The following is a 44,757-nucleotide window of genomic DNA, read 5'->3' on the forward strand; positions in this document are numbered from 1 at the left end:
CGCGCCCGTGTGGCGCTTATCCCCGCATTTTGGTATCTCCACACGCTCATCATATCCACGCTAAGCGACACACTACAAGTGTACGAGTGAATCGACCCGACTCCACCCCGGCGACCAGCTCCGAGAGCGGGCCTTAGGTCCCCGAGGTAAGGCTTACCTCACCACTACCGTGAGGGCATGACGCTGCACGAGAGCCCAGTGGGCGCAAGCTTCCGGGTGACTGCCGTGCGGCTGTCCGCGCCGGCGGCCCTCCGGCTGAGCGAGATGGGGATCCGGCTCGGGACCCTGGCGTACGTGTCGCAGCGCGCGGCGTTCGGGGGACGCGTGGTCGCCGTCGCGGGATCGCGGTTCGCGCTCGACGGCGGGACGGCGGGGCTCATCGACGTCGAGGCCCTCGCGGGCCGGCCGTGAGCTGTCACGGCACCGCGCCGCTGCCGCTCCCTGTGCTCGCCCCCGGGGCAGCCGCCCCGACCCGGGTGCTGCTCGTCGGGGGTCCGAACGTCGGCAAGTCGACCCTGTTCAACGCGCTCACGGGTGCACGTCAGCACACCACCAACGCCCCGGGCACCACCGTCGAGCTGGCCACCGGGAGCTGGCGCACGGCCGTCGCCGGTGGTCGCCCGGCCGTGCAGCGCGCTGTGGTCGACCTGCCGGGCACCTACAGCCTCCTGGCGCGCTCGGCCGATGAGCAGGTCAGCGCGGATGCCGTGCGCGAGCTGGCGCAGCACGCGGGCGCCCAGGCCGGCACGCCGGGGGTCGTCGTCCTCGTCCTCGACGCCACGGCCCTCGCCCGGTCGCTGTACCTGCTGGCGCAGGTGGCCGAGACCGGTGTCCCGGTCGTCGTCGCGCTGACCATGCTCGACCTCGCCGCCGCCACCGGCTCGCCCACGTCGCACGTGCCGCCCGAGACGCTGGCCGCGGTCCTCGAGGGAGTCGTCGGCGTGCCGGTCGTCCCGGTAGAGGCGCGCAACCGGGCCGATGACGGCGTGCTCGAGCTCGCCCGCGCCGTCGACGCGGTCGCCGCGCACCCCCGGCAGGTCACCGACCTGAACCTCGCCGCGCCGGCACCGTCCTGCGGCTGCGCGACAGCGGGCGACCCGCCGGCGCCGGCGCCGGCCCGGTCCGGGATGGTCGGCGCGGACCTGACGCTCGAGCTCGCGCACGCTGAGGCCCTGTTCGCGTGGGTGGAGCAGGCCGTGGCCCGGGTCACCGCCGCGCTGACCCCCGACGCGGCTCCCGGGGACCGCCCGGCCACGAGCGCCTCCCCGCGACGGTCGTTCTCCGACCGGGTCGACGGCGTCCTGCTCAACCCGTGGGCGGGCATCCCCGTGTTCCTCGCGGTGGTGTGGGTGCTCTTCGAGCTCACGACCCGGGTCGCGGCGCCGTTGATCGACCTGATCGACCGGTTGGTCAGCGGACCGGTGGCCGGGGGGCTCACCGCGCTGCTCGGCGCGGTCGGGCTGGGCGACACCTGGATCCAGGGGTTCCTCGTCGACGGGCTGCTCGCCGGCATCGGCACGGTGCTGACCTTCGTCCCGGTCATCGCGGTGATGTTCGCGGCCCTCGGGGTCCTCGAGGACTCCGGCTACCTGGCCCGGGCGGCGTTCGTGGCCGACCGGGCGATGCGCTCCCTCGGCCTGGACGGGCGCGCGTTGCTGCCGCTGATCGTGGGGTTCGGCTGCAACCTGCCCGCCTTCGCCGCCACCCGCACGCTGCCGCACGCCCGCCAGCGGCTGCTGACCGGGCTGCTGATCCCGCTCACGTCCTGCTCGGCCCGCCTGACGGTCTACATCCTGCTCGCGGGGGCCTTCTTCCCGCGCCACGCGGGCACCGTCATCTTCGGGATGTACGTTCTCAGCGTGCTGCTGGTGCTCGGCGCCGGCCTGCTGCTGCGCCGGACGGCGTTCCGGGACGTGCACGCCGGGCCGCTGATCCTGGTGCTCCCGCCGTACCAGCATCCGCACCTGCGCACCCTGGGCATGTCGGTCCGGATGCGCGTCGGCGCGTTCGTCGTCGGCGCCGGAAAGCTCATCGTGGCGACCATGCTCGTCGTGTGGGTGCTGATGGCGCTGCCCGCGTCCGGGCAGCACACGATCGGTGACGTCCCGATCAAGGAGAGTGTGTACGGCGAGATCGCGGCCGGGATCGCACCGGTGCTCGCGCCGGCCGGGTTCGGCAACGAGCATGCGGCCGCGGCTCTCATGACCGGCTTCGTGGCCAAGGAGGTCGTGGTCGGTTCCTTCGCCCAGTCCTTCGCCGTCGACGAGCCGGGCGACCCGTCGGTGGCCGGAAGCCTCGGGGACCGGCTGCGCGACACGTTCGACGAGTCCTCCGGTGGCCACGGCGGCGCGGCCGCGCTGGCGTTCATGGTCTTCGTGCTCGCCTACACCCCGTGCGTCGCCGTGCTCGCCGAGCAGCGACGACTGTTCGGGTGGCGGCCGACGGCGAGCGCCCTGGGCGTTCAGCTCGTGGTCGCCTGGGCGCTGGCGGTCGCCGTGTTCCAGGTGGGTTCCCGGCTGTGAGCGCCTGGGCCGACGTGCTCGACGACGTCGCGACCCGCGGCGGGACCCCGGCGCAGGTCGCCGGGCGGCTCCGCCTGCCGATGCCGCTCGTGCTCGCGGTGCTCGACCACGCGGAGCGTCTCGGGGTGCTCGCCGTGGCCGGGCAGGGGTGCGGTTCGGGCTGCCCCACGGGGCCGGACCTGCCCAGCGGGTGCACCGGGTGCCCGTTGGTCGCGTCCGGGCCCCGGCTCGGCAACCGCAGGATCCCCGGCTAGGCTCACGTCCCTGCCCGGCTTCGGGCGCCGTGGACGCCGACCGCGCCCAGCACCCCGACCGCCGTGAGGTCCGCAGCTGATGCCCGCCCCGCGCCCGCCCGCGACGCCACGGCAGCACAGCGCCCCCCGACGCCGAGCCCGCCCCGGCATCCGCCGACCGGGCCGCCTCATCGTGGTCGGGTTCGGCCTCCTGATCGTCCTCGGCACCCTCGTGCTGACCCTGCCCGTCGCCCACGCCGGACCCGGTCGGGTCACCCCGCTCGATGCGCTGTTCACGGCGACGTCGGCGGTCTGCGTGACCGGGCTCGCCGTGGTGGACACCGTCACCGCCTGGTCGGTCTTCGGGCAGGTCACCATCCTCGTGCTCATCCAGATCGGCGGGTTCGGGGTCATGACCCTGGCGTCGGTGCTTGCCCTGCTGATCTCCCGGCGGCTCGGTCTCGGTACCCGCCTGCTGGCGGCCGCCGAGACGAAGAGCGTCGGCCTGGGCGAGGTCCGTTCGGTCCTGATCGGGGTCGCCCGCGTCAGCCTCGTCGTGGAGGCGGGCACCGCCGTCGTGCTCGCGCTCCGGTTCGCGACCGCGTACGACGAGCCGATCGGTCGCAGCCTCTGGCTAGGGGTGTTCCATTCCGTGTCGGCGTTCAACAATGCCGGTTTCGCGCTCTTCAGCGACAACCTCATCGGGTTCGCCACCGACCCCTGGATCTGCCTGCCCATCGCCGTCGCCGTCATCGTCGGCGGGCTCGGCTTCCCCGTGATCCTCGAGGTCGTCCGGCAGCACAATCGGCCTCGACGCTGGAGCCTGCACACCAAGATCACCCTGCTCATGACGGCCGTGCTGCTCGTGGGCGGGACCGGGTTCGTGCTCGCGGCCGAGTGGGCGAACCCCGGGACGCTCGGCCCGCTGGACACCGGCGGCAAGCTGCTCGCGGGGTTCTTCCAGGGCGTCATGCCGCGCACCGCGGGCTTCAACAGCGTGGACACGTCCGCCATGAACACCGGCACCCTGCTGGGCACGGACATCCTCATGTTCATCGGCGGCGGCAGCGCGGGCACCGCGGGAGGCATCAAGGTAGCGACCTTCGCCGTGCTGCTGATCGCCATCTACGCCGAGATCACCGGCGACCCCGACGTGACGATCTTCGACCGGCGCATGTCGGCCCAGACGATCCGGCAGGCGATGAGCGTGGCGCTGCTGAGCGTCGCAGCCGTCGTGGTCGCCACGCTGACGATCGCGATGTCGAGCCCCTACACGCTCGACCAGATCCTCTTCGAGGTGGTCTCCGCATTCGCCACGGTGGGCCTGTCGACCGGGATCACGGCCGACCTCGCTCCCGCGCACCAGCTGATCCTCATCGCTCTCATGTACGCCGGTCGTCTCGGTCCGATCACGCTGGCGTCGGCCCTGGTCCTGCGCGAGAGCCACCGCCTGTACCGCCGGGCCGAGGGCCGCCCCCTCATCGGCTGAGTCGCGTCGATGCACCCGCCGACGTGTCGGGTGGCACTGACCGGGTCGCGTGCCGCGTCCCGACGCCGCAGGCGTAGAGGATGCGTCAAGAACGCCGGGTGGGGCGTCAAGAACCCGTCAACGCCCGGGCCCGGACGGCTAGGGCGCTGGTACGAACGGTGGTGTGAGCGCTGCTCACCGGTCTGGTCGGAACTCGCCCGGACCGCCCGTCGTCAAAGGGTTGTGTGACATGGCCGACGTGGCCTACCTCGTGCTGACAGTGGTCTTCTTCGCGGCAGTGGCGCTCGTCGCACGGACACGGGACCGGACATGATCGGCGAGGACTGGGCCGGCCTGGCGATCACAGCCGCGCTGCTCGTGTACCTGTTCGTGGCCCTGGTGCGATCGGACTCGACCCGATGAGCGCCCCGTGGATCGCCGTCGGCCAGATCCTCGTGCTGGTCGCTGCCCTGGCCGCGGTGCACCTCCCGCTCGGCGGCTACCTGGCGCACGTGTTCATGTCCCCGCGGCACCTGCGCATCGAGCGGGCCGGCTACCGCGCGTTGCGGGTCGACCCGGACGCCGACCAGCGCTGGAGCATGTATCTGCTGTCACTGCTCGGCTTCTCGCTCGCGTCGGTGCTGCTGCTCTTCGGCCTCGAGCGCCTTCAGGACCGCCTGCCGCTGTCGCTCGGCGCGCCGGCGATGGACCCGGCGGGGGCCTGGAACACCGCGGTCTCGTTCACGACCAACACGAACTGGCAGTGGTACTCCGGTGAGGTCTCCGCGGGGCACCTGCTGCAGATGGCCGGGCTCACGGTCCAGAACTTCGCCTCCGCGGCGGTGGGGATCACGGTGGTCGTCGCCCTCATCCGGGGCTTCGCCCGGTCCGGCGGCGGCGGTCGGGTCGGCAACTTCTGGTCCGACCTGGTGCGGGCCGTGGTGCGCGTGCTGCTGCCGCTCGCCGTCGTCGCCGCCCTCGCGCTCATCGCGACGGGCGTGATCCAGAACTTCGCCGCCCACACCGAGGTCACCACCCTCGCCGGCGGCGGTCAGCACCTGCTCGGCGGCCCGGTCGCGTCCCAGGAGGCCATCAAGGAGCTCGGCACCAACGGGGGCGGCTTCTTCAACGCGAACTCGGCCCACCCGTTCGAGAACCCGACGCCGGTGAGCAACCTGCTCGAGATCTTCCTGCTGCTGGCGATCCCGTTCTCCCTGCCCCGGACCTTCGGGATCATGGTCGGCGACCGGCGCCAGGGGTGGGCGATCCTCGCCGCGATGGGCACCCTGTGGCTCGTGGCCGTCGGCCTGCTGACCTGGGCCGAGCTCTCCGGGCCGGGAGCGGTGCCGCAGGCGGCCGGGGCCGCGATGGAAGGCAAGGAGACCCGGTTCGGGCTCGCCGCCAGCGCGCTGTTCGCAGCCTCGACCACGGCGACCTCGACCGGCGCGGTCAACGCGACGCACGACTCGCTGACCGCCCCCGGCGGGGGCGTGGCCCTGTTCAACATGATGCTCGGCGAGGTCTCCCCGGGCGGCACGGGGTCGGGCCTGTACGGGATGCTGGTGCTCGCCATCGTCGCGGTGTTCCTCGCCGGTCTGATGGTCGGGCGCACCCCGGAGTACCTGGGCAAGAAGATCGGCCGGCCGGAGATCACCGTCGTCGCGCTGTACGTGCTGACCGTGCCCGCGATCATCCTGGTCGGGACGGCGGTCGCGATCGCCACCCCGGACGGCCGAGCCGGGATCCTCAACGCGGGGCCGCACGGGCTGTCCGAGGTCCTCTACGCGTTCACCTCGGCCGGCAACAACAACGGCAGCGCCTTCGCCGGGCTCGCCGTGGCCACCCCGTTCTACAACACCGCGCTCGGGCTGGCGATGCTGCTCGGCCGGTTCGTCCCGATCGCCCTCGTCCTCGCGCTCGCCGGCCGGTTCGCCGGGCAGACGACGACCCCCGCCGGCGCCGGGACCCTGCCGACCCACGGGCCGCTGTTCGTCGGTCTGCTGGTCGTCGTGGCGCTCGTCCTGGTCGGCCTGACCTACATCCCTGTTCTTTCCCTCGGTGCGATCGCGGAGGCCCTGGCATGAGCTCGACCCTGATGGACCCGGCGGACCCGGCGGAGCCGGTCGGCCCCATGAGCAGCGACGCGAGCCCGTCGCCCCGGGCCGAGGTCCGGCGCCGGGCGACCGGTCGCCAGGGGCTCGGCCCCCGGCAGCTCGCGGTCGCGCTCCCCGCGGCGCTGCGCAAGCTGGACCCGCGCGAGCTGCGCCGCTCCCCGGTGATGTTCGTCGTCGAGGTGGGCGCGGCGGCCTGCACGGTGCTCACCGTCGTCAGCCCCGGCGTGTTCGCGGTGTCGATCACCGCGTGGCTGTGGGCCACGGTGGTGTTCGCCACCCTCGCCGAGTCGGTCGCGGAGAGCCGCGGCAAGGCTCAGGCCGCGAGCCTGCGCGCCTCGCAGGCGCAGACCACGGCCCGCAAGGTCACCGCCCCGCAGGACATCCTCGAGTACACCGGCGGCCTCGCGGCGCTGCCGACGACCGAGGTGCCCTCCGCCTCGCTCCACGTGGGCGACGTCGTCGTCGTCGCTGCCGGCGAGACGATCCCCGGCGACGGCGACGTGATCGAAGGCATCGCCAGCGTCGACGAGTCGGCCATCACCGGCGAGTCCGCCCCCGTCATCCGCGAGTCCGGCGGGGACCGCTCGGCGGTCACCGGCGGGACCACGGTCCTCTCGGACCGCGTCGTGGTCCGCATCACGGCCCCGGCCGGCCACACCTTCGTCGACCGGATGATCGCGCTGGTCGAGGGCAGCGAGCGCCGCAAGACCCCCAACGAGGTCGCCCTCAACGTGCTGCTCACGTCGCTGACGATCATCTTCCTGCTCGCCGTCGCGACGCTGCAGCCGTTCGCCGTCTACTCGGGCGCGCGCCAGTCGCTCCTGGTGCTCGTCGCCCTGCTCGTGTGCCTCATCCCGACGACGATCGGCGCTCTGCTCTCGGCGATCGGGATCGCCGGGATGGACCGCCTCGTGCAGCGCAACGTGCTGGCGATGTCCGGACGCGCGGTGGAGGCCGCCGGCGACGTGGACGTGCTGCTGCTCGACAAGACCGGCACGATCACGCTCGGGAACCGCCAGGCGGCGGAGCTGATCCCGGTCGAGGGGGTGGAGCCGGCGATCCTTGCCGACGCCGCCCAGCTGTCGTCCATGGCGGACGAGACCCCCGAGGGGCGCAGCATCCTCGTGCTGGTCAAGGAACGGCACGGGCTGCGTGCACGCGAGTCGGGCGAGCTGGTGGGCGCCGAGCTGGTGGCGTTCACCGCCCGGACCCGGATGAGCGGGCTGAACCTCCCCGCGGGCGGACAGGGGCCTCGGTCTGGTGGTCCCGACGGCGGGAGCCAGGACGGGGTCCGGCGGATCCGCAAGGGTGCCGCGGCGGCGGTGACCTCGTGGGTGCACTCGACCGGGGGGCATGCGGGGCCCGACACGGCCCGCATCGTCGACGCGATCAGCGCGTCGGGCGGCACTCCGCTGGTCGTGGCCGAACAGCTCGGGTCGGCGCCTGCGCGGGTCCTGGGGGTCGTGCACCTCAAGGACGTCGTCAAGCAGGGGCTGCGCGAGCGGTTCGCCGAGCTGCGGGCGATGGGGATCCGCACCGTGATGGTCACGGGCGACAACGCGGTCACCGCCCGCGCGATCGCCCTCGAGGCCGGGGTCGACGACGTGCTCGCCGAGGCCACCCCGGAGGACAAGCTCGCGCTGATCCGCCGCGAGCAGGCCGGTGGGCGCCTGGTCGCGATGGCGGGGGACGGCACGAACGACGCCCCTGCCCTCGCGCAGGCCGACGTCGGGGTGGCGATGAACACCGGCACCACCGCGGCGAAGGAGGCCGGGAACATGGTCGACCTCGACTCCAACCCGACCAAGCTCATCGAGATCGTGCAGATCGGCAAGCAGCTGCTGATCACCCGCGGGGCGCTGACGACGTTCTCCATCGCCAACGACGTCGCGAAGTACTTCGCGATCCTGCCGGCGATGTTCGTGCTCGTGTTTCCCCAGCTCGAGGTGCTCAACGTCATGGGGCTGTCGAGCCCCCGGTCCGCGATCCTCTCGGCGGTGGTCTTCAACGCGCTCATCATCATCGCGCTCATCCCGCTCTCCCTCCGGGGGGTGCGCTACCGCCCGGCGGCCGCCGCCGTGATGCTGCGTCGGAACCTGCTGCTCTACGGCGCCGGTGGCCTCATCGCGCCGTTCGTCGGCATCAAGGCAATCGACCTGCTCGTCTCCCTCCTCCCCGGGATCAGCTGACATGACCACCACACCGAGCCCCACTCCGTCCACGATTGCGCACCAGGCCGTGTCGTCGGGGCGCACCTCCCGCTCCGGTGGCGCGACCGCCGTCGCGTTCACCCGCCAGACCTGGGCGGGCGCACGGGTCCTGATCGCGCTCACGCTCCTGCTCGGGGTGGCCTACCCGCTCGCGGTGACCGCCGTCGGGCAGGTGGCCTTCCCCTGGCAGGCGAACGGCTCGCTCGTCACCGCCGACGGCGGCCGTGCGCGGTCGCTCGCGGACGACGACGTCGTCGGTTCGGCACTGATCGGGCAACGGTTCGACGGGCCCGAGTGGTTCCACCCGCGGCCCTCGGAGGCGGGCGAGGGCTACGACCCGCTCGCCTCCGGGGGTTCCAACCTCGGCCCGCTCAGTCCCGACCTGCTGGCGACGGTGGAGCAGCGCCGGGCACGGGTCGCGGCCGAGAACGACGTCGCCCCGGCCGCGGTCCCCGCGGATGCACTGACCGCGTCGGCGTCCGGCCTCGACCCGGAGATCTCGCCCGCCTACGCCCGCCTCCAGGCCGCCCGCGTCGCCGTGGCGCGGAACCTGCCGGCGGACGACGTCGACGCACTGGTGGAGGGCGCGATCCGAGGTCGCGACCTGGGGCTCCTGGGCGAACCGCGCGTGAACGTGCTCGAACTGAACCTCGCACTGGAGACAATGGGCCGGTGAGCACACCCGAAGCGGACGACGCCGCCCCCGACCGGGCCCGGAAGGGTCGGCTGACGGTCTACTTCGGTGCTGCGCCGGGGGTCGGGAAGACCTACGCGATGCTCGACGAGGCGCATCGGCGCGCGGCCCGGGGAACCGACGTCGTCGTCGGACTCGTCGAGACCCACGGCCGTGCCGCGATCACGGCACAGCTCGAGGGGCTCGAGATCCTGCCGCGCCGGGTGCTCGAGCACCAGGGCGTCGAGTTCACCGAGCTCGACCTCGACGCGCTGCTGCGACGCGCACCCCAGGTCGCGATGGTCGACGAGCTCGCGCACACGAACGTCCCCGGCTCGCGCAACCCCAAGCGCTGGCAGGACGTGCACGAGCTGCTCGACGCCGGCATCAACGTGGTCACCACGGTCAACGTCCAGCACCTCGAGTCGCTGAACGACGAGGTCGTGGCGATCACCGGTGTGCGGCAGCGCGAGACGGTTCCCGACCACGTGGTCCGCGACGCCGACCAGATCCAGCTGATCGATCTGCCGCCGTCGGCCCTGCGTCGTCGGCTCGCGCACGGCAACATCTACCGCGCGGAGCAGATCGACGCGTCGCTGTCGTCCTACTTCCGGCTCGGTAACCTCACCGCGTTGCGTGAGCTGGCGCTGCTCTGGCTCGCCGACCGGGTCGACGACGCGCTCCTGACCTACCGCCGGGACCACCGCATCGAGGGAACCTGGCCGGCCCGCGAACGGGTCGTCGTGGCCGTGACCGGCGGGCCGGAGAGCGAGACCCTCATCCGGCGCGGTGCCCGGATCGCCCAGCGGGCAGCGGGCTCGGAGCTGCTGGCGGTGCACGTGCTGGCCACCGACGGGCTGCCGAGCGCCCCGCCGGCCGCGATCGCCGCGCAGCGCGCCCTGGTCGAGTCGCTCGGCGGGGTGCTGCACACCGTGGTGGGGGAGGAGGTGGCCTCGGCTGTCGTCGACTTCGCGACGGGGGTGAACGCGACCATGATCGTCGTGGGCGTCTCGCGGCGAAACCGGTTCCGCGAAGCCCTGTCGGAGAGCAACGGCGTGGAGATCGCCCGGCTCGCCGAGACCATCGACGTGCACCTCGTCACCCACGCGGGCGCACGGGCCGGACGGCGACCCTCGGCGCACCCGACGCCACTCTCGGCGCGACGGACGGTAGCCGGCTGGACGCTCGCCGTGGCCGGTCCGGCCGCGCTCACCGCCCTCCTGCTACTCCCTCGAGCGCAGATCGCCCTGCCGACCGAGCTCATGCTCTACCTCGCGCTCACGGTCGCGGTCGCCCTCGTCGGCGGGCTCTGGCCCTCCATCGTCAGCGCGATCACCGGCTTCCTGGCCCTCAACTACTTCTTCACCCAGCCGACGGGGTTCCTCACGATCGGCGACCCCGAGAACGTCCTGGCGCTGGCCGTCTTCGTGGTGGTGGCCGCCGCCGTGGCCTCCGTCGTCGACCTGGCCGCCCGTCGGACCGGCCAGGCGTTCCGGGCGCGGGCGGAGGCATCCGCGCTGGCGGCGGTGTCCCGGTCGGTGCTCTCGGGCGAGGACACCACCCAGGCGCTCGTCGACCGGTTGCGCGAGACGTTCAACCTCTCCGGGGTCGCCCTGCTGGAGCGTGACTCCGATCGCGGCCCGTGGCGCGCGCTGGCCGCAGCCGGCACGGCCCCGGCCCGGAGCCCCGACCAGGCCCAGACGGTCGTCACCATCGACCCCCGTCGCGTGCTCGCCCTGGACGGTCGGGTGCTCCCGGCCAGCGACCGTCGGGTGCTCGAGGCCTTCGCGGCCCAGGCGGGCGTCGTGCTGGAGTACCGGCGCCTGCGGGAGGGGGCCGAGCGCGCCCGGGTGGCGGCGGAGGCCGATGTGGCGCGCACCGCGCTGCTCGCCGCGGTGTCGCACGACCTGCGCACCCCGCTCGCCACGATCCGCACCGCGATCGACGGCCTCGTCTCGCCGGACATGCAGCTGGACGCAGCCGACACGGCAGTCCTCGTCGGGACGGTCAACGACGCGACGGCCCGCCTGGAGCGCCTGATCGACAACCTCCTGGATCTGTCCCGCCTGCAGACGGGCAGCGTGCGCCCCGTGCTGCGAGCAACCAGCATGGACGAGGTCGTGCCGCTGGCGGTGGCGGACTTCGCTCCGGGAGACGTGCTCGTCGATGCGCCCGAGACGCTGCCGTTCGTGCGCACCGACCCCGGGCTGCTCGAGCGGGTGGTGGCCAATCTCGTCTCCAACGCCGTCCGTCACTCGCCCGCGGGGGTCCCGGTCCGGGTCACCGGCTCGGCCACCCGGCGCAGCCTCGAGCTGCGCGTGGTCGACACCGGTCCCGGCCTGACCGACGAGCTCAAGGAGCGCATGTTCGAGCCGTTCCAGCGCCTCGGGGACTCGTCCCCCGGCGGGCTGGGTCTGGGGCTCGCCGTCGCGCGCGGGCTCGCGGCCGCCGTCGGCGCGGACCTCGCTGCGGAGGACACCCCCGGCGGCGGCCTGACCATGGTGCTCGCGGTCCCGCTCGCGGTCGAGGACCTGTCATGACCGGGTCCCGGATCCTCGTGGTCGACGACGAGCCTGGGCTCGTCCACGCCCTGGCGATCAACCTGCGCGCGCACGGCTGGGAGGTCTGCACCGCCGCCGACGGCGCCCACGCGCTCGACCTGGCGGCGAGCTGCCACCCCGACGTCGTGCTCCTCGACCTCGGGCTGCCCGATCTCTCCGGGCTCGACGTCATCGCCGGGATCCGCGGCTGGAGCCGGGTGCCGATCGTCGTGCTCTCGGCCCGTCAGCACGGCGAGGACAAGGTCGAGGCCCTCGACGCGGGCGCGGACGACTATGTGACCAAGCCGTTCGCGATGAACGAGCTGCTCGCGCGGCTGCGCGCGGCCGTGCGCCGGGCGACCCCGGGCGACCTCACCGATGCGGTGGTCGAGGCGGGCGACCTCAGCATCGACCTGGCTAGGCGGCGCGTCCTGCGTTCCGGGGTCGAGGTGCGCCTCAGCCCCACCGAATGGGCACTCATCGAGGTGCTCGTGCGCAACCGGGGAAAGCTGGTGGGCCGGGTGCAGCTGCTGCAGGAGGTCTGGGGACCGTCCTACACGACCGAGACCGGCTACCTGCGCGTCTACACCGCGCAGCTGCGTCGCAAGCTCGAGCAGGATCCCGCGCACCCGCGGCACATCATCACCCAGCCGGGGATGGGCTACATCTTCGAAACCACCTGACCGGTCGGCCGGGCGACCCGGCTACCGCCGGCCGCGACGGGACTTCGGCGCGGCCTTGGCCGGCTTGCGCGCCGACGGGGCCGGGCGCTTCGCACCGCCGCCGCCGCCCGACGCCCGGGAGCGCCCGGCCGCCGGCTCGGCCGAGCGGGCGCCGGCGTCACGGGCCGGGGTGGGGGTGGCCCGCGAGCTCTGCGCGGACCGGCCCCGCACGATGCCGATGAACTCCTCGATCTCCGGGGTCGTCCGGTCGGCGAGCCACGCCAGCGCGACGTGCGACTCGGCGACGTCGACCACCGGGAGATACGTCACATCCTTGCGATGGTTCATCCGGGCAACCGACTGCGGGACGATCACGACGCCGATCCCGGCGGCCACGAGCGCGACGGCGTCGGCCATCGTCCGCATCGCCGGGAGCGGGCGCCGTTCGACGGTGCGTCCGGTCGCGGCCGCATCGCGCCACTCGGGCACGGTGTTCGGGTCCTGGAGCAGGTGCTCGTCGACCAGATCGGCCACCGTCACCATGTCCAGCAGGGTCGCGGGGTGGTCCTTCGGGACGACCACCACCGGGAGCTCGGCGTAGAGAGCGATCGTGCTCAGGCCGGCCTGCGCGATGGGCAGCCGGACGAAGCTCACGTCGACAATTCCGGCGTGCAGGGCGCTGACCTGGTTCTCTACATCGGTGCGCACCACCTTCAGCGGGGCGTCGGGCTTGCGATCGGCCCACAGCCGGGTCCACTTGGAGACCGTGACGCCGGGCATGATGCCGATCGTGAACGGCTCGGGGGCGTCGTCGTCGCTGCGGGGAGCGGCCTGCGCGAGGTCGTCCTGCGCGATCCGGAGCCGGGCCTGCTCGAGGAGCTCCACACCGGCCGGGGTGAGCTCGGTGCGCTCGGACGGACGCACGAACAGCTCGACGCCGAGCTCGGCCTCGAGCTCGAGGAGCGCACGGCTGACGGTCGGGCGGGCCACGTGCAGCGCCGCCGCCGCCCGGCCGAAGTGCAGATGGTCGGCTACGGCGGCGAGGTATCGCAGCCTCACCAGATCGACGTCCACGGCCTGCTCCTCGCTCCCGCCCGGCTCGGATGGCACGGTGTGGTCCCAGGCTAGGCGAGGCTGGCGGATATCATGACGGGATGACCTCGGCCAAGACTCAGCAGACCATGAAGCCGGTGACGGCTGCGAAGAAGCTGGGCATCCACCTCGCAGCAGCTCCGGAGTCCTTCCGGGACGCCCCGGCGGTGACCCGATCCGAGCTCGCCGGGCTGATGACCACCCCGCCCGCGTGGCTCAAGGAGCTGCACGAGAACGGCCCGCACCCCCGCGAGGTGGTGGCGAGCCGGTTGGGTGTCTCCATCGCCGGGCTCGTGCGCGGCGGGATCACCGAGCCGCTGCTGACCTCCGAGATCGTCGAGCTGAGCCAGAAGCCGCCGGCGTGGCTCGTGCGGGAGCGGGCGATCCAGGCCGACGTGCGAGCCGAGGACGAGCGCGTCGCGGCGCGTGACGCCGAGCGCCGGTCCCGTCCGACCGGTCCGCGCCCCACGCGCTGAGCGCTCGACGGCGGCACGTCGTGACCTCCGACGACGACGCTGCTCGCCGGGGCAGGACGCGCGCGGTCGTCCGGTCGTCACCGGCGATCGCCCACCATGTCGGTGGCCCCACCTAACGTTCCGCACATCGCATCGGGTGCGGACGCAGGAGGCACGATGGACATCGACGAGGCACGGATTCTGGCTACCCAGCTCATGGGGCACCACCGGCTGACGGGATGGCGGCTGGTCTTCGACCACGCGCGCACCCGGGCCGGGGTGTGCCGGTACGACCGCCGCGAGATCGGGCTGAGCCGGGTGCTCACCGCGCTGCACCCGCCCGATCTGGTCCGCGAGACGATCCTCCACGAGATCGCCCACGCCCTGACCGGGCCGGGGCACGCCCACGACGCCGTCTGGCGCGCGACCGCACTGTCCATCGGCGGGGACGGCACGCGGTCCGTAAGCGCCCACGCGCCCCGGCCGCCCGCGCCGTGGGTCGGCGAGTGCGCGCGTGGTCACCAGGTCACCAGGCATCGCCGGCCGACCCGGCCCGCCTCCTGCCTGCTGTGCGGCCCGAACTTCGACCCCGCGCACCTGGTCGACTGGCGGCTGCACGGTCGCACGGTGCCGCTGTCCGCGGCGTACGAGACCGAGCTGGCGCGGATCCGGGCGACCCAGGAGCGGGACCGGTCGACGGCTGCCCAGCGCGGCGAGGGCTCGGCGACCCGGCCCCGGTTGTCGGGCCAGACGCCGCTGCCCGTCGGGACGGTGGTCGTCCTGCACGGCGCGGGCAAGTACGCCGGGCTCACCGGTCGGATCGAGAAGCGCGGTCGCACCCGCTATCACGTGCGCACCCGGGTCGGCACGGTGACGGCTCCGTTCGCCCTGGTTCGGACCCTTCTGCGCTAGTCCGTCGGCTGCGCGCGGGCGGGCTAGGGGGTGACAGGTCTAGCGTCAGGAGCACAAGACAGGACCACACGAAGGAGTGCGTCATGGTGTCTCACGTAAACCCCGAGGGCCTCACCGGCCGGCAGCGCGACGAGACGGAGGCGGAGAAGCTCAAAGCCGACGCGCTCAATGAGCCGGACTCGGTCACCGGCGGTCGCAACGAGGACCCCGGGACCGAGACGGACGCCGACCGCTTCCGCTCTGCAGGCCTGGACGAACCGAAGTCGGTGTCCGGGAACATCAACGAGGACCCCGGCACCGAGACCGATGCCGATCGCCTCCGTTCGGAAGGCCTGGACGAGCCGGCGTCGGTGTCCGGAATCACGAACCCGGATCCCGGCACGGCAGATGAGGCCGACCGGCTCCGCGCGTCCGGGATCGACGGCGCGGACGACTGACGACTAACGACCACGACGGACGACGGACGGCTCAGGCGAGCTACCTACCGCCGGCGCGTGCTACCCGGCCCCGGATCGTGCACTCGTGCGATCCGGGGCCGGGTGTCGTTGCGCTCCAGACGGCTCAGTACTGGTGGCAGACCGTCGGCTCGGTGCTGGTCGGAGCCTGTCGGCTCAGTACTGGTCGGAGCCTGACGGTACGGCCGCCGTGGCGCCGTCGAGCTCGGCCAGGATCGCGGCGGTGCCCGACAGCCCGAGGCGGGTGGCGCCGGCGTCGATCATCGCCTGCACGGCAGCGGCCGTGCGGATGCCGCCCGAGGCCTTTACCCCGAGCCGGCCGCCCACCGTGCGGGCCATGAGCTCGACGGCGTGCACGCTCGCGCCGCCGGCCGGGTTGAACCCGGTCGAGGTCTTGACGAAGTCGGCACCGGCGGACTCCGCCGCCCGGCACGAGCCGACGATCTGCTCGTCCGTGAGCAGCGCGGACTCGATGATCACCTTGAGCAGGTGCGGGGCGGGCACGGCGGACCGCACGGCGGCGATGTCCGCCTCGACACCCGACCAGTCGCCCGCCGCGACGAGCCCCAGGTTGATGACCATGTCGACCTCGTCGGCGCCGTCGGCGACGGACCGCGCGGCCTCGGCGCGCTTGATCTCGGTGTGGTGGGTACCCGCCGGGAATCCGCAGACGGCGACAACGCGCAGACCGTCGGCGCTCACCGGGAGCAGCGAGGGGGACAGGCACACCGCACCGACGCCGAGCCGCTGCGCCTCGGCGACGAACGCACTCGCCTGGGCCGCCGTCGTCTGCGGCAGCAGCAGCGTGTGGTCGACGATCCGCGCGAGCTCGTCGCGTGCGATCGGCGTCGATTCGGGGGCGTGCTCAGAACTGGTCACAAGATCTCCTTAGAGCGGTTCCAGCCGGAGAGCAGTCACTCGATCCAGCCGATCTTCACCGGGCGCGGTCCCTCGCCCGGCCTGTCCATGATAGGGCGCGACGAGCCGCCTGCCGGGCGCGGACCTCCAGGTCACGCCCCGGCCCGTGGACGGCGAGGCGAGGATGACGGGCTCTCGCCACCGGCGCTCGCCCGCCATGGTTCGGCGGCGTACTACGTGGCCTGCTTCGCCTGTGCCCACGCGTCACCCAAGGTGACGGGCGCCTGCTGCCCGTGAGCTCGTGCGTGCGCATCGAGCAGCGCGCTCCTCTGGGCGTCGGACGCGGCCCGACGTCGCAGGTAGCTGTCGAGCGAGACGGGGGTGTGCGTGCCGAGCGGCGCCGCCTCCATGAGCTTCATGGGTGCGTGCGGGTGGGTCGCGATCTGCGCGCGCATCTCGGGGAAGCGCTCGAGCATCTCCTCGAGCGCGACCTGCGGCACGGCCTCATTGGCGAGCAGTGCCCCGCGGATCCCTGGATCGGGGTCCCGTGCAAGCAGCGCAACTCCTTCTGCGGGCATGTTCGCGTCGCCGGCGACGTCGAGGCGCGCTGCCGTGTCACCGTGCCGCGCCACCTCCATCAGGTGAGTGGCCGTGAATCGGGGACCCGAGCGGCCCCGGTCGGACGTGCCTCCGGCGGCCTCGTGATTCGCCATCCTGCTGCCCCTTTCCTCGGTACCGAGCGCGGACGCTGGGGGACCGTTGCTCGCGGCCCTCTCCTTGAAGTGTCGCGCGAAATGCCCCGGTCTGTGCTGATGATCTGGGCGACACCCGCGTGACGCGCTGCCACCGACGCGGTCCCCGACGTCGGACATGAGATGGCCCCGGTGAGCGTCAGCTCACCGGGGCCATCTCAGCTACCCATTCTCAGCTGCAGCCGCTGGTGGAGCCGCAACCCTCACAGACGTAGCACGAGCCCGACGGACGCATCTTGATCCCGCACGAGAAGCACAGCGGGGCGTCGGCAGTGCGACCCTGCTGCAGCTCGAACAGCTCCATCGAGGAGTGGATCGCGGGCCGAGGGTGCACCGCGGGGACGACCGGCGTCGGCGTGGCCACGACCGGCTGGGACGTGAGCGCCGAACCGGTGGTCTGGTTCATCGATTCGAGATCATCGTTCTCGAGCGACTCGTAGGAACCCGTGTCGAGGTGCCGCGTGCGCTCCTCGGTCGTGTGGATCCCCATGCCGGCACGGGTCTCGTAGGGCAGGTAGTCGAGGGCGAGCCGGCGGAAGATGTAGTCGATGATCGACTGCGCCATCCGGACGTCCGGGTCGTCGGTCATGCCGGCCGGCTCGAAGCGCAGGTTGGTGAACTTCTGCACGAACGTCTCCAGCGGCACCCCGTGCTGCAGGGCGATCGAGATGGCGATCGAGAAGGCGTCCATCACCCCGGCCAGGGTCGACCCCTGCTTGCCGAGCCGGAGAAAGACCTCACCGAGGCCGTCGTCCGGGTAGGAACCGGCCGTCAGGTAGCCCTGCGCGCCCCCCACCGTGAAGGAGGTGGTGATCGACGGGCGGGACTTGGGCAGCCGCCGGCGCACGGGCCGCACGGGGGCGGCTGCAGCTGACGCGAGGGCGGCCGCAGCGGCCAGCGCCCTGCTCGCCGTCGTCGACGCCTCGGCCGGGGCGTCCTTGCTGTCGGAGAGCGGCTGGCCGACCTTGCAGTTGTCGCGGTAGACCGCCAACGCCTTGAGGCCGAGCTTCCACCCCTCGTAGTAGATCTCCTCGATCTCCTCGACCGTCGCGCTCTCCGGCATGTTCACCGTCTTGGAGATGGCGCCCGAGAGGAACGGCTGGACGGCGGCCATCATCTTGACGTGCCCCATCGGGGCGATCGACCGGCGACCCATCGCGGTGTCGAAAATCTCGTAGTGCGCCGGCTGCAACCCGGGCGCGTCCACGACGTGCCCGTTCTCGGCGACGTACTCGACGATCGCCTCGATCGTCTCGGCTGTGTACCCGAGCTGCTTGAGGGACCGGGGGATGGCCTGGTTGACGATCTGCATCGACCCACCGCCGACCAGCTTCTTGAACTTGACCAGCGAGAAGTCCGGCTCGATGCCGGTCGTGTCGCAGTCCATCATGAAGCCGATGGTGCCGGTCGGGGCGAGCACGCTCGCCTGGGCGTTGCGCCACCCGTTCGCCTCGCCGAGGGCGAGACTCTCCTGCCACTGCGCGGTCGCCGCGGCGTGGATCTCGGTGTCCATCGAGTCGATGGTCACCAGCGCGGCGTTCGCGTCGGCGTGCTTGTGCATGACGCGCTGGTGTGCGGAGGCGTTGCGGGCGTAGCCGTCATACGGGCCGACGACGCCGGCCAGCTCGGCGGAACGCTTGTACGCGGTGCCGGTCATCAGCGAGGTGATCGACGCGGCGAGCGCGCGCCCACCGGCGGAGTCGTAGCCGTGCCCGGTCGCCATCAGCAGCGCGCCGAGGTTGGCGTACCCGATACCCAGCTGGCGGAAGGCACGCGTGGTCTCGGCGATGGCCTCGGTGGGGAAGTCGGCGAAGCAGATCGAGATGTCCATCGCGGTGATGATGAGCTCGACTGCCTTGACGAACCGCTCGGTGTCGAACGTGTCGTCCTCGCGCAGGAACGCCAGGAGGTTGAGCGACGACAGGTTGCACGAGGAGTTGTCCAGGTGCATGTACTCGCTGCACGGGTTGCTCGCGGTGATCCGGCCGGACTCGGGGCTCGTGTGCCAGTCGTTGATCGTGCCGTCGTACTGGATGCCCGGGTCGGCGCAGGCCCACGCGGCCTGGGAGATCTTCCGGAACAGACCCTTGGCGTCGACCGTCTCGATCACCCGGCCGTCCTGGCGGGCCTTGAGGTCGAAGCCGGTGCCCTTCTCGACCGCGTGCATGAACTCGTCCGTGACCCGGACGGAGTTGTTCGCGTTCTGGTACTGGACCGAGATGATGTCCTTGCCACCGAGGTCCATGTCGTAGCCGGCCTCGCGCAGGGCGCGGATCTTGCCCTCCTCGAGGGCCTTGGTCTCGACGAACTCCTCGATGTCCGGGTGGTCGACGTCGAGCACGACCATCTTGGCCGCGCGACGCGTGGCGCCACCCGACTTGATGGTGCCCGCGGACGCGTCGGCGCCGCGCATGAACGAGATCGGGCCGCTCGCGGTTCCGCCGGAGGAGAGCAGCTCCTTCGACGAGCGGATCCGCGAGAGGTTCAGGCCTGCGCCGGAACCGCCCTTGAAGATCAGGCCTTCCTCGCGGTACCAGTTGAGGATCGAGTCCATGGTGTCGTCCACGGCGAGGATGAAGCACGCGCTGACCTGCTGCGGCGACGGCGTGCCGACGTTGAACCACACCGGGGAGTTGAACGAGAAGACCTGGTGCACGAGCATCCAGGTGAGCTCGTGCTCGAAGATCTCCGCGTCGGCGTCGGTGGCGAAGTAGCCGTTCTCGACCCCGGCCTTGGTGTACGCGAGCACGACGCGGTTGATCAGCTGCTTGAGGCTCCACTCGCGGGTCTCGGACCCGACGGCGCCGCGGAAGTACTTGGTCGTGACGATGGTGGCCGCGTTGAGCGACCACGACTTGGGGAACTCGACGTCCTTCTGCTCGAAGATCGTCTCGCCCGACTTCCAGTTCGTCTGGAGGATGTCGCGACGTTCCCAGACCACGTCGTCGTAGGGATGGACCCCTGCGGTGGTGAACACGCGACCGATCGTCAGCGCCGGATTCCGGGTGCCCTCGCCACCGTTCGTCCCGGTCTGCCCGGCTGCCTGCGACGTCTTGCTCATGCCATCTCCCTAGGACGGATTCGATGTGACCTACCACTACTTGTGGTTACTCGTTTCCGGTGCACCACTATATGTGGTGTGCGAGGGCGGCGGCGGGACCTCGACGGAGTTTTTCTCCGACGGCGTGTCGGGGCGGATCAAGACCCAGTTCGCGGGCGCTTTCCGGTGTCCGCGGCGGCTGCGGCGGTCATGAAAACCGCGCGCGTCGCGCCGCGGCGCAGGATCGCCAGGACCGGTCGGCCGACGACGACGACGCCCAGCGCGGTCGTGATCGCTCGACCGACGTCCCAGCCGAGCGACGTCGCGATGCTGAACAGCCAGAACCTGCGCAGGTTCTCGACCGGCGGGTCCCCGGCCACGAACGACAGCGCCGTGTCCCCGCCCAGCTGGAACGGCCACCAGGACATGTTCAGCGCCACCCCGTACGCGAGCCCGGCCACAGCGGCGTAGCCCGCGAGCGCCGCCACCTCGCCACGGCCCCGCAGGCGGCCGGGCAGGAGCCCGGCTCCGAGCCCGACCCAGGAGGCGCCGAGCATCTGGAACGGCAGCCACGGGCCCACCCCGCCGGTCAGGAGGGCGGACGCGAAGAGGGTCGTCGACCCGAGGGCGAACCCGAAGCCGGGGCCGAACACGCGCCCGCCGAGCACGATCACGAGGAACACCGTCTCGACGCCGGCGGTCCCGGCGGACAGCGGCCGCAGCACCGCACCCACCGCCGACAGCAGCCCCAGCATCGCGATCGCCTTGACGTCGATCCCGCCGTCACTGAGCGCGACGAAGACGACGGAGAGCACCGAGAGCAGCACGACAGCGAGCACGAGCGGTGCATCCGTGCCCTGCGCCAGGGCCTGGTTCGGGTCGATCAGGAGCGGCCAGCAGAACGCCAGGACGCCCACGGCGGAGGCGAGCGCGAGCACCAGTGCGGTGCGCAGCGTCACCGGCACCGCCGGCACCGCCGGAGGTGCTGACACTCCTGGCCCTGCTGGCGCCGCTGGCACCGCGCGCGTCCTCGCCTCCGGCGCCGTCACCCCCACCGCGGAGCCGCCTGGCCGGCTCATCGGGTCGCCGCGGCCATCGCGTCACCGGCGAGCGCAGCACGCACCGCGTCGACGGTGAGCAGCTCGAGCGGGTGCAGCACCTTCGCGACCTGCGGGGCAAACACCGGCGAGGCCACGAGCACGTCCCGCGTGCTGCCGTCGGCGACGACATCGCCGTCGGCCAGCACGATCACCCGGCTGGCACACCCCGCCACGAACTCGACGTCGTGGCTCGACAGCACGACGGCGACACCGGCGGCGGCCCGCTCCGCGAGGACCTGGGTCAACCGCCGCTTGGCCGCGTAGTCGAGCCCACGGGTGGGCTCGTCGAGCAGCAGCACGGGCGGCCCCGCCGCCAGCTGCACCGCCAGCACGAGCGCGAGCCGCTGCCCCTCCGACAGGTCCCGCGGGTGGGCACCGGCAGGCACCGCGCCGGCGATCCGGGCAAGGAGGCTCCGGGTGGCGCCCGTGGTGGCCTGCCCCTGGGCGTCGCCTGCTTCGCACTCGGCGTGCACGGAATCCAGGTAGAGCAGGTCCGACGGCGTCTGCGGTACGAGCGCGACGCACCGACGGGCCTGTGACGGGCGCAGCGTCGCCGGGTCGACATCCCCCGCGGGAAGGTGCGCTCCGTCACCACGCGCGGCGAGCCGCACTCCGTCACCACGCGCGGCGAGCCGCACTCCGTCACCACGCGCGGCGAGCCGCACGGAACCCCCCGAGCGCGGGCCCGAGCCCTGCAGCGCCCAGAGCAACGACGACTTGCCGGCCCCGTTTCGTCCCATCACGGCGACGATCTCGCCGGCCCGCACGTCCAGGTCGACGCCGCGCACGGCATGCACCCGCCCGTGGCGCACGTGCAGGCCGCGCACCGTGAGCGCCGGCGCGCCCAGCGGCGCTGTCGCCGGGGGCTCGCTCGCCGTGGCACCCACGGCTGGGCTCGACGACGCCGGGCCGACCGGCGCCGACACCGGGGCGCGCTCCGCCGATCGCGGGCCGGTGCCGGGCTTCGCCGTCGGGACCAGCGCGATCGAGCCCGCGAGCCGGGCCCGCAGCGGAGCCGCTCGCCGTCGGGCGTCCCGCACGGACAGCGGCAGCGGGTCCCACCCCGCCAGCCGACCGAGCTCGACGATCGGCGGCACGACCAGCGAGCTGGCGAGCACCTCGGCCGGCGGCCCGTCGAACGCCGTCCCGTCGCCGCGCAGGCTGATCACCCGGTCCGCGTACTGCACCACGCGTTCGAGGCGGTGCTCGGCGAGCAGCACGGTGACTCCGAGGTCGTGCACGAGTCGAGTGATGGCGGCGAGCACCTCGTCGGCCGCCGCGGGGTCGAGCGCGGAGGTGGGCTCGTCGAGCACCAGCACGCGCGGCTGGCTCGTCATGACGGCGCCGAGCGCGACCCGCTGCTGCTCCCCTCCGGACAGGTCGGCGAGCGGCCGACCACGCAGGTCGCCCAGCCCGAGCAGGTCGACCACCTCCTCGACCCGCTTACGCATGACGCCCGGTGACAGCCCGAGCTGCTCCATGCCGTACGCGAGCTCCTCCTCGGCCGAGTCGGTGACGAAGCCGGCGAGCGGATCCTGACCCACCACACCGACGACGTCGGCCAGGTCGCGCGGCCGGTGGTCGCGCGTGTCCCGGCCCGCGACGAGGACGCGGCCGGACAGCAGCCCGCCCGTGAAGTGGGGCACCAGAGCGCAGGCGGCCTGCAGCAGGGTCGACTTTCCCGCCCCGGTCGGCCCGATGACGAGGCAGAGCTCACCCTCCTCGACGCGCACATCGATGTCGCGCAGCGCGGGTCCCGACTGCCCCGGGTAGGTCACTCCGACCTGCTCGAACGCGATCATCGGGACCCGCCCGACCGGACGGCGCCCGGGTCCGTGGCGCGAAGCACTGCCGGCGCGGCGGCGAGCAGGGTCGCCACGAGGGCGACCGGCGGAACGCTCGGCCAGGTGAGCGGGCTCAGCGACGGATCCAGTCCGTCCGGGCTCATCCCGAGCGCGCCGGCGAGCAGCAACGCGACCGCCAGCCCGCACGCGGCGATGAGACTCTCCGGCAGACCCCACGGGTCGGGCCGGTACCGGGTCCGCCGGACCCGGCGTCCCGCGAGCACGGAGCCGCCGACGGCGATCACCGCGCCCGCCGCGAGGAGCGGGAGCCCGAGCCAGTCGGGTGAGGTCCCGTCGAGCAGGCCGTAGGTGCCCAGGGCCGCGGCGACGAGCGACACCAGCAGCGCCGCCGTGATCCGCGCGTCGCTGCGACCGGACTGGGACCGGGCGTAGCCGCGCGAATCCATGGAGGCGGCCAGGGCCAGCGACCGGTCGAGAGCGTCAGCCAGCACGGGAAGCGCGCACGCGAGCACGGACCGCAGCCCCCGGTCGTCCTGGCCGCGCAGCCGCTGGGCGCGGCGCACCCGCACCACCGACGACACCAGCTGCGGGGTCACCGTCACGGCGATCACGATGGCCGTGCCGATGTGGTGCAGCGACGCGGGCAGGCACCGCAGGGCTCGCTTCGGGTTCGCGAGCGCGTTGGCAGCCCCGAAGCACACGATGAGGGCCGCGAGCCGGAGGCCGCCGTACACAGCAGCGAGCAGACCCGTGAGGTGCACGGGCCCCAGCAGCTCGACGCCCGTGGCCCACCCGGGCATCGCGATGCTCGGCAGGTCGAGGAGCACCGGGCCGCCTGCCTTGATCCCGACCAGGATGTAGAAGGCCACGCGGACGGCGATGATCGCGACCCCGAGCACGAGGTAGGCGCCGAACGCACGGGCCCAGGGTGAGTCGTCCCGCCGCACCACGACGACGAGGACCGTCGCGGCGAGCAACATCCCGATCACGAGCGGGTTGGTCGTGCGGGTGACGGCCACGGCCAGCCCGAGGGCCCAGGCCCACCACGCGAGCGGATGCACAGATCGGTCGCGCCCGGTCGGCCGGCGGCGCGTCGAGTCCCGCCCGGGGGTGGGTTCCCCCGAGCGCGACCCGACCGCCGGCGCGACCGCGACCATCCGGGCTCAGCCGCGACCGTCGTCGTCGGGCTGCCCGGCGGCGCGGCGGCGCCGCACCATGACCAGGACGGAGGCGAGCAGCACGGCGAGCACGCCGAGCCCCGCAACGGTCGCCCACGACGACGACCCGCTCTCGTCGCTCGGGTCGGCTGCGACCGGAGCCGCCGGAGCTGCGGTCTCGGTCGCCGCCCCCGCGGCGGGGTCCGCCGCCTCGAGCGCGGCCGGGGCGAGGCCCGGTCCGGTCGAGCCGTCGTTGTACCGCCAGCCCTCGAACGCACCCGGCACCGGGTCGCTCGAGCCGGCACCGACCGCGTAGGCCGTCCAGTCGGCGTCGGCCTCGGCCGACCAGTAGGACCAGTACGAGCCGTCGAACGTCTCGGGGCACGGGTCGGGTGCGGCGTTGATCGCGCAGATCATGCCGGGCGTCGAGTCGGCCACGGTGAAGCCGGCATCGACGAGCGCCTGGCGCCCGGTCGCGGGATCGCCGTCGGCGCAGCTCACGACGACGTCACCGCCGAGGTCGGTGAGGTCGACGACGACGGTCACCCCGGACGCGTCCGCGCAGGCGCCGGCTGCGGGAACCTCGCCCGGCAGGCTGGCGGCAGATGCGCCGGCGGCGGTCGCCAGGGACGCGGGCAGGAGGAGGGAAGTGAAGAACAGGACAGCCGTGGTCTTACGCACCGGGTGCCTCTCGTGAGCGGTCGGCGACGGCCCGGCACCGCGAGCTCCGAGGCGTGACCGGAGCGGTCGCGCGGGCGGAAGACGACGATCCGGACTCCGTCCCGCAGACCTCGGCGGATGGAGTCGATCGCCTCGAGCAGGCGTTCCGGCTTGTCGTGACGGTCGAGCTGTCACGACCTACGGTTGCGGGTCAGCGCCGGATTCGGACCGGCTTCCCCTGAGCACGAGGCGGGTGAAGCGCAGAGCAACCGGTCGGCGATCAGACCGGTTGCGCGATTCTACGCCCGCACCCGGGCTCGCCGACGGCGATCATGGGGCATGCGCATCTACACCAAGACCGGCGACGACGGCACGACCGGACGCTTCCTCGGCGGCCGGGTCTCGAAGGGGGACGAGCTGGTCGACGCGAACGGTGACGTCGACGAGTCGGTCGCCCTGCTCGGGGTGGCCCGCAGCGGCTGCAGCGATCCGGACCTGGCCGAGCTGCTGCTGCGCCTGCAGCGAGAGATGTTCGTGGTGGGCGCCGACCTGGCAGCCAACCCCGAGCGGCGCGAGCGGCTCACCGCCGGGGTCTCGTTGGTCACACCGGACATGGTCGCCGAGCTGGAGGAGATCATCGACCGGCTCGTGGCCGAGCGACCGCTGCGGCCGGTCTTCGTGGTCCCGGGCGCGACGCCGACCGGCGCGGCGATCGACCATGCCCGCACGGTCGTCCGCCGGGCGGAACGGCACGTGGTGCGGGCGCAGGAGCACGGTCACGCCGCCAGCCAGGACACGTTGCGCTACCTGAACCGGCTTTCCGACCTGCTCTTCGTGCTGGCACGCCGGGCGGCCGACGAGGTCGATGAGCCCGCCAGCCGACCGTGATCGGAATCGCAGTGAGGTCCGAACAGGTGACGTGACGTGACACAGCACCGTGCACGGAGGCATACATTGGAGGTGAGGGATATACCCCCCATGGGTATCTGTCGTCAGCGAGGGAGGGTCGGATGGACCATTCGCCCGGCTACGCCGCCACGAAGGACGCCCAGCTCAAGCGCCTGCGCCGCATCGAGGGCCAGGTACGGGGCCTGCAGCGCCAGGTCGAGGCCGACACCTACTGCATCGACGTCCTCACCCAGGTCAGCGCGGCCACCAAGGCGCTCGAGTCGTTCGCGCTCGGGCTGCTCGACGAGCACCTGAAGCACTGCGTCGCAGCCGCCCTCGCCGCCGGCGGCGCCGAGGCGGACGCCAAGGTGCAGGAGGCCTCGGTTGCCATCGCCCGGCTCGTGCGCAGCTGACCGCCGATCGACCACCAACTTCACACCAACACATCACCACCAGGGGAGAGTTACATGACCACCACGACCGACTACATCGTCACCGGCATGACCTGCGGCCACTGCGTCAGCGCGGTGACCAGCGAGCTGACCGCCCTGCCGGGGGTGAGCGGAGTGTCGATCAACCTCGTGGTCGACGGAAGCTCGACCGTGACGGTGCAGAGCGCGTCGCCGCTGCCCGAGCAGGCCGTGCGCGAGGCCGTGGACGAGGCGGGCTACGTGTTGCAAGGCGCCAAGGAGTGACAGTGCCCATCTCGAGCACGCCCGCGTCGCCCCCACCAGCCACCGTCACTGGTGGCGGTGTCGGCAGCGTCGCCGGCACGGGAGCGCCGGCCGACACCGGGACGATCGAGCTGACCATCGGCGGCATGACCTGCGCGTCCTGCGCGGCCCGCGTCGAGAAGAAGCTCAACCGGATGGACGGCGTCAGCGCCACGGTGAACTACTCCACCGAGAAGGCCAAGGTCACCTTTGCCTCGACGGTGACCCCGGCCGACCTGGTCGCCACCGTCGAGGCCACCGGCTACAGCGCAGCCCTGCCCGCACCACCGCGGCGCGACGGGCAGCCAGGTGAGCCGGACCCGGCCGCCGCCGTACGTCGTCGGCTGATCGTCAGCGCCGTCCTGGCGCTGCCGGTGGTCGCGCTGGCGATGGTGCCCGCGTGGCAGTTCGACTACTGGCAGTGGGTCTCGCTGGTGCTGGCGACCCCGGTGGTCACCTGGGGTGCGTGGCCGTTCCATCGGGCGGCGTGGACGAACCTGAGGCACCGGGCCGCCACGATGGACACCCTCATCAGCCTCGGCGTGCTCGCGGCGTACACGTGGTCCCTGTACGCGCTCCTGTTCGGCGGCGCCGGCGAGCCGGGCATGGACATGCCGTTCACGCTCGTGCCCTCGAGCGGGACCGGGACGCCCGAGATCTACCTCGAGGTCGCCTCCGCGGTGACCGTGTTCATCCTGACCGGCCGCTACCTGGAGGCGCGCGCGAAGCGGACCTCCGGGCAGGCCTTGCGGGCGCTGCTCGAGCTCGGAGCCAAGGACGTCGCCGTCCTGCGCGACGGGGTCGAGACGCGGATCGCGGTCGACGATCTCGTGGTCGGTGACACCTTCGTGGTGCGCCCGGGGGAGAAGCTCGCGACCGACGGCGTCATCGTCGAGGGCGCCAGCGCGGTCGACGCCTCGATGATCACCGGCGAGTCCGTGCCGGTGGAGGTGGGCCCGGGCGACAGCGTCGTGGGTGCGACCACCAACGCCGCCGGTCGGCTCGTGGTGCGGGCGACGCGGGTGGGCGGCGACACGCAGCTCGCCCAGATGGCCCGGCTCGTCGCCGACGCCCAGAACGGCAAGGCCGACGTGCAGCGGCTGGCGGACCGCGTCTCGGCCGTGTTCGTCCCGATCGTGATCCTGCTGGCGCTGGCGACGCTCGTCGGCTGGCTCGTGCTCGGCCCGAACGCGCAGGCCGCGTTCACGGCGGCCGTCGCCGTGCTCATCATCGCGTGCCCGTGCGCGCTCGGGCTGGCCACGCCGACGGCGCTCATGGTCGGCACCGGCCGGGGCGCCCAGCTCGGGATCCTGATCAAGGGTCCGCAGATCCTGGAGTCGACCCGCCGGGTCGACACGATCGTGCTCGACAAGACCGGCACCGTGACCACCGGCCGGATGAGCCTCGTCGAGGTCATCGCCGCGGACGGGGAGAGCGAGACGGAGGTGCTCCGCCTCGCCGGCGCCCTCGAGGACGCCTCCGAGCACCCCATCGCCCGCGCGGTCGCGGATGGCGCCCGCCTCCGGCTCGGCGCTCTGCCGCCGGTCGACGGGTTCGCCAGCACCGAGGGTCGCGGGGTGGCCGGGGTCGTCGACTCGCGGGCCGTCACCGTCGGCCAGCGATCCTGGCTGGCCGAGGACTGGTCCCAGCACGCCCCGGCCACGCTGCTCGAGGCGTCGGACGCGGCCGAGCACCTCGGGCGCAGCCCGGTGTGGGTCGGGTGGGACGGCGCGGTCCGGGGGGTCGTGGTGGTGGCCGACACGGTCAAGCCGACGAGCGCCGAGGCGATCACCGAGCTTCGCCGGCTCGGGCTGCGTCCGATCCTGCTCACCGGTGACAACGCCCGGTCGGCCGCCGCGGTCGCCGCTCAGGTCGGGATCGATGCTGCCGACGTCGTCGCGCAGGTTCGGCCGGCCGAAAAGGTCGAGGTCGTCCGGCGGCTCCAGGCGGAGGGGGGCGTGGTCGCTATGGTCGGTGACGGCGTGAACGACGCCGCGGCCCTGGCCCAGTCCGACCTCGGACTCGCCATGGGATCGGGCACGGACGTCGCCATCGAGGCGAGCGATCTGACCCTGGTGCGGTCGGACCTGCGCTCGGCCGCGGTCGCCATCCGGCTCTCGCGGCGCACGCTCGGCACGATCAAGGGCAACCTGTTCTGGGCGTTCGCCTACAACCTGGCCGCACTGCCGCTCGCCGCGGCCGGCCTGCTCAACCCGATGATCGCCGGCGCCGCGATGGCGTTCTCGTCGGTCTTCGTCGTGACCAACAGCTTGCGGCTGCGGCGCTTCGAGGAGTGAGTCAGCCGATCCGGATGAAGACCGGGTTGGAGAAGTAGATCGCGCGGAACTGCACCGTCCCACCGGCCTGGGGCGAGTCGATCAGCTGGTCGCCGCCGGCGTAGATCCCGATGTGCCCCGGGTGCCAGACGAGGTCGCCCGGCTGGGCGTCCGCCCGGGAGACCACCGTGCCGGCCTCGCGCTGACCTGCGGACGTGCGGGGCAGGGTGATTCCGAGCTGGGCGAAGACGTACGAGGTGAAGCCCGAGCAGTCGAACCCCGTCGGCGTCGTGCCGCCGGCGAGGTACGGGACACCCACGTAGCGCGCAGCGATCTCGATCACGGCGCTGCCGTTCGCGCTGGCCGGCGCGGGCGCGCCGGTGGCGATCGGAGCGGCCGCGATCGCCGCACGTGCCTGGCTCCGCGAGGCCGCGGCCTGCGTGCGGGTCGGGGCCGGCGGGGGATCGGCGACGACCGTGAGCGTCGGCAGGTCCAGGCTCCACGCGGTATCGGCGGCCACGGTCACGACCGGAGCACTCGCGAGCACGGCCCGAGCCGCGGCGGTCAGCGCGGAGGTGTCCACGGCGGCCGGGGAGGCACCGAGCTCGGCTCCCGGCACGACGGAACCGGAGGCGGCGGGCGCCACGGCGGCTGGAGCTGCCACCGCAGGCGCGGTGAGGCCGGAGACGAGCATCCCGGACGCGGCGGCGACGACCGCCGAGCGGCGACCGACCGAGGCGAGGCTGCCGGTGGCGCTCTCCGCGAGGTCCCCGAGCACGGTGCTGGGCCGACCGGCGGCGCGGTGACGGGCAGGGATCTGGCTCACGGGTGACGGGCTCACGGGCATGGTGACCTCTCCGGTCGCCTGTGGGGTGAGCTGTCGGGTTCGGGCGGAAGTCGCGCCCGGCCGGTCACGATCGACCGGCTTCACCCCAAGGACGCCATCGCGGCGTCCGGTGTTCGTGGTTCCCCCGCTCCTGCCAACGAGATGTCACGGTGCCCGAAGCGGTGGCAGGATTCGGCGGTCCACCCCAGGCGTTCCCGGGGGTGGACCCCGGGGACGATCGACCATACCGCGCACCGGGCGGCCCGGGGACAAAAAGTCCACTGCCGGTCAAAGTTGCGGACGGACCTAGCGGGCGAGCCGTTCGACCACGGCCCCAAAAGCGGTCGGCAGGTGCACAGCGGTCGGCACGATCGCCCGCCGCAGCGGTGAGGTCGCCACAGCCACCAACGCGGACGTGAGCGCCCGGTAGTCACGAGTCGACGCCGACCAGGCGCGTTCGTACCCGGCGGCGTCCTCGAGGTGGGCGACGGCCGCGGCCGCCTGCGCCAGGCCGACCCGCAGCCCCTCACCCGTCAGCGCGTCGACGTAGCCGGACGCGTCCCCGACCAGGCGCACCCGGCCCGCCGTACGGCGCGCGGTCCGCTGCCGGAGCGGACCCGCGCCCCGGATGCTGCCCGCGGGCTCGGCACCCCGCAGCCGCTCGGCGAGCTCGGGGACGGTGTCGAGCGCGGCGGCGTAGTCGACGTGGGGCGGTCCGAGGAGGGCCACGCCGACCACGTCGTCTGCCACGGGCGTGACGTAGAGCTCGACGGCCGGACCCCAGTGCACCTCGACGAGATCGGTCCACGGCGCCACGTGGAAGTGCTGCCGCAGGCCGTAGCGGCGACGGTCGCGGGTGCTGCGACCGCGGGTGGGCGAGGCGGGCTGATCGAGACCCGTCAGCCGTCGGACGTTCGAGTGCAGCCCGTCGCAGCCGAGCAGCCAGCGCCCGCGGACCCCGGCGGCCGTCACCGAGTCGGCGTCCTGCTCGATCTGCCGGACCAGCCCGACGACACGCCGGACGCCGAGCCCGGTCGCCCGGGCGGCCAGGGCCTGGTGCAGGGTGGTGCGCCGCACGCCGAGCCCCCACCCGGACTCGAAGTGATGGTCGACGCGCCGGTCACCACCGCGATAGCCGATCCCGGTCAGCAGGTGACCACGCGGGAAGACCCCGAGGCGGGCGAGCGCCGCGACCGCCCCCGGCATCAGCCCCTCACCGCACGCCTTGTCGATCGCCGCCGCGCGCGGCTCGACCACCACGACGTCCAACCCGGCCAGCCGCGCCTCGATCGCGGCGGCGAGCCCGATCGGTCCACCCCCGACGACGAGCACGTCGGTGTCGAGCTCCGGACCTCGCCCGGTGCTCACGCCGCACCGACCAGCGCGCGCTCCTCGGTGGGGATCCGGAAGCGGAGCAGCAGAACGGCGTTGAGCACGGTGAACACGAGCGCGGTGAGCCAGGCGGTGTGCACCAGCGGCAGCGCGATCCCCTCGATGACGACCGCCACATAGTTCGGGTGCCGCAGCCACCGGTAGGGCCCGCGGTCGACCAGCGGCAGGCCCGGCACCACGATGACCCGGGTGTTCCACTGCGGTCCGAGCGTGGCGATGCACCACCACCGCAGGCCCTGGCTCGCGAGTGCGGCGGCGAGCGCGACCCAGCCGAGGCTCGGCAGGAACGGCCGGTCGGCCGCGTACACCTCGACCACGCAGGCCACGAGCAGCGCGGCATGCAGCGCAACCATCGGCGGGAAGTGCCCCCGACCTGCTTCGACGCCACCTCGGGCGAACGCCCACCGAGCGTTGCGGGTGGACACCACGAGCTCCGCGAGCCGCTCGAGGGCGACGACGACGATGAGCAGACCGTAGGCGGCCATCGATCAGGACCCGTCCGGCCAGGACAGCAGGACGAGCTCGGCGCAGATGCCCGGGCCCAGCGCGAACAGCACGCCGGGCTCTCCAGGCTGCTGCCCACCGCGGGCGAGCGTGTCCGCGAGCACGTGCAGCACCCCCGACGACGACAGGTTGCCGACCCGTTCGAGCGACCGCCAGCTGAGGTCGAACGCACCGGCGGGCAGGTCGAGCGACCGGGCCGCCGCCTCGAGGATCCGCGGGCCGCCGGTGTGCGCGACCCAGGTGGGGACGTCGCCGATCTTGAGCTGGTGCGCGGCGAGCAGGTCGGCGACGTCGTTCCCGAGGTGCTGCTCGACGACGTCGGCCAGGCTGGCGGCGAGCACGATCTTGAACCCGCTGCCGCCGATGTCCCACCCGAGCACGCCCTGCGTGTCCGGGTAGAGGTTGCTCCGGGTCGCGACGACGTCGGGCCCCACCAGCCCCATCGCGGCGGCACGCGCGTCGCCGACCATGACGACGGCGCTCGCCCCGTCGCCGAACAGGCCGCTCGAGACCAGGTTGGCCATCGAGTCGTCGCCAGGTTGCATCGTCAGCGAGCACAGCTCGACGGAGAGCAGGACGGCGACCTCGGCCGGGTGACCCGCGAGGTAGTCGTGCACCCGCGCGATGCCCGCGGCGCCCGCGACACAGCCGAGCCCGAACACCGGGACCCGTTTGACGTCCCGCCGCAGGCCGAGCCGCGAGACGAGCAGCGCGTCGATCGACGGTGCGGAGATCCCCGTGACCGACGTGAACAGGATGAAGTCGACGTCCTCGGGCACGAGCCCGGCCGCGCTCAGGGCCCCACGCAACGCGCGCTCGGCCAGGTCCGTGCCGAGGGAGATGAACAGGTCGTTGGCCTGGCCGAAGGTGGTCAGGTCCCGGTAGTCCTCGAGCGGCATCGCCAGGTGGCGCGTGCGCACCCCGCTGCTCGCGTGCAGGCGTTCGAGCACGGCGCGGCGGGGCGACCCGTCGGCGGTCAGGAGCGAACCGATGGTGGCGGTGATCTCCTGCTGCGGGTAGCAGAACTCGGGGAGCACGGGGGTCACCGCCGCTATGCGTGACATGTCGGCATCGTGCCATGCTGCGCGTATTTCGGCCGAGGTTCAGGCCGGTTGATACGGTCCACGCGGAACCTCTCGCGCGAACGGCGAGCGCGAAACCCTCGAGCACAGGACGGGTGACGGTGCGACGTCTCGGGCACACCATCGGCGCGTTGGCACGGTCGTGCCACCTCGGCCCCACCCTGGCTGTGACCGCGCTGACCACCGCTCTCGCCCTCGGCGTGGGCGCGGACGCCCGCACCTGCGCCCTGATCTGCGCGGCCATCCTGACCGGCCAGCTCTCGGTCGGCTGGTCCAACGACTGGATCGACGCCGCCCGGGACGCCGCCGTCGGGCGGCAGGACAAGCCGATCGTCGGGGGGTCGATCTCCACCGCGACCGTTCGCACCGCCGCGCTGATCGCCCTCGCGTGCTGCGTCCCGCTGTCGCTCGCGACCGGATGGCGCGCCGGGATCGTCCACCTCGCCGCGGTCGCGGCCGCCTGGGCCTACAACCTCGGGCTGAAGTCCACCGCGTGGTCCTGGGCGCCGTACGCGTTCTCGTTCGGCCTGCTACCGGCCTTCGTCGCCCTCGCGCTCCCGGGGCACCCGTGGCCGGCAGGCTGGGCGGTGTCGGCCGCGGCGCTGCTCGGTGTCGGGGCCCATCTCGCGAACGTCGTCCCCGACCTCGACGACGACCGCTCCACCGGCGTGCGCGGCCTGCCGCACCGGCTGGGCGGCGCCGGATCGAGCCTGCTCGCACCGGCGGTGCTGCTCGGCGCGACGGTCCTCATCGTGCTCGGGCCGGTCGGCAGCCCCAGCGCAGCCGCCTGGCCGGGCCTGGCCGCCGCGACCGTGATCGCCGTCGTGGGCGCCGTGGTGGCCCTCACGCGAGCCCGCAGCCGAGTGCCGTTCTACCTGACCATCGCCGTCGCGGCCGTGAACGTCCTGCTGCTGGTCGGTGCGGGGCCGCGGCTCGTGTGACGGTGCCGGATCGAGCCGGCTCCCGCCCGGGGCCGGCGGGTCCGAGGGGTCTGAGGGATCTGAGCGGTCCGAACGGTCAGAGGAAGCCCGGGTCCATCCCCGCCGACCCGTCGCCGACGCCGACGTCGAGGCCAGCCTCGACGTCCGCCCCGGTCCAGGACACCACGTGCCAGCCCCGGACCGGGTCGCCCTCGAGGATGACTACGCCGGTGTTCGTGAGCGTGTGCGTCGCGGCGAAGGACACGTCGATGTTGCGGGCGCGCGCGGCGGTCCAGACCCGGATCGCCGCCCCGTGGCTCACCATCAACGCCGTCCGGTCGCCGGCGCCGGCGACCTCGGCGACAACGGCGTCGAACCGCGCGAGGACCTCGGTGCCGTTCTCGCCGCCGGGCATCCGCCGGGCGAGGTCTCCCGCCGGCCAGGCGAACACCGTCGACAGGTAGCGCTCGACGGACGTCACGTCGCCCCGCATCTCGAGCTCCCCGGCGGAGATCTCCCTGATCCCGGCCCGGATGTGGATCGGTAGTCCGAGCGCGCGGGCGAGCGGACCCGCGGTCTGCTGGGCCCGGACCAGGCTCGAGGCATAGACCGCGTCAACCAGCTCCGCGGCGAGCTCCGGCCCGAGCGCGGCCGCCTGGGCGTGGCCGAGATCGGTCAGGCCCGGTCCCGGTTCGGCCGTGTCGAGCAGGTGCTGCACGTTCGAGGGGCTCTGGCCGTGCCGCACGAGGATGAGGCGCATCGTGGACTCCTTCGCTCTGGTCGCGGGGGCGGGCGGGGGGGGTGGGGCATCGGCCGGGAACGGCCGCGATGCCGAATCGAGTTCACTCCTCGAGCACGAGCCCGCGTCGCTCGGGCAGCCGCAGCGCGCCGAGCGCCGCGACGACGAAGACGGCGGCGAAGACCGCGAACAGGAGCGGGGTACCGCCGAGCTCGCGCAGCGGGGGGACCGCGAGCGGCGCCAGGATCGAGGCGATCCGGCCGACCCCGGCGGCCGACCCGGAGCCGGTACCGCGCAGGCGGGTCGGGTAGAGCTCGGGGGTGATCGCATAGAGGGCTCCCCACGCGCCGAGGTTGAAGAACGACAGCAGCATCCCGGCGAGCAGGACCTGGGTCGGGCTGCCCGCGATCGCGAAGAGGCCGGCCGCGCCCGCCGCACCGAGCAGGAAGGCGGCGAGGGTCGGCCGCCGACCCCAGCGCTCGACCAGGAGCGCGGACACGGCGTACCCGGGCAGCTGGGCCAGGGTGATCACGAGCGTGAACCCGAACGATCGTACGAGCGACATGCCGGAGGCGTACAGCAGGGTCGGTAGCCAGATGAAGGCGCCGTAGTAGGCGAAGTTCACGGTCAGCCACACGACCCACAGGGCGAGCGTACGGTCGCGCAGCACGGGCGACCACAGGTCGCGCAGACGGGGCGCGGTCGGTGCGGGATCGGGTGCGGCGGCGGCAGCAGCGGGGGCCGGGGGACTGCCCGGCGCGGGTGCGTCGTCGGTCCCGAGCCCGGAGCCGGGCCGCACCGGCGGGACGTCGTCGGGCAGGAGACCGGCCGAGGTCTCGAACCGCCGGACCGTCGCCTCCGCCTCCGCGTGGCGCCCCCGTGCCTCGAGGAAGCGCACCGACTCGGGCAGGCCGCGGCGTACGACGACGGCGTACAGCGCGGGCAGGGCGCCGAGCGCCAGCGCCCATCGCCAGCCGTTGGCCCCGGAGGGCACGACGAGGAAGCCGATCAGCGCGGCCACGGTCCAGCCGACCGCCCAGAACGCCTCGAGCGCGACGACCATCCGGCCCCGAATCCGGGGCGGGGCGAACTCGCTCACGAGCGTGGAGGCGACCGGTAGCTCGGCCCCGAGCCCGAGGCCGACGACGAAGCGCCAGACGATCAGCGACCCGATCGACCACGACAGTGCCGACGCGCCCGTGGCGAGCCCGTACACGAGCAGCGTCAGCGCGAAGACCTGGCGGCGGCCGACGCGGTCCGCGAGCAGTCCACCGATCGATGCCCCGAGCGCCATGCCGACGAAGCCGGCCGACGCGATCCAGGAGAGCTCGGCGGGGGAGGCGTTCCAGGTCACGGCGAGCTGGGCCAGGACGAACGAGATCAGCCCGACGTCCATCGCGTCGAACGCCCAACCCGCACCCGATCCCAGCAGGAGCCGGCGGTGCTCGCGGGTGAACGGAAGCGCATCCAGGCGGGCCGTGCGGGTCGTCGAACGGGGACCGGTCTCAGTCGTCGTGGTCACGTCGCGCCATGTTGCCACCCTTCGGCCACCGGGACGCGGTCAGCGCCCCGCCCGCGTCGCCGCGCACCGGCAGTCGAAACCCGCGATCAGCACCAGTCGCACCCAGCAAAGGCCCTCCCCGCGCCGGTCAGGGGGGCCATTGGTCCGTTGTCGCTCGGCGGATCCCGCGGCAGACTCGCAAGGAACGGGCCGACGACGAGGTCAGCCACGTTCGACGGGAGGCTCAACGGTGGCCGGATACGTTTACGACTTCAGCGCTGGCAACAAGGACATGAAGGATCTGCTCGGTGGCAAAGGCGCCAACCTTGCCGAGATGACGAACCTGGGGCTGCCGGTACCGCCGGGGTTCACGATCACGACCGAGGCGTGTCGTTCGTACCTGGCGAGCGGTGACGTCCCGCCCGAGCTGCGGGTCGAGGTGACCATGGCGGTGCGGCGTCTCGAAGACGCCCTGGGCCGGCGGCTGGGCGACTTCCACGAGCCGCTGCTGGTCTCGGTGCGCTCCGGGGCGAAGTTCTCCATGCCCGGCATGATGGACACCGTCCTGAACATCGGGCTCAACGACGCATCCGTGCAGGGCCTGGCGCAGTACTCCGACGACGAGCGGTTCGCGTGGGACTCCTACCGCCGCCTGATCCAGATGTTCGGCAAGACCGTCCTCGGCATCGACGGCGACCTGTTCGCCGACGCGCTGGACAAGGCGAAGGCGGCCCGCGGCGTCACGAGCGACGTCGACCTGTCCGCCTCCGACCTGCAGACGCTGGTCGCACAGTTCAAGGCCATCGTGCTGGACGTGTCCGGCCGGGAGTTCCCGCAGCACCCGCGCGAGCAGCTCGACCTGGCGATCGTCTCCGTGTTCGAGTCCTGGAACACCGATCGCGCGAAGATGTACCGCCGCCGCGAGCGCATCCCCAACGACCTGGGCACCGCCGTCAACGTGATGTCCATGGTGTTCGGCAACCTCGGCGCCACGTCCGGAACCGGCGTGTGCTTCACCCGGGACCCGTCCACCGGCGTGGCCGGCGTCTACGGCGACTACCTGTCGAACGCGCAGGGCGAGGACGTCGTGGCCGGCATCCGGAACACGCTCACCCTGGCGGACTTCGAGGAGCTGGACCCGGCCGCCTACGCCGATCTCACGCTCGCGATGCGGCGCCTCGAGACCCACTACCGCGACCTGTGCGACATCGAGTTCACCGTCGAGCGCGGCAAGCTGTGGATGCTGCAGACCCGCGTCGGCAAGCGGACGGCCGCGGCGGCGTTCCGCATCGCGACCCAGCTCGTCGACGAGCACCTCATCACGATGGACGAGGCGCTGGAGCGGGTGACCGGGGCCCAGCTGAGCAAGCTCATGTTCCCGCAGTTCGACTTCCGGTCCGAGAAGGTGCTGCTGGCCAACGGCATGGCGGCGTCGCCCGGTGCGGCCGTCGGTGCTGCGGTGTTCGACTCGGTCACGGCGCAGAAGTGGAAGGCGGAGGGCAAGGACGTGATCCTGGTCCGCCGGGAGACCAACCCGGACGACCTCGGCGGCATGATCGCCTCGGTGGGCGTGCTCACCTCCCGTGGCGGCAAGACGTCGCACGCGGCGGTCGTCGCCCGCGGCATGGGCACGACCTGCGTGGTCGGCGCCGACGACATCGTGGTCAACGCGGTGGAGCGGGTCTTCACCGCCGGCGGGCACATGGTGGCCGAAGGCGACACGATCGCCATCGACGGGAGCACCGGCGAGGTGTTCCTGGGCGACGTCGCCGTGGTCCCCTCCCCGGTGGCGCACTACCTGGAGCACGGGCTCGAGGCCGCGATCGACGCGGCCGGGGACGACTCGGAGATCATCGACCTCGTCGAGGCCGTCGACCGGATCCTCACCCACGCGGACTCGGTCCGCCGTCTGCACGTGCACGCCAACGCCGACACGGCGGAGGACGCCCGGCGTGCCCGGTCGCTGAACGCGCAGGGCATCGGGCTGTGCCGCACCGAGCACATGTTCCTCGGCGATCGTCGGGTCATGATCGAGCGCGTCATCCTCGCCGTCGAGCCCGCGGAGAAGCAGGCCGCGTTCGACGCCCTCCTGCCGCTGCAGCGGGCGGACTTCACCGAGCTGCTCGAGGTGATGGACGGACTGCCGACGACGATCCGATTGATCGACCCGCCGCTGCACGAGTTCCTGCCCGACCACACCGACCTCGCGGTCAAGGTGGCGCTGGCCCAGGCGCGCGGCGAGGCCGACGAGCACGACCTCGCGCTGCTCGCCGCGGTCCAGCGGATGCGGGAGGCCAACCCGATGCTCGGCCTGCGCGGGGTTCGCCTCGGGCTGGTCATCCCGGGGCTGTTCGCCCTCCAGATCCGCGCGGTCGCTGAAGCCGTCGCGGCGAGGCTGCTCGCCGGCGGGGATCCGCACGCCGAGATCATGGTGCCCCTCGTCGCCTCGGTGATGGAGCTGCATCTGGTGCGCGACCAGGCCCTCGAGATCATCCGGGAGGTCGGCGAGGAGGCGGGCGTCACGCTCCACATCCCGGTCGGCACGATGATCGAGCTGCCCCGGGCGTGCCTCACCGCCGATCGCATCGCCGAGGCCGCCGAGTTCTTCTCGTTCGGCACGAACGACCTGACCCAGACGACCTGGGGCTTCTCCCGCGACGACGTCGAGGGCGCGTTCTTCGACGAGTACACCTCGCTCGGTGTGCTCGCCGTGTCGCCGTTCGAGTCCGTCGACACCCGTGGTGTGGGTCGCCTGATCCGCATCGCCGTCGAGGAGGGCCGCAAGGTCCGCCCCGAGCTGATGATCGGGGTGTGCGGGGAGCACGGCGGGGACCCGGAGTCGATCCACTTCTTCCACGAAGCCGGCCTCGACTACGTCTCCTGCTCGCCGTTCCGTGTGCCGATCGCTCGGCTCGAAGCCGGGCGGGCGCAGGTCGCCGCGCCGGGGCTCGGATCGGGCGACAGCCGCTGAGCTGTCGGCAGGGTGGGCTGAACGAGCCACGGGCCACGGGCCGCGCACCGGAGACGGTGTCGCGGCCCGTGGCTCGTGTGCGCAGCGCCGTCAGTGGTGGTCGCCGCCGGCGAGCTGATCGAGCAGGTGGGGGAGCAGGGGGATCAGGGTCGCCAGGCCCTGTTCGACCGCTGCGGGCGAGCCGGGCAGGTTGACCACGACGGCGCCGTTCGCCGTCACGCCGGCAAGGCCGCGCGAGAGCACCGCGGTGGGCACATGCCGGGACCCTTCGCGCCGCAGCGCCTCGGCGAGCCCCGGCAGCTCACGGGCCAGCAGACCGACGGTGCCCTCGGGGGTGAGATCACGGGGCGCGACGCCGGTACCGCCGGACGTCACGACGAGCTCCGCGCCGTCGGCCAGTGCCGCGCCCAGCGCACCCGCCACGGACTCCGCGCCGTCGGGCACGACCCGGACGGGGCCCACCTGGAAACCGGCCGCCGCGAGCAGCTCGGCGGCGCGCGGCCCGGAGCGATCCGTCGCGGCTCCCGTCGAGCACCGGTCGGACACGACGATGACGACGGTGCGGACCGCACGGTCAGGACTCTCGGGGTGGGGCACCGGCACACGGTACCGGCCGCAGGGGGTCCATCGACGGCACCCCGTCCCGCATGGCGAGGGGCGGGAGCGCGCCTGACGGTAGGGGCGCTGCACTCACACAGATCCGGCGGGTGAGAGGATCTTGGTCGCCGCCGGGCCGCTCACAACCGGTCCGGTCCCGCCGATGAGGAAGACATGGGCCTGCCGATGACGACATGGCGTCGCTATGTACTCGCCGGCCTCCCGGCCGCCGTGGCCTGCGCCCTGCTGCCGATCGGGATCGGCCGCGATCTCGTCTACTGCTCGATCGCCGCGACCGGCACGGTCGCGATCATCGTCGGAGTTCGCCGACACCGCCCAGATCGTGCGATCGCGTGGTACCTGATGGCTTTCGGTATCGCGTCCTGGGTCGCCGGGGACGGGTTGTACTCCTGGTACGAGCACGTGGTCGCGGTGGCCCCGTTCCCCTCGTGGGCGGACGTCCTGTACCTCGCCGCGTACCCGCTGTTCGCCGCCGGCCTGCTGATCCTGCTGCGGAGCAAGGGGCCCGAACGCTGGCCGACGGCCGTCCTCGACAGCGCGATCCTCACGGTGGCCCTGGGCCTGCTGTCGTGGGTCTTCCTGATCGAACCGACCTGGGCGGTCAACGGCACCCCGCTCGTCGAGCGGTTGATCGCGGTCGCCTACCCGATTGCGGACGGGCTGCTCTTCGCCATCCTGATCCGTCTTGCCATGGGCGCGAAGCTGGCGCAGCACAACCCCGCGCTGCGCCTCCTGGCGGCCTCGGTCGCCGCTCTGGTCGCGGCCGACATCCTGTTCGAGCTGTCGACCTTCGTGCCCGTGATCGCCGAGAACGACACGGCGATCGACCCGATCTGGCTCGCCGCCTACGTGCTCTGGGGCGCCGCCGCGCTGCACCCGGCGATGCGCACCCTGTCGTCGCCGTCCACCGACCGGGCCTCCGTCGCCGACGGGAACCCGCTCATCGCGTTCGCGGCTGCGCTCCTGATCGGTCCCGCCATCCTCCTGGGGGAGGTGCTCGCCGCTGCCCGGCCGCATGTGGGGGCGGTCGTGTGCGCCTCGGGCTTCATGGTGCCGCTCGTCCTCGTGCGGATGACCCGCCTGGTGCACCTGCTCACGAACCAGACGCGCCGGCTGGGTGAGCTCGCTGACACGGACTTCGTCACCGGCCTGGCGAATCGGCGCAAGTTCGCCGACGCGGTGGGGGAGCACCTCGCGACGGGTGCCGACCGTGCCGCAGCACCCACAGCGGGCCTGCTGCTCATCGACCTCGAGCGGTTCACCGAGATCGAGGAGACGCTGGGGCACCTGACCGGCGACGCGATCTTGCGCGCCGTGGGGGCCCGGCTGGCCGCACTGGCGGGCGCCAACGCTCTGATCGCCCGGTTGAGCGGTGACTCGTTCGGAGTGCTCGACTGCTCGATCACCTCGGCGACCTCCGCCGTCGAGGCGGCGGCGCGGATCCGCAGCGGGCTGGAGCTGCCCCTCGAGCTGATCGAGCTGAGCGTCTCGGTCGAGGTGAGCGTCGGGGTGGTGCTCCTGCCCGACGACGGGTCCGAGACCGCCGTCGTGCTCCGCCGGGCCGACGTCGCCCTGTCGGCGGCAAAGGAGCGGCCCGGCCGGACGGCGCGCTACGGGGTCGAGATGGAGACCGGCGGCAACCTGGCGCCCTCGCTCATCGGGGAGCTGCGCGGAGCGCTCGATCGCGGCGAGATCGTGCTGCACTACCAGCCTCAGGTCGAGGTGCGCACCGGCCGGGTCCTCGGCGTGGAGGCGCTCGCCCGCTGGCAGCACCCCGAGCACGGCCTGCTCGGGCCGGACTCGTTCATCGCCGCGGCCGAGCGGACCGGCATCATCGGGCCCCTCACGCAGTACGTCCTCGACCGGGCACTGGCCCAGTGCGCGATCTGGCGGCGAGCCGGGCTCCCGCTGACGGTCGCCGTCAACCTGTCGGTGCGCAACCTGCTCGACCCGGGCCTCGTCGACGACGTTCGCGCCGCCCTCTCCCGCCACGGCCTCGAGGCGAACGTCCTCGAGCTCGAGATCACCGAGGGCACCGCGATGGTCGATCCGCGCCGCTCCTTGCAGGTGCTCGGGACCTTGGCGGACATGGGGGTGCTGCTCTCTATCGACGACTACGGCACCGGCCACAGTTCGCTGGCATACCTGCAGCGCCTTCCCGTGCGTCGCCTGAAGATCGACCGGTCGTTCGTCACCGGGCTCGTGGACGACGAGCCGAGCGCGGCCATCGTGCGCTCGACCATCGAGCTGGCGCGGCACCTCGGGCTCGACGTCGTCGCCGAGGGAGTGGAAGACGACGTGACCCTGCTCCGGCTCCACGCCATGGCGTGCTTCGCCGTGCAGGGCTTCGGCCTCGGGCGGCCCGTACCACCGCTGCTGCTCCCGGACCTCGTCGACCAGATCGAGGCAAGGGTTCCCGACGTCGTGCGCGGGCTCGGCGTCGTCGACATGGCCGCCGGCACTGCCCGAGCCGTCCAGAGTCGTCCGAGCCAGGTCCTTCGCGCATAGCCGTTCACGCATCGCCGTTCGCGCGTCGCCGTTCGCGCGTCGCCGTTCGCGCGTCGCCGTTCGCGCGTCGCCGTTCGCGCGTCGCCGTTTGCGCGTCGCCGCTCGCGAGCCCGTCCGCCGCGCGCGAGACTGACGCGATGGACCTGCCTGTGATGCCGCCGATCGACCCGATGCTGGCCAAGTCGGTGCCCCAGATCCCTGCAGGACAGCGATACGAGCCCAAGTGGGACGGGTTCCGGGCAGTCATCTTCCGCGACGGCAGTGCGGTGGAGATCGGGAGTCGGAACACCCGATCGATCGCCCGATACTTCCCCGAGGTAGTCGCCTCCGCCCTGGCGCACCTGCCGTCCCGCTGCGTGCTCGACGGCGAGATCGTCGTCCCGAGTGCCACCACGACCGGTCTGGATTTCGAGGCGCTGCTGCAACGGATCCACCCGGCGGCATCGCGCGTCGAGATGCTCGCACGCACGACGCCGGCCTTGTTCGTCGCGTTCGACCTGCTCGCCCTGGACGATGACGCGCTGATGTCCCGTCCGCTGGCCGCGCGGCGCGCACTCCTCGAGGACGCGCTCGCCCGGTCGGTCGGCGCGGGCACGGCGACGGGCGAGGCCGCGGCCGTCCACCTCACTCCTCAGACCGAGGATCCCGACCTCGCCGCCCAGTGGTTCGAGCGCTTCGAGGGCGCAGGTCTCGACGGAGTGGTCGCCAAACGAGCCGACGGGCCGTACCTGCCGGGCAAGCGGGGCTGGGCGAAGATCAAGCACGACCGGACCGCGGACTGCGTCGTCGCCGGCTACCGCGTGCACACCTCCGGCCCGGATGCGATCGGGTCGCTCCTGCTCGGCCTGCACACCGACGAGGGCGAGCTCGCCTCGGTCGGCGTCATCGGCGCGTTCCCGATGGCTCGTCGGCGCGAGCTCTTCGCCGAGCTGCAGCCGCTGCGCACCGAGCTGGCCGGTCACCCATGGGCCGCGGCGCTCGAGAGCGGTACCCGCACCCCGCGGGAGGCGGAGACGAGCCGGTGGAACCGCGGCAAGGACCTGTCCTTCGTCCCGCTCCGCCCCGAGCGCGTCGTCGAGGTCGCGTACGACCACATGGAAGGCACTCGCTTTCGGCACACGGCGCAGTTCCGTCGTTGGCGCCCGGACCGTGACCCCGACTCGTGCACGTTCGCGCAGCTCGAGGAGCCGGTGAGCTTCGCACTTGCCGACGTCTTGAGCGCCGGACGCCCCTCGTCGTAGCTCGTCGGACAGAGCTGGGTAGTCCCAGATGCGCGCCCCTCGCCGCGGTGTCAGCGTGGAGCTAGCAGGGAGGTGAGCACGACGACGGACGACGGTGTACCGGTGCCCACGCAAGCGGGCCCAGCCAGAGGTGGCGTGGTGGTCATCGCGTCCGAGGATCGCGTGCGGGTGTCGTTCTGGGGTGTCGTCGATGCGGACGTCCGGTCCCAGTTCGTCGCCCCACTGTGGACCAACCCGACGCCCGGGCGGCCGTGCGAGATCGATTGCCGCGAGGTCACCCTGATGGACTCGATCGGGCTGTCGGTCTTCGTGCGGCTCGTGCAGGACGCCATCGCCGAGGCGCAGGACGTTCAGTTCCTGGGCGCGAGCAGTCAGGTAGCCGATCTGCTCGAGACCACGGGGGTCGAAGCGTGGATGCGCCACCTCGGCGTTCGTATCGTCTGAGGCGCCCAGGTGAACGGGGCACGACGAGCTGGGTGAGACCATCTGTGGATGAGTGTGCCGCACGCCCAGCCGTCCCGCTCCGGCCCGCAGCCCGTTCGATTCAGCCGGCACTGACGGCCATCTCGACCGATGATCCCGCAGGAGACCTGCTCGTACCGACCCGACGCGGCCGTGGATCTGCGCCGGACCGTGCAGCGCCTCGCGCATGGTCCGGGCGATCCGACGTTCCAGACGTCTGCAGATGGCGTGACCTGGCGCGCGACGCTTCTGCCCTCCGGTCCGGCCACCTACCGGCTCGTCCAGGTCGACCCCCGCCGGATCGATGCCGAGGCGTGGGGACCAGGCGCCGAGCAAGCCCTCGCGCTCCTGCCCGACCTTCTCGGTGCGCGAGACGATCCGAGCTCGTTCGATCCGGGACCGGGGATCGTCAGTGAGGCGCATCGGCGTCACGGCGGCCTCCGCATCCCGCGTACGGGCCGCGTCCTCGAGGCCCTCGTTCCCGCAGTCCTCGAACAACGCGTCATCGGTCGGACAGCGACTGCCGCGTGGCGATGGCTGCTCCGTCGGCACGGCGAGCCGGCCCCGGGCCCAGCCCCCGCCGGCATGCGTGTCCCACCGAGCCCGGAGGCCTGGCTCCGAGTCCCGAGCTGGGACTTCCACATGGCCGGGGTGGACCCCGGCCGCGCGCGAACCATCCGCTCGTGCGTCCGCGTCGCCGGCCGACTCGAGGAAGCCACGACGATGACCCCCGCCGACGCGGCCCGCCGGCTCCAGGCCGTCAGCGGTGTCGGCCCGTGGACGGCGGCCGAGGTGGCACAACGCGCACTGGGCGATGCCGATGCCGTGTCGGTCGGCGACTACCACCTGGCCTCCGCCGTCGGCTGGGCGCTCACCGGTGAGCGGGTCGACGACGCACGCATGCTGGTCCTGCTCGAGCCGTGGCGCGGCCACCGGTACCGAGTGATCAGGCTCCTCGAACTCTCGGGCGAGGCGCGTGCCCCGCGGCGCGGCCCCCGACTCGCGATCCAGGACCACCGCCGAAACTGACGGCCGGTCTGCCGTCCGACTCTCGATCCGGCGCACGACATCGAGACTGCCGATCGTGGCCGACCCACCTCTCACTGCCGATCCTGGTTGCCTCGGGCACACCAATCGAGATCGAAGCCGTCGGGAGCCCCGAAGGACGCACCCCCAGCGAGTTGGGAAGGACTCCCGAACGACGACCCCGCCTCTGAGTGGTCGCCCGGTGGTGTCCCGGTCGGCGGTGGATCCCCCTGCCCGGACCCAGAGTCGTGCCCGCCATGGCGTGTGGTTTCTTGTCCGATCGGGTGTCCGTTCCGGTCGCGGAGCTGGTAGCTGACCAGGGCGATGCCGTCGCCGGTGTATCCGGGGGTGTGCTTGGGGTGGCGGGTGATGGTCAGGTCGC

At 72.7% G+C, this 44,757-nt stretch carries 38 protein-coding genes and 2 riboswitches; of the genes, 23 read left to right on the forward strand and 15 right to left on the reverse strand.

Annotated features, from left to right (window positions below; translation table 11 throughout):
- Positions 1-177 precede the first annotated feature (177 nt).
- From EUA98_RS14710 to EUA98_RS14755, 10 genes are all read left to right on the forward strand, one after another.
- Positions 178-411, forward strand: a complete 234-nt coding sequence (locus EUA98_RS14710; protein WP_130103446.1) for a FeoA family protein — start codon at positions 178-180, stop codon at positions 409-411.
- Positions 408-2,522, forward strand: a complete 2,115-nt coding sequence (gene feoB, locus EUA98_RS14715; RefSeq protein WP_242511545.1) for a ferrous iron transport protein B — start codon at positions 408-410, stop codon at positions 2,520-2,522. The genes EUA98_RS14710 and feoB overlap by 4 nt, the downstream gene beginning before the upstream one ends.
- Entirely contained in the window at positions 2,519-2,776 is a 258-nt protein-coding gene (locus tag EUA98_RS14720; protein WP_130103447.1) for a hypothetical protein, read from the forward strand. Before feoB ends, EUA98_RS14720 begins: the two co-directional genes overlap by 4 nt.
- A gap of 79 nt (positions 2,777-2,855) precedes the next feature.
- Complete coding sequence (locus EUA98_RS14725) at positions 2,856-4,244, forward strand: TrkH family potassium uptake protein (RefSeq protein ID WP_130103448.1); 1,389 nt, start codon at positions 2,856-2,858, stop codon at positions 4,242-4,244.
- A gap of 309 nt (positions 4,245-4,553) precedes the next feature.
- Complete coding sequence (kdpF, locus tag EUA98_RS14730; RefSeq protein WP_130103449.1) at positions 4,554-4,646, forward strand: K(+)-transporting ATPase subunit F; 93 nt, start codon at positions 4,554-4,556, stop codon at positions 4,644-4,646.
- A complete protein-coding gene (kdpA, locus tag EUA98_RS14735; protein WP_130103450.1) occupies positions 4,643-6,307 on the forward strand; it encodes a potassium-transporting ATPase subunit KdpA in 1,665 nt (554 codons plus the stop codon). Before kdpF ends, kdpA begins: the two co-directional genes overlap by 4 nt.
- Positions 6,304-8,526 carry a potassium-transporting ATPase subunit KdpB gene (gene kdpB, locus EUA98_RS14740; protein ID WP_242511546.1) on the forward strand — a complete coding sequence of 741 codons (2,223 nt, stop codon included), beginning with the start codon at positions 6,304-6,306 and terminating at the stop codon, positions 8,524-8,526. The genes kdpA and kdpB overlap by 4 nt, the downstream gene beginning before the upstream one ends.
- A gap of 1 nt (position 8,527) precedes the next feature.
- Positions 8,528-9,223 carry a potassium-transporting ATPase subunit KdpC gene (kdpC, locus tag EUA98_RS14745; RefSeq protein ID WP_130103451.1) on the forward strand — a complete coding sequence of 232 codons (696 nt, stop codon included), beginning with the start codon at positions 8,528-8,530 and terminating at the stop codon, positions 9,221-9,223.
- On the forward strand, positions 9,220-11,760 hold the full coding sequence (locus EUA98_RS14750; protein ID WP_242511547.1) for a DUF4118 domain-containing protein: 2,541 nt from the start codon (positions 9,220-9,222) through the stop codon (positions 11,758-11,760). The genes kdpC and EUA98_RS14750 overlap by 4 nt, the downstream gene beginning before the upstream one ends.
- Positions 11,757-12,443 carry a response regulator gene (locus EUA98_RS14755; protein WP_130103452.1) on the forward strand — a complete coding sequence of 229 codons (687 nt, stop codon included), beginning with the start codon at positions 11,757-11,759 and terminating at the stop codon, positions 12,441-12,443. The genes EUA98_RS14750 and EUA98_RS14755 overlap by 4 nt, the downstream gene beginning before the upstream one ends.
- Positions 12,444-12,464: 21 nt before the next feature.
- Here EUA98_RS14755 and EUA98_RS14760 read toward each other — a convergent pair whose 3' ends face one another.
- Positions 12,465-13,532 carry a LysR family transcriptional regulator gene (locus tag EUA98_RS14760; RefSeq protein WP_207219106.1) on the reverse strand — a complete coding sequence of 356 codons (1,068 nt, stop codon included), beginning with the start codon at positions 13,530-13,532 and terminating at the stop codon, positions 12,465-12,467.
- Between the two features lie 44 nt (positions 13,533-13,576).
- Between EUA98_RS14760 and EUA98_RS14765 the strand changes: the two genes are divergently transcribed.
- The 3 genes from EUA98_RS14765 to EUA98_RS14775 all read left to right on the forward strand — a co-directional run bounded on the left by EUA98_RS14765 (position 13,577) and on the right by EUA98_RS14775 (position 15,318).
- On the forward strand, positions 13,577-13,990 hold the full coding sequence (locus EUA98_RS14765) for a DUF5997 family protein (RefSeq protein ID WP_130103453.1): 414 nt from the start codon (positions 13,577-13,579) through the stop codon (positions 13,988-13,990).
- A 156-nt stretch (positions 13,991-14,146) separates the two neighbouring features.
- Positions 14,147-14,881, forward strand: coding sequence for a SprT-like domain-containing protein (locus EUA98_RS14770; protein ID WP_130103454.1), 735 nt, complete (start codon positions 14,147-14,149; stop codon positions 14,879-14,881).
- A gap of 83 nt (positions 14,882-14,964) precedes the next feature.
- Positions 14,965-15,318: a hypothetical protein gene (locus EUA98_RS14775; protein ID WP_130103455.1), complete on the forward strand. Its 354-nt coding sequence runs from the start codon at positions 14,965-14,967 to the stop codon at positions 15,316-15,318.
- Positions 15,319-15,492: 174 nt separating this feature from the next.
- On the opposite strand, the gene deoC is transcribed toward EUA98_RS14775, so the two are convergent.
- The 7 genes from deoC to EUA98_RS14810 all read right to left on the reverse strand — a co-directional run bounded on the left by deoC (position 15,493) and on the right by EUA98_RS14810 (position 24,729).
- Positions 15,493-16,215, reverse strand: coding sequence for a deoxyribose-phosphate aldolase (deoC, locus tag EUA98_RS14780; RefSeq protein ID WP_242511549.1), 723 nt, complete (start codon positions 16,213-16,215; stop codon positions 15,493-15,495).
- Positions 16,216-16,427: 212 nt separating this feature from the next.
- Positions 16,428-16,907 (reverse strand): hypothetical protein, encoded by a 480-nt coding sequence (locus EUA98_RS14785; RefSeq protein WP_130103456.1) that lies wholly within the window; start codon positions 16,905-16,907, stop codon positions 16,428-16,430.
- Positions 16,908-17,118: 211 nt separating this feature from the next.
- Positions 17,119-20,007, reverse strand: coding sequence for a vitamin B12-dependent ribonucleotide reductase (locus EUA98_RS14790; RefSeq protein WP_130103457.1), 2,889 nt, complete (start codon positions 20,005-20,007; stop codon positions 17,119-17,121).
- Positions 20,008-20,144: 137 nt separating this feature from the next.
- Entirely contained in the window at positions 20,145-20,978 is an 834-nt protein-coding gene (locus tag EUA98_RS14795; RefSeq protein WP_242511550.1) for an ECF transporter S component, read from the reverse strand.
- An 83-nt stretch (positions 20,979-21,061) separates the two neighbouring features.
- Positions 21,062-22,888, reverse strand: a complete 1,827-nt coding sequence (locus tag EUA98_RS14800; RefSeq protein ID WP_130103459.1) for an ABC transporter ATP-binding protein — start codon at positions 22,886-22,888, stop codon at positions 21,062-21,064.
- Positions 22,885-23,952 carry an energy-coupling factor transporter transmembrane component T gene (locus EUA98_RS14805; protein ID WP_242511553.1) on the reverse strand — a complete coding sequence of 356 codons (1,068 nt, stop codon included), beginning with the start codon at positions 23,950-23,952 and terminating at the stop codon, positions 22,885-22,887. Before EUA98_RS14805 ends, EUA98_RS14800 begins: the two co-directional genes overlap by 4 nt.
- A gap of 102 nt (positions 23,953-24,054) precedes the next feature.
- The gene (locus EUA98_RS14810) at positions 24,055-24,729 is read right to left on the reverse strand and encodes a hypothetical protein (RefSeq protein ID WP_130103461.1); all 675 of its coding nucleotides are present in this window, start codon (positions 24,727-24,729) and stop codon (positions 24,055-24,057) included.
- A gap of 118 nt (positions 24,730-24,847) precedes the next feature.
- Positions 24,848-24,971, reverse strand: a riboswitch (cobalamin riboswitch).
- 76 nt (positions 24,972-25,047) lie between these two features.
- Between EUA98_RS14810 and EUA98_RS14815 the strand changes: the two genes are divergently transcribed.
- From EUA98_RS14815 to EUA98_RS14830, 4 genes are all read left to right on the forward strand, one after another.
- Positions 25,048-25,596 (forward strand): cob(I)yrinic acid a,c-diamide adenosyltransferase, encoded by a 549-nt coding sequence (locus EUA98_RS14815; protein WP_130103462.1) that lies wholly within the window; start codon positions 25,048-25,050, stop codon positions 25,594-25,596.
- A 122-nt stretch (positions 25,597-25,718) separates the two neighbouring features.
- On the forward strand, positions 25,719-26,009 hold the full coding sequence (locus EUA98_RS14820) for a metal-sensitive transcriptional regulator (RefSeq protein WP_130103463.1): 291 nt from the start codon (positions 25,719-25,721) through the stop codon (positions 26,007-26,009).
- Between the two features lie 54 nt (positions 26,010-26,063).
- Complete coding sequence (locus EUA98_RS14825; RefSeq protein ID WP_130103464.1) at positions 26,064-26,291, forward strand: heavy-metal-associated domain-containing protein; 228 nt, start codon at positions 26,064-26,066, stop codon at positions 26,289-26,291.
- Between the two features lie 125 nt (positions 26,292-26,416).
- Entirely contained in the window at positions 26,417-28,606 is a 2,190-nt protein-coding gene (locus EUA98_RS14830; protein ID WP_130103481.1) for a heavy metal translocating P-type ATPase, read from the forward strand.
- 1 nt (position 28,607) lies between these two features.
- Here EUA98_RS14830 and EUA98_RS14835 read toward each other — a convergent pair whose 3' ends face one another.
- The 4 genes from EUA98_RS14835 to EUA98_RS14850 all read right to left on the reverse strand — a co-directional run bounded on the left by EUA98_RS14835 (position 28,608) and on the right by EUA98_RS14850 (position 32,398).
- A complete protein-coding gene (locus tag EUA98_RS14835; RefSeq protein WP_242511554.1) occupies positions 28,608-29,411 on the reverse strand; it encodes a C40 family peptidase in 804 nt (267 codons plus the stop codon).
- A 22-nt stretch (positions 29,412-29,433) separates the two neighbouring features.
- Positions 29,434-29,619: riboswitch (cyclic di-AMP (ydaO/yuaA leader) on the reverse strand.
- Positions 29,620-29,717: 98 nt separating this feature from the next.
- Positions 29,718-30,779: an NAD(P)/FAD-dependent oxidoreductase gene (locus EUA98_RS14840; RefSeq protein ID WP_130103466.1), complete on the reverse strand. Its 1,062-nt coding sequence runs from the start codon at positions 30,777-30,779 to the stop codon at positions 29,718-29,720.
- Positions 30,776-31,288: an isoprenylcysteine carboxyl methyltransferase family protein gene (locus EUA98_RS14845; protein WP_130103467.1), complete on the reverse strand. Its 513-nt coding sequence runs from the start codon at positions 31,286-31,288 to the stop codon at positions 30,776-30,778. Before EUA98_RS14845 ends, EUA98_RS14840 begins: the two co-directional genes overlap by 4 nt.
- 3 nt (positions 31,289-31,291) lie before the next feature.
- Positions 31,292-32,398 (reverse strand): type III polyketide synthase, encoded by a 1,107-nt coding sequence (locus EUA98_RS14850; RefSeq protein WP_255424312.1) that lies wholly within the window; start codon positions 32,396-32,398, stop codon positions 31,292-31,294.
- Positions 32,399-32,484: 86 nt separating this feature from the next.
- On the opposite strand from EUA98_RS14850, the gene EUA98_RS14855 reads away from it, so the two are divergent.
- The gene (locus EUA98_RS14855) at positions 32,485-33,330 is read left to right on the forward strand and encodes a UbiA family prenyltransferase (protein ID WP_242511555.1); all 846 of its coding nucleotides are present in this window, start codon (positions 32,485-32,487) and stop codon (positions 33,328-33,330) included.
- Positions 33,331-33,406: 76 nt separating this feature from the next.
- Here the strand turns inward: EUA98_RS14855 and EUA98_RS14860 are convergent, their stop codons facing one another.
- Both EUA98_RS14860 and EUA98_RS14865 read right to left on the reverse strand, forming a co-directional pair.
- Entirely contained in the window at positions 33,407-34,069 is a 663-nt protein-coding gene (locus EUA98_RS14860; RefSeq protein WP_130103470.1) for a histidine phosphatase family protein, read from the reverse strand.
- 82 nt (positions 34,070-34,151) lie between these two features.
- Entirely contained in the window at positions 34,152-35,570 is a 1,419-nt protein-coding gene (locus tag EUA98_RS14865) for an MFS transporter (RefSeq protein WP_130103471.1), read from the reverse strand.
- Positions 35,571-35,799: 229 nt separating this feature from the next.
- Between EUA98_RS14865 and ppdK the strand changes: the two genes are divergently transcribed.
- Positions 35,800-38,520, forward strand: a complete 2,721-nt coding sequence (gene ppdK / locus EUA98_RS14870; protein WP_130103472.1) for a pyruvate, phosphate dikinase — start codon at positions 35,800-35,802, stop codon at positions 38,518-38,520.
- Between the two features lie 90 nt (positions 38,521-38,610).
- Here the strand turns inward: ppdK and EUA98_RS14875 are convergent, their stop codons facing one another.
- Positions 38,611-39,117, reverse strand: coding sequence for a MogA/MoaB family molybdenum cofactor biosynthesis protein (locus EUA98_RS14875; RefSeq protein WP_242511557.1), 507 nt, complete (start codon positions 39,115-39,117; stop codon positions 38,611-38,613).
- Positions 39,118-39,291: 174 nt separating this feature from the next.
- Between EUA98_RS14875 and EUA98_RS14880 the strand changes: the two genes are divergently transcribed.
- The 4 genes from EUA98_RS14880 to EUA98_RS14895 all read left to right on the forward strand — a co-directional run bounded on the left by EUA98_RS14880 (position 39,292) and on the right by EUA98_RS14895 (position 44,378).
- Positions 39,292-41,646 (forward strand): putative bifunctional diguanylate cyclase/phosphodiesterase, encoded by a 2,355-nt coding sequence (locus EUA98_RS14880; protein ID WP_130103473.1) that lies wholly within the window; start codon positions 39,292-39,294, stop codon positions 41,644-41,646.
- 137 nt (positions 41,647-41,783) lie between these two features.
- On the forward strand, positions 41,784-42,887 hold the full coding sequence (locus EUA98_RS14885) for an ATP-dependent DNA ligase (RefSeq protein WP_130103474.1): 1,104 nt from the start codon (positions 41,784-41,786) through the stop codon (positions 42,885-42,887).
- Between the two features lie 72 nt (positions 42,888-42,959).
- Entirely contained in the window at positions 42,960-43,331 is a 372-nt protein-coding gene (locus EUA98_RS14890; protein WP_130103475.1) for an STAS domain-containing protein, read from the forward strand.
- Between the two features lie 129 nt (positions 43,332-43,460).
- On the forward strand, positions 43,461-44,378 hold the full coding sequence (locus EUA98_RS14895; RefSeq protein WP_130103476.1) for a DNA-3-methyladenine glycosylase family protein: 918 nt from the start codon (positions 43,461-43,463) through the stop codon (positions 44,376-44,378).
- The last annotated feature ends 379 nt before the right edge of the window (positions 44,379-44,757 follow it).

Origin of the sequence: Pengzhenrongella frigida (assembly GCF_004168625.1) — a bacterium.
Lineage (GTDB): Bacteria > Actinomycetota > Actinomycetes > Actinomycetales > Cellulomonadaceae > Pengzhenrongella > Pengzhenrongella frigida.

What these genes read in the sequence shown, in the direction of transcription:
- EUA98_RS14710 (WP_130103446.1), top strand. Translation starts at nt 178, where the DNA reads ATGACGCTGCACGAGAGCCCAGTGGGCGCAAGCTTCCGGGTGACTGCC.
- EUA98_RS14725 (WP_130103448.1), top strand. Translation starts at nt 2,856, where the DNA reads ATGCCCGCCCCGCGCCCGCCCGCGACGCCACGGCAGCACAGCGCCCCC.
- kdpF (WP_130103449.1), top strand. Translation starts at nt 4,554, where the DNA reads ATGATCGGCGAGGACTGGGCCGGCCTGGCGATCACAGCCGCGCTGCTC.
- kdpA (WP_130103450.1), top strand. Translation starts at nt 4,643, where the DNA reads ATGAGCGCCCCGTGGATCGCCGTCGGCCAGATCCTCGTGCTGGTCGCT.
- kdpB (WP_242511546.1), top strand. Translation starts at nt 6,304, where the DNA reads ATGAGCTCGACCCTGATGGACCCGGCGGACCCGGCGGAGCCGGTCGGC.
- kdpC (WP_130103451.1), top strand. Translation starts at nt 8,528, where the DNA reads ATGACCACCACACCGAGCCCCACTCCGTCCACGATTGCGCACCAGGCC.
- EUA98_RS14755 (WP_130103452.1), top strand. Translation starts at nt 11,757, where the DNA reads ATGACCGGGTCCCGGATCCTCGTGGTCGACGACGAGCCTGGGCTCGTC.
- EUA98_RS14765 (WP_130103453.1), top strand. Translation starts at nt 13,577, where the DNA reads ATGACCTCGGCCAAGACTCAGCAGACCATGAAGCCGGTGACGGCTGCG.
- EUA98_RS14770 (WP_130103454.1), top strand. Translation starts at nt 14,147, where the DNA reads ATGGACATCGACGAGGCACGGATTCTGGCTACCCAGCTCATGGGGCAC.
- EUA98_RS14775 (WP_130103455.1), top strand. Translation starts at nt 14,965, where the DNA reads ATGGTGTCTCACGTAAACCCCGAGGGCCTCACCGGCCGGCAGCGCGAC.
- EUA98_RS14785 (WP_130103456.1), bottom strand. Translation starts at nt 16,907, where the DNA reads ATGGCGAATCACGAGGCCGCCGGAGGCACGTCCGACCGGGGCCGCTCG.
- EUA98_RS14790 (WP_130103457.1), bottom strand. Translation starts at nt 20,007, where the DNA reads ATGAGCAAGACGTCGCAGGCAGCCGGGCAGACCGGGACGAACGGTGGC.
- EUA98_RS14800 (WP_130103459.1), bottom strand. Translation starts at nt 22,888, where the DNA reads ATGATCGCGTTCGAGCAGGTCGGAGTGACCTACCCGGGGCAGTCGGGA.
- EUA98_RS14815 (WP_130103462.1), top strand. Translation starts at nt 25,048, where the DNA reads ATGCGCATCTACACCAAGACCGGCGACGACGGCACGACCGGACGCTTC.
- EUA98_RS14820 (WP_130103463.1), top strand. Translation starts at nt 25,719, where the DNA reads ATGGACCATTCGCCCGGCTACGCCGCCACGAAGGACGCCCAGCTCAAG.
- EUA98_RS14825 (WP_130103464.1), top strand. Translation starts at nt 26,064, where the DNA reads ATGACCACCACGACCGACTACATCGTCACCGGCATGACCTGCGGCCAC.
- EUA98_RS14830 (WP_130103481.1), top strand. Translation starts at nt 26,417, where the DNA reads ATGACCTGCGCGTCCTGCGCGGCCCGCGTCGAGAAGAAGCTCAACCGG.
- EUA98_RS14845 (WP_130103467.1), bottom strand. Translation starts at nt 31,288, where the DNA reads ATGGCCGCCTACGGTCTGCTCATCGTCGTCGTCGCCCTCGAGCGGCTC.
- EUA98_RS14860 (WP_130103470.1), bottom strand. Translation starts at nt 34,069, where the DNA reads ATGCGCCTCATCCTCGTGCGGCACGGCCAGAGCCCCTCGAACGTGCAG.
- EUA98_RS14880 (WP_130103473.1), top strand. Translation starts at nt 39,292, where the DNA reads ATGGGCCTGCCGATGACGACATGGCGTCGCTATGTACTCGCCGGCCTC.
- EUA98_RS14885 (WP_130103474.1), top strand. Translation starts at nt 41,784, where the DNA reads ATGGACCTGCCTGTGATGCCGCCGATCGACCCGATGCTGGCCAAGTCG.
- EUA98_RS14895 (WP_130103476.1), top strand. Translation starts at nt 43,461, where the DNA reads ATGATCCCGCAGGAGACCTGCTCGTACCGACCCGACGCGGCCGTGGAT.